This is a genomic window from Roseimarinus sediminis (assembly GCF_050433125.1).
GTDB classification, from domain to species: Bacteria; Bacteroidota; Bacteroidia; order Bacteroidales; family Prolixibacteraceae; genus Roseimarinus; species Roseimarinus sediminis.
Window position 1 is genome coordinate 1 of record NZ_JBNPXV010000008.1, and the last position, 57,671, is coordinate 57,671.

Below are 57,671 nucleotides of genomic sequence, written 5' to 3' on the forward strand. Positions count from 1 at the left end.
TATGGTATTAAGATACAAAATATGAAGCTCATTAAAGAATGTATTCCATTCTATTTATCAACATAGTTATCAAGGGTTTTTAGACAGTCTGACGGTAAATTGTATGTTGTCGTAGCGGATTGCGGGTGATTGTCTGTCCGGCACGGACTAAGACAATCAGGCGGGAATCTGAGCTACGCACACACACAGAAACCGCTATGCAATATACAAAATGTTACAAACCGTATTTATTTTGTTACTTAAATCGGTCTGTTATTTTATTAATCATTAAAAATTAACTGTTGACTATCTGTGAATATGAAAAAGTAGTGGCAGGTTACGTGATATATTGTTGTTAAGTCGTGAAGCTGTTTGAGCCGTCTACTAAACTTGAATTTATCATCGCCCTGCCATTACTAATCAAACTGAATGGTGCGTTTTAGAATCTAATTCCAAAACTAGCATAAAGACCATTAGTGTCATCTGTTCCTTTTTCATAAAGCTTATAATTGTAGCCAACGCTTACGAATGCAATTTTTTTTATGTAAGCACGACAAGATAAATCTATATATAAATAAGCTTTTTCGTCAGTAAAGTTGGATAATCCCCCACCAACATCTGCTAAAATTTCAAAGCATCCATTTGCCCAGAAGCTTTCTTGTTCTCCTTCAAAAAAAACATATCCAACACCAACACCGATGGATGATAAAGCGTCATAATCTTTATTAGCGTTATCAAATTCTGATGTTTCTTTAAATAGTATACCACATGATAAAGATTCTGAAACCGGGTAAAATACTCCCAAGTTAAAACTAGAGGAATAACTATTTGTGCCAAAACTATTAAGAAAAGGTGTTGCAGATAAATCTAATTGTAGACCTTTATTTGATTGAGCTTCTACAATAAATACCATACTCATAAACAGAGTAAGTATCATGATTCTTTTTTTACTAAATATACTCATATTCGGTGTCGTTTATAATTGAGCCCAACAATTAACAGCAGCTGTTGTCGCAGCGGCACATTTAAGCCAGAGTATCCAAACACCTGTAGTGGCTGTTGTAGTAGCAGCTGCTGCACAAGCCGCAACTGCTGTAGCTGTTTTTATTGTACACTCTATTTTTTGTTTATTCTTTTTAAACCAACTGCCTAAACTTTTAAGCTGAACTTCTTCTAAATTTTCGCCATAACGTAATGTTACAAAAATCATTTCAGAAGACAACATGACATTTTCTAATATTATTGTTTTTTCCCAATTTGCTAATCCCTCATCGTTTTTAATTTCATCAATATATATATCACGCTGTTCAGACATTAGGCTAATAGCTTCTTCTTTGGAAGAAGATGTAGTATCAATATCAATATTTAATAACCTATCTGCCATTTCATCCATATACCCTTGTAAAACGTTTATATCAATTGTGTCTTCAGCTGAAGAGGTAGATTTTAACATAGTTGTTGAACTAAATGTATTTTCTAATTTTTCTTGGAAAAGAGAAATGACTTGTTCACTCTTGTCTGTGTTTGATGAATTAGTCGCTTTTAAAGATTTTTCGTTGTCAAAAACTTCAATAAAGCTATTTTCATATAGTTCAACTGTTGTATAGATATCCTCTAAATGAGATTCTGATATTTCAATACTTGCATCACAGTTGCTATCTTGTTCATAATTGCTACAAGATTGAATTAATAATACGCTCAACAAAATGAAAATTGTTTTTTTCATAATAATTGTTTTTTTCATGATAAATTAGTTTTATGATTTATTTAGAGATGCCTTACTTTGTTATAGAGTGTTCAGGTCAAATTTTTCTCTTGTTATAAGCATTGTTTCTCACTTATTTTTTTCTCCAAAGTAGAGATACTCTTTGGTGTGGTTTATGTTTAAATTGCTTATATCTATAAAATCGTTGAATAGTTATCTGATACAAAACTAAACTTTATAATCAGTGAAATTTGCAAAGTGTAATAATGTGTTAGGTGCTGCGGTTTATATGGTTTGTAACGGAAAATTGTAAGTGGCGTGGCAGATTGCGTGTGATTCTCTGTCCGCATACCCACTATGTTTGGTGCGGGTATGATTGTTGAAATTTGCACTAAAACTGCCATGATCATTTACAAAATGTTAGGTGTTGTTGTTGTATTTATTTTTATATATTCATTTATCCAATTTTCAAAATATAACAAATCTGCACGACCAATTATTGAATATGATAACCATTCATTATTTAATTCATTGAACTTAAATTCTTTTTGCGTAGAATTAGTTCTTAAAAGATTTTCTAGCCTTTTATAAGAACCAGTTCTTTTACTAAAAATCATTGTTTCAGTTAATATTTCGGAGATGGTTGAAACATCAATTTCTTTTAATAGACCCTTTGATTGAGCTTTTAAAATTGATTCATGAATTAACATTGTCCTTAAAACGTGAGACATGAAATTTAACCAATTTGAATGATACATCTTACCACGCTGTTGTGAAAGCTTGTTTAATATTCTAATAATTAAAGTCGCAGCATCTTTTATTAAAATAGGAAGAAAAGTTGTTGTCACAGTAAATGCACCTGCTTCCATAAATGCATCACTTAAAAATTTCACATAACCATAATTGGGCATTGTATTGCATGCTGATAACATCACAAGAGGTGCATGGATTCCATTTTTAACAATGTCGTCACCCGTTAGATATACATTATTGTCATGATCAATTATTAGATAACTAGAAAGTGATTCTTTATCAAAATCTCCATGACAATCAAAAATTAAAAATTCTGGGGAGTACTTCTTAATCGCAATATTAATTTCATCAATTGTATAACATTTTTCGCTATGAAAATGTAATTTGTCTTTATATGAATCAATAAAGTCAAACATTTGATGCATTTTAATATCACTTTTAGATGCACAATGAATTATTAAAGTCCGTTCAATTATATCATCGCCAATTGTAAAATTAAATCGTTGATTATGAATTGCATTGTTGATTATTGCATTTTGATTATATTCTGGGATTCGACAAATGTCGTGTGTAAAACAAAGTGGTAACTCATTTAGAATAATCCATTCAAAAGGTAAATCACTAATAACAGCAATTTGACCGTTTCGATTAGTAATATAATCTTGCGTTTTATCTGTAAAAACTAATTCATTAAGTTTCTTTCCAAACTTATTTATTTTAGAAATTGCATTCTTTTTATCTGAAAAGCCAACTTCAAAATGAGACAAATCAAGATTTATTGATTTTCCAATATTGGGTAGTCGAATAACAGGAGAATAGTTGAAAAGTGCATGCAAATATCCTGCACAATCAAGAAAGTTCAACTTGTTTGATATTTGGCTTAATATCATTTTTATACCATCAGGACTAAGTTGTTCTGTAATATTTGAATCGATTTTAATTTGATAGTTCAAATCTTGTTCACTTTGGAATACCTTTAGGAATGCTTTTTCTATTTTAGATGGTTTTTTTAATACCCTTTTAATTTTTGGGAAATTATATGGTGATATAATTATTAGAGTTGGTAAGATAGGATCAAAACCATGTATAGGTTTTATACCTACTTCATTAATCATTATATGCGTTAGGCTGTCTATTTTTTGAGCCTGTGAAATGATTTCATTAATTCTTTCTGACGGAAGAGTTATTTTAGTTTTATTAGTTCCCTTTTTTCCATATTCTAACCAATAATTACCTATGACTTGATTTAAAATATAGAAATTATTTTCTGCAAGGTTAGAACCATATACGGGATTGTCGTTGTAAAACGTTCTATTCTCATTTATTTTAAAATTATTTATTCTTGGTGTGTTATACTGTTTTGATATTAAGTCATTTAATGCTGGTAAATCTTTTTTTAAAAGTTCAATAAATTCAGTTGAATTATTAAATTGTTTTTGTGAATTATACTTTGTAAAATCTTTAGTCTCATTTATTATAGTAAAATATGCATATGGTAAATCATCAACAATTTTTGAAATTGTCGAATGTGAATTAATATTTGAATCAATAATAAATACATAGATTATTGAATTGTTAAACTCGTTTGAATAACTCTTAAATTCATCTGCCGAATGTATTTTATCTGGTGTAAAAAAATTATCTGGTATTGAAAAAAGATTAACTGTATTCCTAATATTAAACCGATATAAAAAGTCAAAATGATTAATGGAACTATCCAGTTGCAATAAATCTTTTGGCATTTCTCTAAGTAATCTCAATGCTTTAATATTGAAATCTGTATCAGTTAATGAATGTTCTTTCGATATAAGAATATACTGAATTTGAGAAATAGAAATAGTTTTTGACTTCATTTATCTATATGTTTTTCTTGCACCTGCGTCATTTTCAATAACACCTAACTAGTTTATATATCTCACTTTGTCGTCTTTTTCTTGTTTTTTATGTTCATTAGCCTTGGTGGCGAATGGATCGCAATGGAATGAAGTATTCGCGTTTGCTTGCTGTTTTCTGGCTTTCTTTTGGATGCCTCCCTTACTGTTGGACATTGAAACAGTCCTTGCACATGCAGCTTTTGGGCAAGCGGCACAGGGACCGCTTTATGTTCCTGCTTCACCGGAGCGTGTCCGCGATCAGGAAGTTTCGAACCTGCTTCGCGCTGCTTTACAGCATCGGCAACAGGCGCTATGGACGGAAGGTCACGGCTTTCGGAGCCGGCCGCCACTGCATGGGTTTGCTTCGTTTCATTGGAAGTAAGTACAACAAGATCAGGAAAATGCTGCTTTAACAGTTGATAATTTTCACGCGTATAGTCGAAATACCAACAGCGCCAGGTGCGGCTGTAAGTAGCTCCCAGGGCCTTTAGCCGATCACTCGTTGGACGGTGGTAGGGGAAAAAGACCCCAATCCGGCTGGCATGCCGATGTTCGATTTTTTTCAGGGTAAGCACCATGGCACTTTTTGTTTGGTGCTACAATTTAATAAAATATTTTATTGTAACATGCATCAAAAGCTAAAATATGCTGTACCTTGTTTAGTAGGAAAAGGGAATGAGGGAATGAGGGAATGAGTGCCTGAGTACCTGAGTACATAAGTTCATAAGAAAGCCTTTTCGAAGCAAGTAAGCAGTCCACTATCCGCGCACCAACCAGCAACGAGCAATCCGCCGGTAGGCGGACAGGCCAGTAACCAGCAACGAGCAACGAGCAACGAGCAACCATTTCCTATCGCTTTCAACCCATTTCTATTGTGTTCTATTGTGTCTATTGTGGTTTTTTCTTGAGTGCCTGAGTGCCTGAGTGCCTGAGTTCATAAGTCCTAAGTCCAAAGTGCAAAAGTCCATGAGTGCATGAGTTTATAAGTACTAAGTCCTAAGCCCAAAATGTCAAATTGTCTAGTGTCTTGTGTCTTTTTTGTCTAAAGTCTAATATCTAAAGTCTTAATACCTGATACCATTTCTTCCATCTTCCTTTTTCCTTTTGACTTTCAGACTTTTGACTTTCAGACTTTTTTGTCTTGTGTCCTTCGTCGAACAAAAAAGGATGGTCCCCCCCCGCAGAACCATCCTTGATCAATCGATATTAAAATTGCTACTAGGCCGCCTGCTCATCTGTAGGACCACCCCGATGACCACCACCACGGTAGTCAACAATGGTCCGGGCATTCTGGTAAGCCCTGTAAAAATCAGCCTCTGTGTACTCGAAGGGAGCAATCAGCAGGTCGATCTTCTCCTTTAACAGCTGGTCCAACTCCTTCATCGTCTGACCGATATTCAAAGTTGAAACCTTTTTTACACTCACAGCAACACGCCTTTTGGGTATGGCTGCTTTAAACTCCGAATTCAAGGTCTGCATTTCATCCAAATGCTCCTGGTTCAGAAAAAACTGGCCCAACTGATCAATCTGTGGCAAGGCCAGTCCGTGTACCAGTGTTACAATGTCTGAAAATACCGGATCCGATTTTGCATTCAGAACACTCACGGTATACGAACATTTCACCTTGAGTTCCTGATTATTGGTCGTAACAGCCAGGGCCTTTAAGGCCGATAGCGTTCGCATGAGCAGCTCCATTAACTGCTTCCGCAGGGATGCTTTAATCGCTGTAAGTCCCGATTCATTGCTTTCCTGAATCTGCCGGTAATTGTCGATAATGGCAAACTTCGATTTAAATTCGCCATGCGCTGCAGCCAGCACTTCCAAAGTAGAAAAAGCAGCTGCATTGTCTTCCAATACCTGATTAACAGCAAAATACATCCTTGCCTTATTAATCTGATTTTGATTCACCTTTTTTCATTTTAAATGTTTAGAATAGTTTTATTCAATTTACACCGTTCAAACCTTATCTTCCAAGGCGAACGTTAGCATACACTTATTCAGCCGAATGCCTTGCTTCATCCTGCTAAATAACGGGAGTTCTTTTCTCTGGATTACCTGTATTGATTGAAATTGTTTCATGAACTCGGGGGATTTCATGTATAAATTAAAATCACTACAAATTTTAAGAATAAATTGAATAAAAGTCAAGAGCTAATGGCATCTTTTTCAGTATAATCTGTTAAAAATGAGCCTTCGAACTTTCTCCGTGCCGCGGTGCCTCTGTGTTTAAAGCTTTTTCTTCCAAATTCGACATAAAACTTACCACAAACGACATTTTTTTATCCTCGGGAAGCATTAAAAGCATCAAAATGCGCTTGCTCATTACAATTAATCCATTCCAGCACACCTCTGACGACTTAAAATACACCTCTAGCGATACAAAGCTGACTTCTTGGCACTTGAATCGGACTCCTTGGCAGCTAAAACTGACTCCTTGGCAGTCAAAACTGACTCCTTGGCACTTGAAGCGATCATCTGGATCAACAAAACTGACTCCTTGGCACACAAAGCTGACTGCTTGGCAGTTAACACAGTTTCTGAGTGCCTGAGTGTGCCTGAGTGCCTGAGTTCCTTAGTGCCTTAGTTCCTGAGTGCATGAGTGCATGTGTTTATAAGAAAACCTTTTCGAAGCAAGTTAGCAGTCCACTATCCGCGCACCAACCAGCAACCAGCAATCCGCCGGTAGGCGGACAGGCCAGCAACCAGCAACCAGCAACGAGCAACCAGCAACCATTTCCTATCGCTTTCAACCCATTTCTATTGTGTTCTATTGTGTCTATTGTGGTTTTTTCTTGAGTGCCTGAGTTCCTGAGTTCCTGAGTTCCTGAGTTCCTGAGTGCCTGAGTGCCTGAGTCCAAAGTCTAAAGTCTAATATCTAAAGTCTTAATACCTGATTCCATTTCTTCCATCTTCCTTTTGACTTACTGACTCATTCGACTTTTTTGTCTCGATACTTAAAAAGGAAGGCAATTGGAAGCAATAGAAAGCAGTTGTTTGAAAACAATAACATTCTCCTTCAGCAACGAAGAGCACGACAACCGACAAGCAATCTACCCCTCCTAACCTCCCCTTCAGGGGAGGGATAGTGGCTACCAAATTATGATTTACTCTCACATTACATTGCACAACCCAAAACTGATTCCCTGACAGTTAAAGCATCCGCTTCAATTCTTGTCCGGCAACTGACGGAAGCTCTCCAAAGTAAAAAGTCAGAAAGGCATTGCTCAGAAAGGCAATGAGGAAGTCCTTGACCAGCCTCGCTTAGCCAAAGGAGCATTGACGCTTTCAACCACTATAACCATTACAACAATTAGAACCACTACAACAATTACTTTTTCCGATCATCAACAAATAAGGTAAATAAGCTGAACAGTGCCACCCATTAGCTACTAAGGTTTAAAAACAAAAATAAGGTGTTAGCCCTCCCTACAAAGCAAGTTAGCAGTCCACTATCCGCGCACCAACCAGCAACGAGCAACGAGCAACCATTTCCTATCGCTTTCAACCCATTTCTATTGTGTTCTATTGTGTCTATTGTGGTTTTTTCTTGAGTTCCTGAGTGCATGAGTGCATGAGTGCATGAGTGCATGAGTGCATGAGTTTATAAGTACTAAGTCCTAAGCCCAAAATGTCAAATTGTCTTGTGTCTTGTGTCTTTTTTGTCTAAAGTCTAATATCTAAAGTCTTAATGCCTGATTCCATTTCTTCCATCTTCCTTTTGACTTACTGACTCATTCGACTTTTTTGTCTCGATACTTAAAAAGGAAGGCAATTGGAAGCAATAGAAAGCAGTTGTTTGAAAACAATAACATTCTCCTTCAGCAACGAAGAGCACGACAACCGACAAGCAATCTACCCCTCCTAACCTCCCCTTCCGTCAGGGGACGGACAAGTCAGGGGAGGAATAGTGGCTACCAAATTATGATTTACTCTCACATTACATTGCACAACCCAAAACTGATTCCCTGACAGTTAAAGCATCCGCTTCAATTCTTGTCCGGCAACTGACGTAAGCTCTCCAAAGTAAAAAGTCAGAAAGGCATTGCTCAGAAAGGCAATGAGGAAGTCCTTGACCAGCCTCGCTTAGCCAAAGGAGCATTGACGCTTTCAACCACTATAACCATTACAACAATTAGAACCACTACAACAATTACTTTTTCCGATCATCAACAAATAAGGTAAATAAGCTGAACAGTGCCACCCATTAGCTACTAAGGTTTAAAAACAAAAATAAGGTGTTAGCCCTCCCTACACAGCAAGTAAGCAGTCCACTATCCGCGCACCAACCAGCAACGAGCAACCAGCAACCATTTCCTATTGCTTTCCATTGCTTTCTTTTACCACAAAGAACACGAAGTACGCACAAAGGGAACTAAGGAAAAGTACCTGAGTACCTGAGTACCTGAGTGCCTGAGTGCCTGAGTTTATAAGAAAACCTTTTCGAAGCAAGTTAGCAGTCCACTATCCGCGAACCAACCAGCAACCAGCAACCAGCAACCATTTCCTATCGCTTTCAACCCATTTCTATTGTGTTCTATTGTGTCTATTGTGGTTTTTTCCTGAGTTCCTGAGTTCCTGAGTTCCTGAGTACCTGAGTACCTGAGTCCAAAGTCTCAAGTCTAATGTCTAATATCTAAAGTCTTAATGCCTGATTCCATTTCTTCCATCTTCCTTTTTCCTTTTTCCTTAATGACTTACTGACTCATTGACTTTTTCCTTTCTGACCTTCTGACCTTTGACTTTAGACTGTCTTGCGTCTTGATACCTGATTCCTCTTTCCGAAACTTTTAAGCGCTTTGTACAGGTGCTCGCCAACTTTTTTCTATTTTTGCAGCCTGATTGTTAAACCCTTATTATTCCAACAAAATGGACTATCAATTTTCAGCATACGAAAAAAAGTGGCAGCAGTATTGGTTAGAGAATAAAGTATTTGCCAGCGAGGCCGATACTTCGAAACCAAAATTCTACTGTCTCGATATGTTTCCCTACCCTTCGGGCGCCGGACTGCACGTGGGACATCCCGAAGGATATACGGCCACCGACATCATTTGCCGTTACAAACGCGCCAAAGGGTTTAACGTACTGCACCCCATGGGCTGGGATGCTTTTGGCCTGCCCGCCGAGCAGTATGCCATCCAAACCGGAACCCACCCGGCCATCACCACCCAAAAAAACTGTGACAATTTCAGACGCCAAATCCAGTCGCTCGGATTGAGCTACGACTGGGACCGCGAGATCAATACCACCGATCCGGCCTATTTCAAATGGACCCAATGGATTTTCATCCGTTTGTACAACACCTGGTTCGACAGCGAACAGCAAAAAGGACGCCCCATCGACGAACTGCCCATTCCGGCCGAAATTGAAAAAGCCGGAAAGGAAGCCCTCACCGAATACATCAACTCCAAACGGCTGGCTTATTACGACAATGCCCAGGTTTGGTGGTGCAAGCACTGCAAAACAGTGTGCGCCAACGAAGAAGTGCTCAACGACGGTTCGCATGAAAAATGCGGCACAAAGGAAGTCGAACGACGCTATCTGAAACAATGGATGTTGCGCATCCCCCATTATGCCGAACGGCTGCTCTCGGGCCTCGACCAACTCGACTGGCCCGAAGGTGTGAAAGACATGCAACGCAACTGGATTGGAAAATCGACCGGTGCCGAGGTCGATTTTAAGGTGGAAGGCCTGGAACAAAAACTACGCGTATACACCACCCGCCCCGACACCCTGTTTGGAGCCACCTACATGGTCATTGCCCCCGAACACCAGCTGATTAACGAGCTGGTAAGCGCTGACAAAAAAGCCGAAGTGGAAGCCTACATCAGGGCGGCTGCTTTGAAAAGCGACCTCGACCGCACCGAGCTTTCAAAAGAAAAAACCGGCGTCTTTACCGGCCGCTTTGCCATCAACCCCATCAACGGCAAACAAATTCCCATTTGGGTGGCCGACTATGTGCTGATGGGTTATGGCACCGGAGCCATCATGGCCGTGCCTGCTCACGACACACGCGACTTTGAATTTGCCCAAACCTTCAACATCGCCATCGATTGCATTCTCGACCCAGGCAGCAAGGCCGATGACCAACTGCGCGAAAAAATACTGCTTGGAGAAGCCTGCTGGACCGACGACGGCGAATACATTAACTCGGCCAACCCCGAACTGGGACTCGACATCAACGGAAAGTCGAAAAAAGAAGGCATTGCCACGGTAATCGACTGGCTCGAAAAGCAGAATCTGGGAAAAGCAACCATCAACTATAAAATACGCGACTGGCTGTTCAGCCGTCAACGCTACTGGGGCGAGCCCTTCCCCATTATTCACTGGGAAGATGACGAAATTTCGGTTGTTGAAGACAAGGATCTGCCCGTTGTGCTGCCCGAAACCGACCATTACCTTCCCAGCCAGTCGGGCGAATCGCCACTGGCCAATGCCAGCGAATGGCTGGAGGTAAAAGATGAAAACGGACGCCGTGGACGCCGCGAAACCAATACCATGCCACAGTGGGCCGGCTCATGCTGGTACTACCTGCGCTACATCGACCCTAAAAACGACCAGGAACCTTTCAGCAAGGTGAAAGAAAATTACTGGATGCCCGTCGACCTTTACATTGGTGGTGCCGAACATGCCGTACTGCACCTCTTGTACAGCCGCTTCTGGCACAAGGTACTGTTCGATCTGGGCGTGGTTTCAAGCGACGAACCCTACAAGCAACTGTACAACCAGGGCATGATTCTGGCCTTTGCCTACGAAACCGCTTCGGGCTCGAAAGTCCCCTCCGACCTGGTGGACGAGCGCGATGGACGCTACTTCCACACCGAAACAGGGGAAGAATTGAAACAGATTGTGGCCAAAATGTCGAAATCGCTCAAGAATGTGGTCAACCCCGACGATGTGGTCGACAAATACGGTGCCGACTCGCTCCGCCTGTATGAAATGTTCATGGGCCCGCTCGACGCCACCAAGCCGTGGACCGATACGGGTGTTAAGGGCGTTTCCAACTTCCTGAAAAGGGTATTCTACTTCTTTGCCGACACCAACAACCTGAGCGAGGGAGAAGAAGACAAGGAAACCCTGAAGCTGCTGCATCAAACCATTAAGAAAGTAGGCGACGACATCGAGGACATGAAGTTCAACACGGCCATTTCGCAAATGATGATCTTCACCAACCATTGCTACAAAGCAAAAAAGGTGACCCGCGAAACAGCCGAAACCTTTGCCAAAGTGCTGGCGCCTTATGCGCCTCACCTGGCCGAAGAACTTTGGGCAATCTATGGCAACGATCCGGCTGTTTGTCAGCAGCCCTGGCCCGAAGTAAACGAAACTTACCTTGTCGAAAACACCTTTGAATATCCTGTTTCATTCAACGGCAAAATGCGTTTCAAGGTCGAACTGGCGGCCGACCTGCCTGTTCCCGAAATAGAAAAAGCAGCTACCAGCCACGAACTGGCTCAAAAATGGCTCGACGGAAAGCAGATCGTGAAAATCATTGTGGTACCGAAAAAAATTATCAACATTGTAGTTCGCTAATGCTTCGGAACTCATACAACAAAAGGCTGAAATCGTTTGACTTCAGCCTTTTGTTTTACTTATTACTTTACACAGCTTATTGCACCAGTATCTTTTTATAGGTTCGCTTACCATCGCCACCGGCTGTAAAAGTGGTGTGCTTCTTTTTAGCCAGCGAAAGTTCATAACTTAAGGTAAGCCGAATGCCCCGGTTAAAGCGCTCACCACTTTCCGACAACAACAACTGACTGCCTGTATATCCTTCAAATTCTTCACTTGCCGGAAAGGTGCTGGCCACACCATAATAATAAGCAAGCTTAATGGTAAGATAGCTTTGACCGGTAAACGAATAGGTAGGAATGCGCAAACCCACGCCTGCATCCAGTCCGTAATCCCACTTTTGTAACAAAGCCGGGGGCACCAGCACGTCGAGCTCATTACTCACGATGTGCTCCTTCAGATTGTTGGCAACAAAGGGTCCGGCAAAGAACATCACCTCGGGAGGTACTCCCCGCAGTGGTTCAAACAAACGAAAATGAATTTCGGGAGTTAACGAAAAAGCAAGGTATTGCGACTGGTAAGCATGGTTCTTCTCACCGGGAAATCGCGCTCCGCTTCGCCGGTAAGAAATGCTTGTATTCAGGGAAAAAACACGGGCCAGATGCATTCTGAAATCCATTCCCCCCGTCTGGTCCAGATAGCGCTTTTGTGCGATCCCATCGTACGGAGTGCCTGAATAAGTAGTGAAAGGCACCATCACGCCACCATGAATACCAACAAAATACTCCTTCTTGTCGAACTTCTGCCGCGACACGCCAAAAGGACTTTGTGCCGCAAGCACCACGGGAATAAGCAATAATAAAACAATGATAGCTCTGATCATAGGCTGCTGTTTTGTCTGGCCACAATTTAGGATGAAAAAAGATGGCACACAAATTAATAAACAATAAGTAATAATAAAACGCCCGCCCTGTTTCAGCATTCTTCCCCGGCCGTCACTTCGATGATTAAAATCATTTTTTTAGCCTGAATAAAGCAGTTCTTTCGCGGCCGTTTTACACACAAATTAAATTCCGCATGCAGAGCCATTTAAGTACAATAAAAACCTATGGAATCATGTTCCTGGGCTCCCTCCTTTTTGCCCTTGGATGGACCCTTTTTCTGATTCCCGCCGAAATCAACGGAGGAGGAATCAGCGGTGTTGGTGCCCTGGTATATTATGTTACAGGGGTGCCGGCCGGTATTACCTACCTGGCGGTCAATGCCGTGCTGGTGGTCATCGCCATCATCAAGCTGGGCGCCAACTTCGGTGCCAAAACCATCGTAAACATGCTCATTATATCGGTACTGCTTACCGTTTTTCAGAAATACCTGAACAAGCCGCTCATCGACGATAAGTTTTTATCGGCCGTACTGGGTGGAATTGCAGGCGGCATGGGGCTTGGCATGGTTTTCAGCCAGGGAGGCACCACCGGGGGCACCGACATTATTGCCTCACTCGTAACCCGCTACCGTCGCATCAGTCCGGGACGGGTCATTCTTTATTGCGATGTAATCATTATCTCTTCATCGTGGTTTGTTTTCAAATCGGCCGAAATTCTGGTCTATGGCTACGTAAGCATGTGGGTGGTATCGTACACCCTCGATGCCTTTCTCAACGGTTCGAAACAGTCGGCTCAAATTTTCATCTTTTCCAACAAATGGGAAGACATCCGCGATGCCATTCTCCACGAAAACGGCCGGGGTGTTACCATCATGGATGCCACTGGCGGCTATACCGGAAAATCGGTCAAAATTGTAATGACCATTGTTCGGAAAAAGGAAACCAGTGCCGTCTTTAAAAAAGTGAAGGAAATCGATCACGAAGCCTTCATCTCGATGGGCAGTGTGATGGGTGTTTTTGGCGAAGGATTCGACCAGATCAAAGCCTGAAAAGAAGTTGCTGGCAGGGCAAAAATTGAAGGGCATCCATAATTTTTAAGGTACTTTTGAGTTATTTAGAAATCATTCACTTTGATATTGAAGTTTGAAATATCATTTTTGTGCCCCACATGGTGCTTGCATCTCTTGTGCTGTTTTTTTTTAACAAGGGGTATGGTTCCTTTCAACACGAACAAAACAAATGAAGAAATATACCTACGAGATCGTCCTTTTTACACTTGCCATCCTCATCATCGTATTTTCCTTGCTTAAGGAAGAAACGACAAGGAATGAAAAAATGGAAGATGAAGAAATCACGCCAATACCCGAACCTGAACCTGTTTTTGTTTGGGGCTTTCCGCTCGATGCCATCGAAATTGATACCCTTCGCGTTCAACGCAATCAAAGCCTGTCCGACATTCTGCTTCCGAAGGGAATCAGCGCTTATTCCATCGACCGGCTCGCAAAAGCTTCAAAAGAGGTATTCAACGTCAGGTCGATCAAGGCAGGAAACACCTATTACCTGATCAGGCGCGACACCACCGGCATTCCGGGTGCTTTGGTCTACGAAGCTTCCATCACCGACTATGTGGTCTTTCATCTCGACAGTGCCCTGGTTGAAACCGGTACAAAACCGGTCGATTCAGTGCTTCAGCACACCGGAGGCATCATTGAAACATCGCTGTGGGATGCTTTTGTCAGCAATGGCAGCAGTCCGGTGCTCGCAGTTGAATTGTCCGACATCTTCGCGTGGACCATCGATTTCTTTGGAATTCAGCGGGGCGACCAGTTCAAGGTGATTTACGATGCCCTCTATGTCGAAGGCCAATATGCCGGCATCGGGAAAATTCATGCAGCAAGTTTTGTTCACATGGGTTCACCGGTTTCGGCCTATTACTATCATGGCAACGGACAGGAAGGTTACTTTGATGACGAAGGGAACAGCCTGCGCAAGGCCTTCCTGAAAGCTCCCCTTAAATTTTCGCGCATCAGCTCCCGCTTTTCACACAGCCGTTTTCATCCGGTGCTTAAAATCAGAAGACCTCACCATGGCGTCGACTATGCCGCTCCGGCAGGCACCCCGGTTTATTCCATTGGCGATGGAACCGTGGTGAAAAAAGGCTTTCAGCGCAGAGGGGGAGGCAATTACATTAACATCAAGCACAACTCGGTGTACACCTCGCAATACATGCACCTGAAAGGCTTTGCCAAAGGGATGGCCACCGGAACCAGAGTAAAACAGGGACAGCTCATTGGCTATGTGGGAAGTACCGGCTTATCAACAGGCCCCCATCTCGATTTCAGGGTATTCAAAAACGGATCTCCGGTCGATCCGCTCAGGATTGAGGCCCCACCGGTTGAGCCCATCAACGAAACCAATCAACTGCCTTTTATGGCACTTCGAGATTCAATTAAATTACAGCTCGACCAAATTTCAACCATGCCCCAACCCGACCCCGTAACCGAACAGTCCGTCACCAGTCAGGCCAACTAAGGTCCTTGATTCGTCAGGCGGCGCTCAGGCCTCTGAGCCAACGGCCTTACAAGCTGGCAACAAGTTCCCCAATTACCCGGGGGTAGTGCTCATATTCGAGTTGATGCACCTTTTCGGCCACCATTTGTGGCGTATCGTCCGGATGGATCGAACAGCGTGACTGAAAAATAATCTGCCCTTCGTCGTAATTTTCATTAACATAATGAATGGTGATGCCACTTTCCTTTTCACCATTGGCCACTACGGCCCGATGAACATGATCGCCGTACATACCTTTACCGCCATATTTAGGCAACAGTGCCGGATGGATATTTACAATGGTAAAATGATCGGTCAGGCTTTTTGGCACCAGCCACATAAAACCCGCAAGCACCACCATGTCAACACCATAATCTTTCAGGCTTTGTACAATGGCATCGCTGTGATAAAAGGTTTCACGATCGAAAACCATCGTTGGAACATGATATTTCTCAGCCCGCTGAAGTACAAAAGCCCCCCGATTGTTCGAATAAATGCATTCGATGTTCAAATATTCACTCCTTTGAAAATAGCGGACAATGTTCTCAGCATTGGATCCCGACCCGGAAGCAAAAATGGCTATTTTTTTCATTGATAGGTTTTTAAACTGTTTTTAAAGCCGAAATAAAGATGCACAAAAATAACTTACCCCTGCATTTTATCGGCCCTAAAAACCAAAAAATTTGCATAAGTAAACCGTTTGTTATTTACTTTGCAGCGACAAAAATTAAAGTATAATTAATTAACAAAAATTACAACTATGTCTGATATTGCAGGTAAAGTTACAGCGATCATCGTTGATAAATTAGGGGTTGATGAGAGTGAAGTTACTCCCGAAGCCAGTTTCACCAATGACCTTGGCGCTGATTCACTCGACACTGTTGAGTTAATCATGGAATTTGAAAAGGAATTTGACATGGCTATTCCGGATGATCAGGCTGAGAAAATCGGCACTGTAGGAGAAGCAATCAAGTACATTGAAGAAAACACCAAGTAATAACCACTTACTTTTTTTATGGAACTCAAACGAGTAGTAGTAACAGGTCTGGGAACCATTAACCCGCTGGGCCAGAATATTGAAGAATATTGGGAAGGCCTTAAAAACGGGGTTAGTGGAGCAGATGATATTACTCGGTTTGATGCAACCAACTGTAAAACGAGGTTTGCCTGCGAGGTTAAAAACTGGGATCCGCTCAATCATTTTGAGCGGAAAGAAGCCAGGAAATACGATATCTTTACCCAATTCGGGTTGGTAGCGGCCAAGCAGGCAATTCTCGATTCACAAGTTAATCTGGAAACAATCAATAAAGACCGTGTAGGGGTCATCTGGGGTGCCGGAATTGGAGGCTTACAAACTTTTCAGGATGAAATTATCGGATTGAACCCCGATAATCCGAAAACAACTCCCTTCTTTATCCCTAAAATGATTGCCAACATGGCCAGTGGGTGTATCTCAATCGAGTATGGATTCCGTGGACCCAACCTAACCACAGTAACCGCTTGTGCTTCGTCGGCCAACGCCATCATCGATGCGCTTTACTACATCAGAATGGGTAAAGCCGACATGATGGTAACAGGTGGATCGGAAGCAGCCATTACCCTGGCAGGCATTACCGGATTTAATTCGATGCGTGCCATTTCAACCCGGAACGACGACCCCAAAACGGCTTCACGTCCGTTTGACAAGGATCGCGACGGCTTTGTGATGGGCGAAGGCGGTGCTGCCTTAATTCTCGAAGATTATGAGCACGCGGTAAAACGTGGTGCAAAAATATATGCCGAAGTGGCCGGTGGTGCTTTAACTGCCGATGCCTATCACATGACAGCCCCCGATCCCGAAGGAGCAGGCGCCGCCAATGTGATGAAGTTTGCCTGTGATGACGCCGGCATACAGCCCGAACAAGTCGATTACATCAACGTTCACGGTACATCTACCGGGCTGGGCGACATTGCTGAACCCAAAGCGATTATTAAAACTTTTGGAGACCATGCCTACCAGCTAAGCATCAGTTCAACCAAGTCGATGACTGGTCACCTGCTGGGTGCTGCCGGTGCTGCCGAAGGCATTGCGGCCATCATGGCCATCCAAAACAGTTTGATACCGCCCACCATCAACCAGTTTGAACTTGATCCGGAGGTGGACGCCAATCTCGATTTCACTTTCAACAAAGCGAAATCGCGTAATGTCGACTATGCACTGAGCAATACCTTCGGTTTTGGTGGTCACAATGCATCGATTATTTTCAAAAAGTTCAAATGATAACATCACTTTATCAACGAATAAAACTCTTTTCCGGTAAACGAAAAGAGTTTTATTTGTTTTTAAAAGACATCTTGGGTTTTTACCCGGCTAATACCCGGCTCTACGACCTGGCCTTTATTCATCGTTCTGCTTCGATGACCGACTCGATGGGCAAACCCATCAACAACGAGCGGCTCGAATACCTTGGCGATGCCATTTTGGGTGCCGTAATAGCCGAGTACCTTTACAAACGTTTTCCTCAACGCGACGAAGGCTTTCTTACACAAATGCGCTCAAAGCTGGTCAACCGCGCTTTCCTCTCCGACCTGATGAAGGAAATGGGTCTCGACCTCTATATCAAATCGAGAACCATTGGCAACGCAGCCATTTCGAGTATCTACGGCGATGCTTTTGAGGCGCTCATCGGCGCCATCTACCTCGATAAGGGCTATGAGAAAGCCCAATACGTCATTGTGAAGAAGATCCTCAACCCCTACGTCGACCTGAACCTGATCGAAGAACGCGATACCAATTACAAAAGCCAGCTCATCGAGTGGGGACAGAAGAACAAACAGGAAGTGAACTTTGATACACGCGAAGTGGAACATCCCAAAAACAAAAACAACCTCTTTGTTTCCATCGTCAAAATCGAAAACCAAATCAAGGGCAAAGGTTCCGGCATTTCAAAAAAAGAAGCGCAACAGAAAGCAGCTCAGGAGGCACTAAAAATCATCGACACGGAATCGGACCTGACAGGCGTCCCGGAAATCTGAAAGACCCTTAAAACCGGTTAAAAAATGTTGCCCTGCGGTTAAATAATGTTAAGCAAAAGCCACACTCGCTCCCAATCTTATATATTTGCTGCTTATGAGCAAAAGAGTGATTTACCTTTTGATTGCAGTGATGACAATCGTTCTCTCACTTTTGATCATCGTGCAGATGAACATCATCAACAAAGCGGCCAAAATCAAGGAAGAACAATTTGGCCAGCTGGTAAAACGTTGTTTGATGCATGTGGCCACACGGCTCGAAGAGGAAGAAATCAAACAATTCATTTATGCCGAACAGCAAAGAGCCTTGCAGCAGCTGGGCCAAAGTACCGGAAACACCAACGAAACAGGTGTAATCAATCAAAAGCAGATTAATTTCTCCATCAACATGATACAGGATGCCCAGGGCAATGTGCGCGCCAGGGCTTCGTACTCCGAAAGCGACACCCTTTTGAAAACACCCATCCAGGATCCGGCTGCCTTTCAGATCCTGGCCGAACTCAACAACTGGGAACAACAGCGCTTCTATCAAAGCTTTCAAAACCGCAACCTGTTCAACCGGAACCTGCAATACCAGCTCGAACTGGCCAACCGGCCCATTGAGCAACGAATCAATCCTGAGTTTCTGGGGCAGCTGCTGCAACACGAACTGCGAAGCAATGGCATCGATCTCGATTTTGAATATGTGGTAAAATCGTACAACAAGGGAGAAGAGAAAATCATTCTGCAATCGGACGAATACAAAACCACCCGTAAAAGAGAACACCAAACGCCCCTGTTTACCAACGACATTGGCTCACAAAAACCCAATTACCTGAAAGTCTATTTCCCCCGGGTACAGCGCCATTTTCTGGCCGGAACAGGCATCATGGTATTCCCTACCTTCATTCTTGTTTTACTTATAATCGGTATTTTTACCTATACCATATTCATCATTCTGCGTCAAAAAAAGTTATCGATGGTGAAAAACGATTTCATCAACAACATGACGCACGAACTGAAAACCCCCATTTCGACCATTTCGCTGGCCTCGCAAATGTTACGCGACACCTCGGTGAATACCGCACCTGCAACCCTCGAACGCATATCGGGCGTCATCTTCGATGAAAGCAAACGATTGAGCATGCAGGTCGAAAAGGTGCTCCAGATGGCTGTATTTAATGAAGGCCGCCTGAAAATGAAATTCAAGAAATTCGATTTGCACGAGGTCGTAAGTAGCGTGGTTCAGAATTTTGAAATCAGGGTTCATTCATCGAACGGAATGATTACCCTGGATAAAAATGCCACTGCTACCACAATTTATGGCGATCAGGTGCATATCACAAATGTTTTGTTTAACTTGCTCGACAATGCGGTTAAATACAGCAAAGAGCGTCCTGTGATCGAAGTAACAACAGAAAACAGGCACGGAGATTTGGTGATCACAGTGAAAGACAATGGGATTGGCATTGCCCGGGAACACCAGAAACAAATTTTTGAACGCTTCTTCAGAGTACCCACCGGCAATGTCCACGATGTAAAGGGATTTGGTTTAGGGCTTCACTATGTCAGTAAAATTGTTGAAGCACACAAAGGAACCATCAAGGTGGAAAGTGCTGTAAATAAAGGAACCAAATTTATGATCTATTTTCCTATAAAAGAATAAAACATGGATGCTAAAATCAAAATCCTGCTTGCCGAAGATGATGAAAACCTGGGCCTGCTGCTCAAGGAATACCTGATTGCTAAAGGCTACGAAACCGATCTCTTCCCCGATGGAGAAACTGCCTACCACGGCTTCATGCGCAGCCATTATCACCTTTGCCTGCTCGATGTAATGATGCCAAAAAAAGATGGCTTCAGCCTGGCCAAAGACATTCGCCTGGTAAATGCCGACATTCCAATTATTTTTCTTACAGCCAAAAACCTGAAAGAAGATGTGCTGGAAGGCTTCAAACTGGGGGCCGACGATTACATGACCAAGCCCTTTAGCATGGAAGAACTGATTTTCCGTATCGAAGCCATCCTTCGCCGCGTTTCAAGCGATGTGCAAAGCAGCGATCAAACCATCTTCCAGATTGGCAAATTTACCTTTGATACAAGGAAACAATTGTTGACAATCGACGAAACCGAAGTAAAACTCACGACCAAGGAATCGGAATTGCTCCGTCTGTTGGCCAGCAACACCAACAAGGTACTTGAACGCAATTATGCCCTCAAGGCCATCTGGGTCGACGACAATTACTTCAATGCCCGCAGCATGGATGTGTACATCACCAAGCTTCGCAAACACCTGAAGGATGATCCTTCGGTCGAAATCATCAATGTACACGGCAAAGGCTATAAGCTCATTGTATAAAATAAAACAAAACCGGCGATCCAAAATGGAAGCCGGTTTTTTTATTTACTTCTGATCTGCTAAAATTTTGCATCGTGCGATCAGCATGCCATTTTATTCTGCTATTTCTTTGCAATTACCCAAACGGCATGAACAATACCTGGCAGGTAACCCAACAAGGTCAACAACAGATTGAGCCAAAAATGCTTCCCAATTCCAACCTGAAGAAATACACCCAGCGGTGGCAAAATAATCGCAATAATAATTCTTAAAAAATCAGCCATAATTCCAGATTTTATGTTAGATCACCCAAGTTAGGTTTTTTTTATTATAAACCGAATACTATAAACAAGTGATATGATCTTCAGAACAGTTAATGATGAACGATCACTTCAACATTGGCTATACCGAACGGTCGTTGGCCAGGGTTCCACAAATACAAACTCAAAGTATTCAGTGAATCAGCAAATTGTGCTTCAGGAATCATATGGCGTAAACTGGTGCCTTCATCATCAGCCTGTAGTTCATGTGCAGTCCAGTAAACCGTGCTGTCGTTTTCATTCTTCAGCTGTAACACCAGTTTCACCCCGTTTTTATCGCCCTTACTATCAAGTTGAATATCAGCCGTGAGTTCACTTCGCCCCACTTTTACGGGCTGTAACAGATTGAAATATTCCTGATTGATCGCTAAAATACTGTCGATCTTCACACTGGCAATTAGCTCGTGGCCGATGGCATCGCAATACAAGCCGGCCGGTAACAGCTTGTTCTCACTGCACACATAATGGTTGGTATGCTTAAAAATATCCAGCTTTTCCTTCAGCAAAGCCTTTACTTCATTATTTCGTGACAGGCTAAGATGCAACTGTTCATCCACCTGATACAACTTACCTTCAGTCAGAAAATAGTCATTGCAATACAACTCTTCCATCTTCCGCTCCCCGTTCATAAAAGCAAAGCAGCGTTCTGTTGCATGTTCGTCCTCGTCGAGTTTCCCTCCCAATGCTGTGCTGAATTCAGGCAAAGCATCAACATAAGGACTGACCAGATCCAGCAGCGACTCGTACAAATCGAGATGACTTACCGGCTGATGAAAGGTTGCATGTTGCCTGAGTCCTTCTCCATAAATGAGCAGGGGAACATGGTATTTCTTTAAACGATTGTCAAGCGGCACTTCGCTCATGGGATGATCGCCGGTGATCACAAATACCGTTTCTTCAAAACCCCGGAGCTGCTTCAACGAATCAACAAAGGCATGCAAGGCATCATCGACAAACAACAACGATTGCAAATAGGACTGGTACCTTTTCAGAAAAGCCCGGTCGGCTTTGTCTTCCACTTCCTTCAGCAGGGAAGCATAACGTTGGTCATACAGCTCCCGATCAGGGATGCTAAACGGGGAATGACTGCTGCCGGTAAAATAGCAAATAAAATGCGATGCCTCCGGCAAGGTATCGATGACCTGCAAGGACTGATCGAATAGGTCCCTGTCGTTGTAGCCCCAAAAGAACTGATCATCGCCTGTCACAATCCTTTCATACTGAGATGAAAAATTGCTTTTATCGAATACCAGATCGGCCTGATTATATCGAAAGAAACGGTCTTTTTTATGGAACCAGGCCCCTTGTCCGTAAAAAAACGAAGTATGATAATCTACTGCATTCAGCACCGATATCAGACTCAAATGTCGCGGCAGTTCATCGGCCAGGGTAAAACCGTTCTTGCCGTAAGGCAAACTTCCGCAGAGCGACGGAACGGCGGCAAAAGATCGTTCACCCAGGGTGAAACAACAATCCCAGTACAAGCTTTCATCTTTTAAACTGCTCAAAAAGGGCATCAGTTCTACCCCATGATAAGCATGAATGAAATCGTCGCCCAGGCCTTCAACGATGAGCAGAACAAGGTTGGGAGTCTTGCTGAAAGCACGAAACTCCGATCGGGGAAAATCGGAAACAGTTCGCTTGTGTAGTAGCGGATATTCGGGATCGAGGTAGCTATTACTTCGATTGAGTAGCTGAAAGTCAAGGGCGTCACTTTCAGTGTACACTCTGGCTGCCTCATCCTTTGTAGTAAAATAGGTAAAACTTTCGCGGTAGAAATGAAGCGACTTGTTAATGCTAAAGCGATTCATCCGGTGCAGTCCGCTCAATTGAAAGGCCAGAAACAACACTACAGGCAATGCAAAATAAAACCTGATGAAGCCGAAAATTCTTTTCTTACGAAAAGGAAAAAACCGTCCTGCCAGATACACCACAAGCAGGAGCAAAAGGAAAAGAACAACAATTCTGAAATAATGTCCATCGGTGGTTTTAAGCGTAAAGTAAATCTCCTTCAGCGGATACTGGTAAACAAAAGCATCGGGCAAGTCGAGCTGATAACTAAAGTAAAGCAAGGCCAAAAGATGCAGCAAGCCTGCCAGAACAACGAATACAACGAAAGTAGTATTTGCCGCTTTGCTACTCTTTTGCTGTAAAAAGAAATAAACTGGATACAGCACAAGCAAGAGGGTGCTCGTTGCTGCCAGATCGTAAATCAGTCCCAGCGTTTCGAAGCAGAACAGCTGCTGTTGATGTCCGAAATTAATCAACACCAGAGCCAGCTCGATGATTCTGAGCGACAGAACCATCGATGCATTGATCCATAATATTCTCAAGAATGAATTCATCAGCCCCGTAACATCTCAATTTGTTTAATTCAAATTGCTTTACTTTCTTATTTCATCGACTCCAGTTTCTTTTCAACCCGTTGCTGAAATTCAGGCATGTGTTTATTCATCATCGAAGTCATCATTTCAGTCGTTAGTTCAGGTGTTTTTTCAATCATCTTTTTACCGGTAGGCGATTCGTAAAAATCGATCATGTCCTTAATCTCCTCATGGCTGAAATGCTTGTCGTATATCTGAACCATTTCCACATCAATGAGGGTCTTACTGAGTGTTTTGGCCTCTTCGATGACGAAGTTCATAAATTCATCAAACTTTTCTTTCTCGCTTTCATCATTCATTTGTGCCCTGGCTTGTTGAGTAAGGGCCGGAACCATGTTACTCATCATTCCGTCAATCATCTTTTCACTTTGCATCAGGCTAAATAATTTTTTAAGATCTTCCGCTTTGTCCTGTGCAATTGCCCCCATGATAACAGAGAACATCAAAATGGAAACAACTAATAATTTTTTCATGGTTTAACGCTTTAATGGTTTGTAGTTGAGATATTTGAATTTTATTCAAAATAAATTATTATAAGAAAACTGGTCAATCAAGCCGATGAAATCAACTTGTATCTGTCTTTATATTTCAGTCCGGACAGAAACATTGTAATACATCCAGATAATTCTATGTGTAAAAAACACAGAACAAGATATAATAATTATGAAAAGCAAGCACTATAGGACTGCAGTTTTTGTGAATAAATTCATTGTTGTCCGGTAAAAATATCTACAATTGGGCTAAAGCCCGCGTCATTAGGGATTCTCAATAGCCCCGGGCTTAAGCCCGGGGTTATTGATCGGATCTTCGAATCGGGGCTTTAGCCCAACCTGGCAATCAGGGTTTTAGTCAAATATCCCAATATGTTTTTATGATTTAGAACTTTTACCGGACACTACTGTAAAGAAATTGATAAAAGGTTAAAAACCCTAGCCCGTGGTACCCATGGCATTGGCAATGGCATTCACACTTTGAAGCAGGGAAGGAAGCAGGCGCTCCGCCTTTTTTACATCGCCGTCGGTTTGTGCCCGGCGCCAGGCACGCAAAAGGGAAATCTGAGCCTTGTGCAGCGGCAGCAGGGCATCGGCCCTGAGCATGGTACTGTAGTAATGGTTTTTACGCCGTTCGGCCACCGGTTTTTCCAAAAGCTCCAACATCATCTTTCTCGAAAGCGCCAGTTCTTCGAGTATCCTGCCTGAAATTTCAGTACGTACCCCGTCGTCATCAACAAGGGTGCTGTATAGCTCGATGAGTGCTTCGTCGGTGGCCGCCAGACCGGTATCGACATTGGTAAACACATAACGGGTAAAACGATGTTCGCGTACCAGCTTCTTCAGGCTGGCATACAGTCCGGGTTCGCTCTTTTTCATCTCGCTGAGGGTTGTTCCCACACCGTACCATCCCGAGATGAGCATCCTCGACTGCGTCCAGCTAAATACCCAGGGAATGGCCCTTAAATCGGCCAGACTGCGCTTGCCTGTTCTGCGTGCCGGCCTTGATCCTATTTTGCTCGCTTCGATGGCATCGATGGGCGTGGCCTGTTCATAGAATTTAATGAAGGAAGGATGACTGGTCAGTTCATTGTACACCTGCTGACTCTTGCCGGCCATGTACTCAAACACTTCGGTATGCGGCTCTTCTCCCTGCTGAAGAATGCGTTTGTTCAGCAGACTGCGGTGCAGCGTTCCGGCAATCAGCAATTCAAGGTTGTGCGATGCATTCACCTTGTTGGCATATTTTCGCTCGATGGTTTCGCCCTGTTCGGTCACCCTGATCAAGCCGGCCAGCGAATGGTCGGGCAAGGCTTTCAGGAACCAGTGGGTTGGACCGGCCCCGCGACTGATCGTTCCTCCCTTACCATGAAAGAAACGAATATTCACACCATGTTTACGGCCCACTTCGGCCAAACGCTGCTGTGCCCGGTAGAGGTGCCAGGCGCTGGCAATAATTCCTCCATCCTTGTTGCTGTCGCTGTAGCCGATCATCACTTCCTGAACAGGCTCGCTGAGCTGTTTCGCTTCCTGCATGTAAGCCAGACTGCGCTGAGTCAGCGGATGACTCAGAAAATGGTCCAGCACTTCGGGACTCTGCTCCAGGTCTTCGATGGTTTCAAAGAGAGGAACTACCGGCAAGGGGCACAGGGGCCCTTCTTTTGAAAAGAGCGACAAGCCGGCTTCCCGCACCAGCAGGTAAACAGTAAACAAATCGAACTCATTGCGCGTCATACTTACAATGAGCGAGCCCAGCGCCTTTTCACTGTAGTCGTTCATAAAGGCAGCCAGCGTCTGAAAGGTCTTTACCGCTTCCTGCGCCTTTTCAGACGAAAGAAAATCGATGCGGTTGATAAAAGGGCGATTGCTTTCAAGTTCCTTCAAAATGAAATCCTCGTAAGCGTTTCGCCCGGCGGTAATACTTTTATAGCGACCAGGCAGACTGGCTTTTATCAGCGAATGCAGCGCTTCTTCGTAGTATTTGCTGTTTTGCCTTACATCGAGGTGCGCCAGGTGAAAACCAAATACTTTTACGTGCCGTATTACCCGCCTTACATCGTACCTGCTCACCGCATCGAGATGGAAGTGCAACAAGGCATCGTCGAGCAAATACAAATCGGTCAACAGTTCTTCGGAATGTTTGTAAGATACCTGCCGGTCGAGCAGTTCAATTTCTCCGCTTGTGTGTTCAACAATGGGCAGTTTTGCCTTCAGCAACTCGACATACAGCCTGAAAGGCTCCCTTTGCGTACTGATTCCGGCAGGCAGATCTTCTTTCTTTAACTGCCGGAGCCGCTTCACAAACGGTCGTTCGAGTTCATCCTCGCTGCAATACACACTGAGTTTATCGGCCAGACCGGTAAGCAATGATTGCAGTAGTTGAAAGGAATGCAGCCTCAGCTTTCGGAGCGTAAAGGCCGTAATTTCGGGACTTACCAATGGATGGCCATCCCGGTCGCCTCCCACCCAGTTTCCGAAACTCATTCCCGGCAGGCTCTCGGGCCTGCTGATGCTTTCATCGCTGAAACCTGCATGCATCCAGGCTTGTTTCAGTTTATAATCGAGATAAGGTACTACCTGGGGGAAAACATTGCTGAAGTAATAAAGTACATTTTCAAGTTCTGATTCTACTGCGGGCTTTTCGTAGTAGATTTCATCGATAAACCACAACTTGTGCATCACCTGCTTAATGGAATGCCTGATCTCCTCCTGTTCGAATGAAGTGTACATTTTGTTTTCGCGCTTAACCAGCAGGAGGTACAGTTCGCGATAAAGCTTTAATACAACGGGGCGTTTTGCCTGGGTAGGATGCGCAGTTAAAACTGGTTCAACCGTAATTTTTGCTAATTCAGCAGCAATGCTTTGCTCGTCGAAACCCTTGCTTTTCAAATCCTTTAAAACATCGCTCCACAATCCGGTAATGCTTTCCTGTCCCTGTTGTTCTTCCTTTTTTCTTCGCCCCTGAACAGCACCATTTACTTCCGACAGGTTAAGCAATTGAAAGCAGACAGAATACAAATGCAACAATTTATCGTGCCCCGGAAAATTAAAGTCAGTGGTCGAACTTGTTATCCAGGGAATACTGGCTGCCAATTCGGTTTCGTTGTTTTCGATGAGCACTTCTTCAAAACAATGAAGTAAAAATTCAAGATCTTCGTAGGGCTTCCCAAGTAATTGTTTGATCCCCGAAAGGCTATGCTGCTTAGTCATAAATAAACTTTCAAATGTTATACCGTCAAAACACAGACTGTGGCTGTAGTTGAAATAGTTAACAGAAAGTATTGCTGAAATGTTTTTCTTCGCCCGGGATATGTGCTTCACAGCGGATTGCACTTGTTTAAGAAAAACAGCCTGTACATTCATTAACAACAGCCTGGTTCTTAGTTATCGACGGAATCATTCACTGCAAAGCAAATGCAAGCGGCACTACTTCTTGTAAAGTAGATAAAAATTGGTAATAAATTCCCAGTTGTACATTTTGGAGTTTTTTTCAAGCAGGCGCAGTGCGCTGGCCGACAAATCGGGAATTTCGGGATAATACTTTACAAGCATGGCCTTGGCCTGTGCATGAACACGGTCGATGAATTCGGGATCCTGATCTTCTTCAGCTTTCTTTACAATCAGGCGGGTCATCACCTTCACTTCTTCTGCCAATTGCTTAGGCGAATAGCTTTCATCCTTTGACTGTATCGCCTCGATGGCACTTAACATTTCACGTGCATACAACAGAAGATCTTTTTCGAGCGCTTCCTTACCAATCATTTCGGGATAATACAGGCCAACAACGCTTCGCACCTGGTCGACAAACTCATCACAAAAGCTGCTGAAAAATTTATTGGTTTTAAAAACCCCGTTGAAAATACGGTCCCAATCCTTGTGCTTGTCATAATTTTCCATAAAGCGGCTTTTGAAATACAACAAATAAAGCATTTAAAAGATCATTGAAAGTGAGCGCGTCGAAAGGTAAAAGCAGAAAACATTGGCTCTTTTCATCGGATAATTGAAGAAACCGTTGAACAAAATATAATTTTCTTGCAGCAATATCTATTTTTTGGTTGCTGGTTTGCTCGTTGTTGCGGATAGTGGACTGCTAACTTGCTTCGCCACGGCTTACTCAGGAACTTAGGAACTCAGGAACTCAAAAAACCACAATAGAAACAATAGGAAACGGAAAATAGATGGAAGATGGTAATGGATAGTTGATAATTAATTGAAAACCCGTCGCACTGACCCTTTGTTTCATGCTCCCTGCTCCTTTGCGCCTTTGCCCTCTGCTCTCTGCCCTAATCCAGCTTCAGCACCGCTAAAAATGCTTTTTGAGGTACTTCAACATTACCTACTTGTTTCATCCGTTTTTTACCTGCCTTTTGTTTTTCGAGCAACTTGCGTTTACGGGTAATGTCGCCACCATAACATTTGGCTGTAACATCTTTTCGTACGGCTTTTACGGTTTCGCGGGCAATAATTTTAGCTCCGACAGCGGCCTGAATGGCCACATCGAACTGTTGGCGGGGAATCAGTTCCTTTAGTTTTTCGCACATGCGACGCCCAAACGACTGGGCATTATCGAAGTGAATCAGCGACGAAAGTGCATCGACCGGCTCGCCGTTTAGCAAAATGTCGAGCTTTACCAGCTTGGCTGCACGATGGTCAACCACATGATAATCGAACGAGGCATATCCTTTCGAAATGCTTTTCAACTTGTCGTAGAAATCGAAAACGATTTCGGCCAGCGGCATGTCGAAAGTGAGTTCAACCCGGTCGGTACTCAGGTAATCCTGCCTGATAAGAATGCCCCTTTTGCCAAGACAAAGCGTCATGATGGGTCCTGTATATTCCGACTGCGAAATGATCTGTGCCCTGATATAAGGCTCTTCGATCACATCAACCGCCAGACTGTCGGGCATGCCCGAAGGATTGTAAATGGTGTAATCTTCGCCTTTTTTTGTATGTACAATGTACTCAACGTTGGGTACGGTAGTAATGACATTCATGTCGAACTCCCTGTCGAGCCTTTCCTGAATGATTTCCATGTGCAGGAGTCCGAGGAACCCGCAGCGAAAGCCAAAGCCCAGTGCCGCTGACGATTCGGGCTGATAGGTGAGTGAGGCATCGTTGAGCTGCAATTTTTCCATGGCAGCACGCAGGTCTTCGTAATCATCGCTGTCGATGGGATATACCCCGGCAAACACCATGGGCTTCACTTCCTGGAAACCTTCGATGCGCTTTTTGCATCCGTCCTTTAAATGAGTAATCGTATCTCCCACTTTTACTTCGCGGGCTGTTTTGATACCGGAGATAATGTAACCCACGTCGCCGGTCTTCAATTCCTTTCGTTCTTCCATTCCCAGGCGAAGCACCCCTACCTCGTCGGCATTGTACTCGCGGTTGGTGGCAAAGAACTTTACTTTGTCACCCTTTTTGATGGAGCCGTTAACAATTTTAATATTGGCAATAACCCCTCTGAATGAATTAAATACCGAATCGAAAACCAGGGCCTGCAAAGGTGCATCGGGGTCACCTACCGGTGCAGGAACATCCCTGATGATCCGCTCAAGAATTGCTTCAACGCCCTCGCCTGTTTTCCCGCTGGCGCGAATAATGTCTTCCCGCTTGCAACCAATCAGTTCTATGATTTGATCTTCCACCACCTCGGGCATGGCATTGGGCAAATCCATTTTATTCAATATGGGGATGATCTCGAGATCGTGCTCGATGGCCAGATACAGGTTCGAAATGGTTTGAGCCTGAATGCCCTGGGTTGAATCGATGATGAGCAGGGCCCCTTCGCAGGCTGCAATCGAGCGGGATACTTCGTACGAAAAGTCGACATGCCCCGGAGTATCAATCAGGTTCAGAACATACTTTTCATCATTAAAAAGATAATCCATCTGGATGGCATGACTTTTAATGGTAATCCCACGTTCCTTTTCAAGTTCCATGTCATCGAGTACCTGCTCCTTCATGTCGCGTTCGCTTACCGTGCCGGTAAACTGTAATAACCTGTCGGCCAGGGTGCTCTTTCCGTGATCGATGTGTGCAATGATGCAAAAGTTGCGTATGTTCTTCATTTACTTCCTTATTTAGTTTACCTTTCTGCTTTTCATGGCAAAAAGATCAACGGCATGCTAAGTGTCTCTCGTCTGTTCAATACAAGGCTAAACACCTGATATTCGGTCTTGTTAATCTGCCGCTTTCATTTCGGCAAAGATAAGCGAATTTTTGAATCGCGAAAGCCGTAGAGCAAGGCTGTCCTACGATTTTAAACAAACATATAAGGTGCTTGTTTACGAGGCATCAAAAAGAAAGCTGGTGTTTTATTTTTAGCAGCTAAGCTGCTCATTCACCGGAAAAAGCCCTTTGATCAATAAAATCCCTGTCTGCCTGATGTTTTTTTGAAACATCGCTATGTTATTTGCTTTTACAGTTATATTTTTGGTGCCGAAAACAAGATCGAATTAACACATTAAACTTTTCCGCCGGGCGGTAACTGTACCTGCTATTTAATGCAGCAACAGTCAAGTTTAAATAACAACAACTATATGGGAAGAGCATTTGAATATCGCAGAGCAGCAAAAGAGAAGAGATGGGACAAAATGTCGAGAATATTTCCAAAACTGGGTAAAGCCATCACCGTGGCAGCCAAAGCCGGAGGTGAGGACCCCGATTTGAACCCTGCGCTTCGCACCGCCATCCAGAATGCCAAAGCTCAAAATATGCCCAAGGCCAACATCGATGCCGCCATTAAAAGAGCAGCAGGCAAAGATGCCGAAAACTTTATTGAAGAGCTGTATGAAGGAAAGGGCCCTTTTGGAACCATGTTCATGGTGGAATGCATGACCGACAACCACACCCGCACGGTGGCCAACATGAAATGGATGTTCAACAAGTGGGGCACCGGTTTGGTTCCATCGGGATCAATGGAATTCATGTTCTCACGAAAGGCAGTGGTTGAATTTCCTAAACCTGAGGGAAAAGACATCGAAGAACTCGAAATGGAACTCATCGACGGCGGGCTCGAAGAGCTGGTCGAAAACGATGGTGTGCTTTATGCTTATGCCGATTTTACCGATTTTGGATCAATCACCAAAGCAGTTGAAGACCTTGGAATTGAAATCACCAAGGCCAACCTTCAGCGCATCCCCAACGACACCGTTGAGCTCACCGAAGAACAAATGGAAGAAGTAGATAAACTCCTCGACAAAATTGAAGAGGACGACGATGTGCAGCAGGTATTTACGAATATTGCCTAGCGGGTAAAAAATTATTTGACAGAAATAAGCAGAAGGTGGCCGGCAGGTCACCTTTTTTATTTCACATCGGACGGAACCCGATGCCATGATTCCACCGGAATTCATTATTTTAGTTCCGTTAAATCAGCGTGTATTCAATTCATAAACCAAAAAAATGGAACTTTCATCACTGCTCGAAATCAACCCTGTAATACTGGCACTGTTTGCCACCCTGTTTACCTGGGGACTCACAGCCCTTGGGGCATCGATGGTGTTCTTCTTTAAAAAAATCAACCAGAAGGTACTCAACTCCATGCTTGGTTTTGCTGCCGGAGTAATGATTGCTGCCAGTTTTTGGTCGCTGCTTAAACCAGCCATTGAAATGGCCGAAAGCAATGGTGATATTTCGTGGATTCCTGCAGTCGTCGGTTTTTTGATGGGAGGTGCCTTTCTATATCTGGCCGACAGGATTCTTCCCCACCTCCACCTTGGTCTTTCGGTCGATAAGGCCGAAGGAATCAAAACATCGTGGCAACGCAGTGTTTTGCTGGTTTTGGCCATCACGCTGCACAACATTCCCGAAGGACTGGCCGTAGGAGTAGCCTTTGGAGCCCTGGCACACAATCCCGATGCGGGCATGCTAGCCGGAGCGGTTGCCCTTGCTCTGGGTATTGGACTGCAAAATTTTCCCGAAGGTGCAGCAGTTTCCATTCCCTTGCGCCGTGAAGGGCTGTCGCGTCGTAAAGCTTTTGCCTATGGACAACTTTCAGGAATTGTAGAACCCATTGCCGGAGTAGCCGGTGCCTTTTTGGTGCTCACCATCACCCCCATTCTACCGTATGCGCTATCGTTTGCCGCCGGGGCCATGATTTTTGTGGTGGTTGAAGAACTCATCCCCGAATCGCAAACCGGCCACGAAACCGACCTTTCAACCATTGGTGCAATGATTGGCTTTGCCACCATGATGACGCTCGATGTGGCACTGGGATAGCAACATTGCTGCGCTATAGAATAAGAATACCACTTTTTATTGCCTTATTACAAACTCCCGTAAATCGGATTTCAGCAGATAATCAATCTCGGCATAGTTGTCGGCTTCCGACTCGGCAAAAACAAAACCAAACAAGGGGAAACGGGCAGGATCAAGCGGACGGACCTCAAGCGGCTTACTTAAACGGGCGGTCAGTTTTTGATAGTCGAAAGCCTTGATTTCATTTGTCTTCATCCCGGTTGAGTTATTCAACACCAATAAACTATACAGCTTGTCGTGCCGGTTCTTGAAAACCTCCTCCCAATCGGGACGCTGTTCATTAAAGAAGTATTCATACGAGTTGAAACCATAGGAAAACCAGGTACAATCGGCTGTTGTACAAAAACCGCCAAAGCGCAGGGGATTCACCTCAATGGGTTGAATGTGTCCTTCATCATCCACTCGTACTTCGACATGCAGCGGAAAATTTTTCAGGCCGGCTTTTTCACCCACTTTCTGAAGCCACTGCGTAAAGCTGTCAAGCCGGCTTCGAACGATCTGCTCCGAGCTAAGATAAACCCGGTCGCTTACATCATCGCCCGACGAGAAGGGATGGTGATAAATATTCAAAATGACCGCCTCACCCTGGCTGTCATAATAGGCATCGAAAGCATATTCGTCGCCCTGAATCAATTCTTCGGCAATGAAAGTAGCATGATCAAACACTTCGACCGGAAAGATGGCTTTGACCGCTTCCAATTCTTCCCGGATTGCTTTCACCACAGTCGGCCATTCGTCATGATGATGCACCAAATACACCCCCATGCTGAAAAAACCAACAGCAGGTTTGATGATGAATGAAGGAGGAAACGAAGCGATATCGGCAGTCTCCAGATCGTCGTACCCTATTTCACTGAAAAAATAAGCAGGATGCCATTGTTTCATAAATTCTCTGAAACGAAGCTTGTTTTTAAACAGATTGATCTGCCGTGGCAAATCGGAAAAGCTTAGATTCCCGGCAATCCAGCCAAGCGAATTTTCAGAATTGGTGAACAGCTTTTGCCCGCTGTTTTCTTTGAACCGACGCACTACCTCAGTCTGATCGAGCGAAACCACATCCCTTCCCTCAAAAAGCGATACGGTATTTTCCGTTTTTATTACTTCAAAACGATTTCTTACAATGGTTTCCTTTAGAAAATCAGAAACGTAGGGCAATTCGGCAATGATCATAGCTAGCGTCTTTTTGATTTGTTTAAACCTGCTCCAAAGATAATTTTTCACCCGCTAAACGAAATGCTGAAATGAAAAAAGTGCTGGCCATCGATCTCCTTTTTGGCTGAATTCTCTTTACCCTTTCAGGATGGTTTTTCATCAATTTTGATACTTTTGCTCATTCTTATGTATATAAAGTAGCAAATGGAGCTTTCAATAAAAACCCTCTTTATTTTCGCCCTTGGCTTTTTCTCACAGGTTTTGTTTTTTGCCCGTACCATTGTGCAGTGGATCAAATCAGAAAAAGCAGGGAAAATACTTTCGCCGGTACTTTTCTGGCAAATTAGCCTGATCGCTTCCATCATTATGCTCATTTATGGCATTTTGCGTAAAGACTTTGCCATTATTCTTGGCCAGCTGATCACCTTCTTCATTTACATTCGCAACCTGCAATTGCAGCACGCCTGGAAAAAAATTCCTTTCTACTTTAGATTTTTTTCGCTGGCCATGCCGTTCGTTTGTCTTGGATGGACTGCTTTTTCGGGCAACTACAGCATGCAGCATTTTTTTAAAAACGAGGAAATTGCCCCCTGGCTGTTTGTTTTTGGCATTGCAGCCCAAATTATTTTTACCTTTCGCTTTGTTTACCAATGGCTGGTTTCCGAACGCAAAAAACTTTCGGCACTTCCGCCGGGCTTCTGGTACATCAGCCTTACCGGCTCTTTGCTCATTTTCACTTATGCCCTGTTCAGGCGCGACCCGGTTTTGCTGCTTGGGCACATGGGGGGCATGATCATGTACCTGCGCAACCTGATGTTGCATTATACCGGCAAAGGACTGTTCGATTTGCTTCCGTTTGACCTTGGGGTGGTGAAAAAATTTACTGTTAAAAAGAAGTCCAAGCGAAATAAATAAACGCCTTAAAAATGAAACAAAAGAAAATACTACTCACCGGATGCGCAGGCTTTATCGGCTCCCATTTAAGCGAAAAACTGTTGGGCATGAATTATCAGCTGACAGGAATCGATAACTTTGATCCCTTTTATCCTGCTTCAATCAAACTGGCCAATATGGCATCCTTTAAGGATCATCCCAACTTTCGTTTCATTGAAGCCGACCTGGCCGATGCTGAAAAACTTAAACAACTTTTTCCCGAAGGAATCGACCTGGTCGTTCATTTGGCAGGGAAAGCAGGGGTGCGCCCCTCCATTGAGGATCCGGCCGGCTATATCAGGGCCAACATTACAGCCACGCAAAATGTGCTGGAAATGATGAAGCTCCATGGGGTTTCCAGAATGGCTTTTGCTTCTTCATCGTCGGTTTACGGCAACACCAAAACAACGCCGTTTAGTGAAGCGATGGATGTTTCGAATCCCATCTCGCCTTATGCCGCCACGAAGAAAGCCTGCGAACTGATCAATTACACCGCACACTACCTTCATCATTTCAGCATTGTCAACATGCGTTTCTTCACCGTTTTTGGTCCCCGCCAGCGCCCCGATCTGGCCATTCACAAATTTACCCGACTGATTCGCTCGGGAGCACCGGTCACCATGTTTGGCGATGGCTCAACGGCCCGCGACTACACCTACATCGACGACACCATTCAGGGCATACTGGGTGCCATCGACTACCTTTTTGCCAATGAAGATGTATATGAAACCGTAAACCTGGGCAATAATCAACCGGTTTTATTGCGCGATATGATTGCCTCGATATACAAGGCCACCGGCGAGCGGCCAAACATTGAACACCTGCCCATGCAGCCGGGCGATGTTGAAATCACCTATGCCGATATCACCCGGGCCAAACAGCTTTTCGACTATGAACCCCAGCACGATTTTGATGAAGGGATCAAAGCTTTTGTAAGCTGGTACGATGCCGGTAATGAAAAACCAACGAACCTTTAGTAGCTGTTACTTAAACCGAAAAGCAGCTATAGAAAGCAAAATAGGGAGCATCGCTGCCCCCTCATCTTTGTATTTGTTATGTTTATTGTTCCATCCAGTCACCGTTTTCACGGATGATTCTTTCCAGCTCAACAACTGCTTCGTCATGTGGAATGTGGCGCTTCAGCACTTTTTGTCCTTTGTACAAATTGACCTTGCCACGGCCTGAACCTACAAAGCCATAATCGGCATCGCCCATTTCGCCCGGCCCGTTGACCACACAACCCATAATACCAATTTTCAGGTGTTTGAGATGTGCAAAGTGCTCTTTAATCTCACGGGTTGTTTTGTGCAAATCGAACTCGGTACGGCCACATCCGGGACAGGAGATGAATTCTGACTCAGAAATGCGCATTCGCGTAGCCTGTAGCAGGTAGAAGCTTGTATTCTTCAGGTCGGAATAAAAAATATCGTCATTCTCGTTGGTAATCAGCACCCCATCGCCATAACCGTCGATAAAGAGTCCGCCAAGGTCGGTGGCTACTTTCAACTGTAAATCCTGCAGGTTATGTTCGTTGTAGTTGGCCCAAAGCACTACCGATAGCCGGCATATAATCGATTCGAGCAACATAAAAAAGGCCCGCATGTCGGCATAGCGGTTGGCATTTTCCGACTCAAGTAAAATGACGGCTTTTCGTTCGGCCTTCAGTTTGGTTACAATCTCGGGGTTATCCTTGCGAAAAGCTACAAACTCCTTGCGGCTGCAGCGAATAAAGCGGTGCGTACTCTGATAGATATCGTTGTACAGATAATCTTCGAGTGTAAGGATGGGAAATTTTCGTCCCTTGCGGTTAAGCACCGATTTTCCGTCAAAATAGTAGTCGGGTTCGGTACGTCCGTTCAGGTTCGAAACTTCGAGTATGCTGTTTTCATTTAGCGAAGCAATTACAATGGGCAAGCGGCGGTTTCCGATTTTACGCACCGGACGACCGTAACGACGTTCGTACTCAAAGGGATTGATTTGTGCAAAAACGGGTGCTTCGATCTTTTCATGTCCTTTTCGGGCTTCGACCACCTTAATCAGCTTACGTCCGTAAGGAATTTCGTTTTCGGGCGCTTCTGTCAGCGACACCCTGATGGTATCTCCAATTCCGTCGATGAGCAGCGTACCAATTCCAACGGCCGATCGAATCCGTCCGTCGTGTCCTTCACCTGCTTCGGTGACACCAATATGGAAAGGATATTTCATGTCCTCGAGCCGCATTTTGTAGTTCATCAACCTGACGGTGTAAACCAAAATGCGCACATTCCACGACTTAATCGAGATGACAATTTTATTCAGCCCGTGCTTCTTAAAGATGCGCAGGTATTCCATTACCGACTCCACAATTCCGGCCGGGGTATCGCCATAGCGGCTCATGATCCGATCGGAAAGTGAACCATGGTTGGCTCCGATCCTTACAGCTGTATTATTTTCTTTACAGGTATTGATAAAAGGAAGTAAAGCCTTTTCCAGCTTGTTCAGTTCGGCCCGGTATTCCTCGTCGGTATAAATATAATGGTGAAACTGGGCACGTTTATCGTAAAAATTACCCGGATTGATCCGGACTTTAGATACGTAATGTGCAGCAATTTCGGCTACTTTAGGATTAAAGTGAACATCGGCAACAATGGGTGTCTTATAGCCCAGGCCCCTTATCTGTTCTTTTATGAACTTCAGATTGTGGGCATCTTTGGTCGATTTTACAGCAATACGAACATAGTCGGCACCGGCCTTCACAATTTTAATAAATTGCTCAACGGTTGCCGCCGTGTCCATGGTGTCGGTATCGGTCATCGATTGTAACCTGATCGGGTTGGAAGCACCCATGGGGACTCCACCGATATCGACCTCCACGGTTTTCTCTCTCCGGTACTCTGTAAGGCTTTTACAATAATTGAAGTTCTTATCCTTCATAAAATATCCCCGCTTTATTGAACCAGCAAATTTAAAACTTTAGTAACAAAAAAGAAAACATCGGCTTTACAAATAAACTGACGAAATTTGGCTCAAAAATAATGTATTTTCAGGCAATTAAATCGATTTGCCATCTTGCTTTTTAGAAATCATCCGATGATCGGGCACCGAAATACGAAAAAGAGACCCCTCTCCCTCTTTGGGCAGATAGGTAATCTCACCTCCCAGCAGTGTTGCAAGTCCTTTGCAAAGATTCAGATCGAGCCCCGAGCCGGCTACTTTTCTCGATTTTGATACCTCTTCTACTGTAAAACGATCAAAAAGATTGTGACGGATGGCTTCGGGGATTCCAATTCCTGTATCTTCTACCGTGAACACAATACAGCGGCCCTGATGTTCGTAATGTAGTTTGATCCATCCTTCCTTGGTAAATTTGATGGCATTATCAATCAGTTTACTCAGGATGCGCTCTATCACTGCGGGCGATGATTCAACAATCAGTTCTTCACTAATCAGATTCTCGAGAAAAAGCTGAAGGTTTTTGGCTTCGGCTTCCTGCTTGTATTTCACGAACAACTCATACAACAGATCATTCAAATCGAAAGCCTCGGGATAAACCTTGTATTTTCCGGAAACAATGCGGGCCAGATCGAAAACATCGTTTAGAATTGAAAGCAGCATTTGGCTACTTTCGGTAATAACACCTGCATGAGCCTTGCATTCATCGTTTAACGAATTATTTTGCATCAGCATTTCGGAAAAACCCCAAATACCATTCAGGGGTGTTCGAATTTCATGACTTAAATTGGCAAATATGACCTTTATAAGATGATCTTTTTGAGCCAGTTCTGCTTTTAACTCTTCATTTTGTTTTCGAAATTTCTCAAGCTCTTTTGCATTGTTCATCTCAGCTTTCCCTTAATTATTGCTAAACCGGTGATTAAGCGCTGTAAGTTAAAATAATCGCTTACAGTTTCAAAGTCTTTCGTTGCGTGTTCAATAAAAAAAAGCGGGCCCGGGTCCCGCTTTCTTCTATTTTACTATTTGTTAGAAGTTTAAACGTTTCATGTGTCGTTCAAAAATATTCTCAAACACCTGCTTCTCGATATTGCTTTCAAATTTTTCAAGTGCCTGGTAAAAAGTTGCTCCTTTTTGAGCTGCTACTTTATAGCCAACGTGAACAAGCTGTCGTAAGTCGGGATTAAAGTCAGCACAGCTTTGATCATGAATCAGTGCATTTCCTAATTGTTCTCCACTCCATTTGGCAACCAGATCGGCCGAAGGCAGGTTGGCCAATTTGATATCGATTACCGAAGCATAAGGAGCTGTCAGCTCTTCCATTTTCTTGTAAGCAGTGGCATACACCTCTTTGGCCAGTTCAAGACCTTCGCCCCCCGAAAGTGCGAGGCCTGCAATTTCTTCGAGCCAGGTAGTACCTGCCGTTTTGATATGAATGCCGGTATCGTGTTTACGAACCAAACGACCAATTACAGGATAGATGGCAAATTTATCGCTTCCCGAGTGTACACTCAGTTTAAGGTTGTCGGGTAGTCCGAATTCACTGATGGCATGTTTAATCACCAGCAGGTCCTGCTCAAATTCCTTTTCAAACTGATTCACGTCGCCCACATAGTCAACACCCTTGTTGAAACGTCCTGAAAAGCGGGGCGCAATGGTTTGCGCAGGCACTTTGTAAGTTGCCAGTAATTTCAGAATAAAGAACAGATCGAGTGGCGATTGTGGTGTATCGGTCTCATCGCACGAAACTTCCGGCACAAAATTTCCTTCACCCTTTTTCTCCACCAGATAGCTGTATACTTTTGATGCCTCTCCCATGGCTTTCAGATAGTTTTTGGCAAAACTATGGAGCCATGCTTCACTCACCTCAAACGATTCGTCGATACCGGGAATGCTAAGCTGACCAATGTATTTCCGGTTTTCGGCAACAAAAGCGCCTAGTTCACCTTCAGCAGCCGCCTCGCCGATATAATCAGCCACATCGATGGTAAAAAAGTCACAGGGCTCAATAAAAGCGTCGACGTTTTTTAAATTGATGTGATCGGCATCGCAGAAATAATCACCGGTCCAGCCCAGTGCTTTGACAGCAGCATCGGCCTCAACACGTACTTCGGCAGGTTGCGTTCCAATGGTGGTATGCTCACGGTGCGACTTATTCCACACCGGGGTAATATCAAGATTTAATTGTTCTTTGGCTGCAATAAAAGCTTTCAATTGTGCTTTTCCCTGGTGTCCGAAACGGTCACCAACACCAAATGAATATTTTCCTATTTTTCTCATAATTATTTAGTTTAAACTATTATACTCCAAACAAACGTGGGAACCACATGCTGATTTCAGGAATGTAGGTAACCAGCAACAATGAAATAATCATTACAATGAACATCGGAATAAGTGGTTTGATCACCTTCTCGATCCTCACATTGGCCACACTGCATCCGATAAACAAGACCGATCCAACCGGTGGAGTACACAAACCCACACTCAGGTTCAACACCATGATGATTCCGAAATGGACCGGGTCGAGTCCCAGGTTGGTTACAATGGGTAAGAATATCGGGGTAAAAATCAGCACGGCTGGTGTCATATCCATAAATACACCAACGACCAGCAGGATAAGGTTAATCACCAGCAATATTACAAACTTGCTGTCGCTTAAGCCCAGTAAGGCTTCGCTCACATTTTGCGGTATGTTTTCGTAGGCCATGATCCATGAAAGGCCAATACTGGCTGCAACCAGCAATAATACGATCGAGGTTGTACGCACTGAGTTCAATATCACTTTGGGCATATCTTTTAACGAAATTTCGCCATAGAGCAAAGCCAGTATGAAAGCGTACAAAACGGCAATGGCCGATGCTTCGGTTGCGGTAAAGAATCCGGCAACAATACCACCAATAACAATCACCAGTAAGAACAAACTGGGGATGGCATCCCATAGTATCTTAAAAGCACGTTTTGCACCCTTCGGACTTCGCTTTACCTTGCGTCCAAAAAGGAACAGGATGACACCAATAATTGCTGCCAAAGCCAGTTGAAACGAAAGGGGTGAAACGCCATTCAAATGATACATTCCAATACCCGCCATAATAATAACGGCAGTTACCAAAAATATTTTTAGCAAGGTAGTCGATACCGCCTTTAAACCCTTTTGCTTGTAAATGAGCATACTCATGGCCATCAGCATGATGGAAACCCCGGTAAGGATTCCGGGCAGATAACCGGCAAGGAACAATGCGGTAATGGAAGCGCCTCCACTGGCTAATGAATAGACAATAAGCACATTGCTGGGAGGAATTGACAAACCGGTTGTTGCCGAAGTGATGTTCACAGCTGCACTGAAACTTTCATCGTACCCTTCTCGCTTCATTTCACCTTTCATGATGGCGCCAATGGCCGATGCCGATGCCGCTGCTGAACCTGAGATGGCCCCGAAAAGCATGTTGGCAAAAACATTGACGAAAGCCAAACCAGCCGGCCATTTACCTACAATTACCCGGGCAAGGTTGATCAGGCGCATCGCAATGCCCCCGCTGTTCATTATGTTTCCTGCCAGAATAAAAAACGGGATGGCAAGCAGGGTAAAACTATCGAGCCCCGTCCCCATGGTGTGTGCAAAAGTTGTTAATGCCGGGATGAAATCAATACTGACCAACATGGTCAGTATACCTGCGATTCCGATACTGAAAGCAATCGGAACACCAAGCACCAGCAAAACAACAAAACTCACTACCAATATTATGATTCCAAGAAATTCCATATTTATATGATTAAATCTGTCAGGCAGATATTATTTCTTCTTTTTAATATTCTTTCTAATAATTTCATTTGAATAATATGCCATCAGCAAACCACTTATTGGCAATACCAGATAAACATATCCCAAAGGAAGTCGTAAGGCCGACGAAGCAACATCGAGCTGAAAGCGGGTAATTGAAAGCCAAAGTCCACCAACTACCAGCACCAGGACGGCAAATAACAGAATCACCAGATTGATAATAATAATCATTACACGCTGCCGTTCGGGGCTTGAGCGCTGCAACAGCAAATCGATGGCCAGATGTTCCTGCTTGCCGTGTACATAAGCAGCTCCCAACATGCCTACCCATATTAAAAGAAAGCCTGCCAGCTCATCGGTGAATGAGCTTGGAGACGCAAATACGTATCGGCTGATAACCTGCCACAGCACGTCTATTACCAGAACACTCAGGAAAATTATCACTGCATATTCCAGTATCTTGTCAATTTTTTCTCTTATTGTCATAACCTAGTCCTCAACTGCTTTAATTCGTTGAATCAAATCGTACAACTCTGGTTTCGAGCGATAGGATTCAATCATTGGTTCAACTTTTTTGGCAAACGGTGCTTTGTCGGGATAATTGATCACAACACCTGCTTCCTGTACTTTTTCCAGCGATTCTTTTTCCGATTGGGCCCACACCTTACGCTGACTGGGGACCGACTCGTCGGCTGCCTGCTGGAGCCACTTTTTTTCCTGCTCAGTCAGTTTGTTCCAAACAACGGTACTAACAATGAGTACGTCGGGAACCATGGTGTGCTCGTTCAACGAATAGTATTTACAAACTTCGTAGTGGTGCGAAGTGTACAAACTGGGAGGATTGTTTTCGGCTCCGTCGACAACACCGCTTTGCAGGGCGGTGTACAATTCACCCCACGAAATCGGGGTAGGAGATCCTCCCATGGCGCGCACCAGTCCCATTGCTGTCTGACTTTTCATCACACGCAGTTTAAGACCTTGTAAGTCGTCGGGTGTTTCAATTGGTTTATTCAGGGTATAGAAACTTCGTGCTCCTGCATCGTAGAAGCATAAACCACGAACTTTGTATTTTTCGGTGCTCAATAAAAGCTCTTTGCCAATTTCTCCGTCCAATACATTGAACGAATGCTGCCTCGAACGAAAAATATAGGGCAGTCCCAATACCTGAAAGTTATCGGTAAAACTTTCCAAAACGGCTGCCGATACCTTTGTAATGGCAAGACTTCCAATTTGCAACATTTCAACATTTTGCTGCTCAGAGCCCAACTGACCACTGGGATAGATCTCAATTTCCATTTTTCCTTCCGAAATCTCATCAAGCCGTTTGGCCATTTCAACCATCCCCTTATGTACTGGGTGGCTGGGTTCCAATCCGTGAGCCAGTTTCAAAACGGTATGTTCTTCTTGAACCTGGCAGCCCGTAAAGAAAAACAGGATCAGGGGAAGGATCAGAAGATAATTTGACAAATTTAGATTTTTAGACATTCAACTTTGCTTTTTAATTGTAATATCCGGGAACAACAAAGATCGTCATTCCCGGATTTTAAAACAGATACATAAATTGTAATTCAATTATGCATTATAAGTAGAAGAGGCAGTATCGCCTCCGCGTCCGGTCCAGTTGGTATGGAAGAATTCGCCACGGGGCTTATCGATCCGTTCGTAGGTGTGAGCTCCAAAGTAATCGCGCTGGGCCTGCAGCAGGTTGGCTGGCAAGCGCTCGCTGCGGAAACCGTCGAAATAAGCCAAAGCTGACGACAGGGCAGGTACAGGAATTCCATTGGCCACAGCAGCCTGAATAACCCTGCGCCATCCGGCCTGAGCTGCTTCAATTTTTCCTTTGAAATAATCGTCGAGCAAAAGGTTCTCGAGCCCCGGATTTTTATCAAATGCTTTCTTGATATCGCCAAGGAAGGCAGAGCGGATAATGCAACCACCGCGCCACATCAGTGCAATTCCACCGTAATTCAGGTCCCATTTGTATTCTTTTGCCGCTTCGCTCATCAGGTTGTAACCCTGGGCATACGATACCATTTTAGCACCAAGCAGTGCACTTTCAAGGTCATTGATAAACTGTTCCCTGTCACCTTCAAATTGAACGGCAGGACCATTCAGTACTTTTGACGCTTTTACACGCAGGTCTTTTTGTGATGAAAGTATCCGTGAAAAAACAGCTTCACCAATCAGGGTCAATGGAGCACCCACATCGAGGGCCGCAATTCCGGTCCATTTACCGGTTCCTTTTTGCCCTGCAGTATCAAGAATTTTTTCTACCAGAGGTGAACCATCTTCATCTTTGTATCCGAGAATATCGCGGGTAATTTCGATGAGGTAGGAATCGAGCACACCCTCATTCCAACGGGCAAACACATCATGCATTTCGTCGTGTGTCAGTCCGAGCATTTCATTCATAACCTGGTAGGCTTCGGTAATGATTTGCATGTCGCCATACTCAATTCCGTTGTGTACCATTTTCACAAAGTGGCCTGCACCATCTTGTCCAACCCAGTCGCAACAAGGACTTCCGTCTTCCACCTTGGCAGCAACCGCCTGGAAAATATCTTTAACATGTGGCCATGCAGCATCCGATCCGCCTGGCATCATCGAAGGACCTTTGAGGGCTCCTTCTTCACCGCCCGAAACGCCGGTTCCGATAAAAAGCTTTCCTTTGCTTTCAACATATTTGGTGCGGCGAATGGTATCGGGGAAATGCGAATTCCCACCATCGATAATGATGTCGCCTTCTTCAAGGTGAGGAAGAATGAGGTCGATAAAGTCATCGACCGGTTTGCCGGCTTTCACCAGCATCATCACCTTACGGGGACGTTCGAGTGAAGCACAGAGTTCCTCAATTGAATGAGCTCCGATAAAGTTTTTTCCGGCACCACGACCGTTCATAAATTTATCTACCTTATCGACAGTACGGTTAAACACTGCCACGGTAAAACCTTTGCTTTCCATGTTCAGCACCAGGTTTTCACCCATTACTGCCAAACCAATTAAACCGATATCTGCTTTTTTATTCATAATTTGTAGTTCTTATATTGCTAATGGTTTTATTTCGAATAATAACTTTTCACTATTTCGTCGAGCACTTTGCTGGTACGGGCCCCGCTGATCCCGTCACTCACGGCTTTTTCGTTCCCCTGCAAAACAGCATTGATGTGCCTGATCATTTCGAGTTGAACATGCTCGGGCCTGGGGAATTCAAATTTTTGAGTGCCTTCGGAAGTTATCAGCTCTACGGGTACAAAATCGAAGGTTGAAAAAACAATCCTTCCCTTACTTCCAATAATTTCAATTACATCCTTGTCGTTAACAGCAGCAGCGTTAAAGCACCAGCTTCCGTTTCCCACCACCCCGTTTTCAAAGGCAAAGGCCACCGAAAGTACGTCTTCGGCGGGGTACAAAGCGGCCTGATTGGCCACCACCGACACCGCCTTTTTAACCGGGCCAAAAATGAAATCAAGAAAATCGAACTGGTGCGATGCCAAATCGAAGAAGTGACCTCCACCGGCTATTTCGGGCAGGACACGCCAGGGCAGGTTGTTGCCATCTTCAAGCGGATGCTTGAAAAGCTCTACCCGCACCATGCGAAGGTCGCCAATTGCACCCGCATCGAGCAAAGCCTTCACCTTGACAAAGCCGGGCAATAAACGCCGGTAGTAGGCTACCATTACCGGTACGTTTTTTTCGGCTGCCAGCTGATTGATCCTTACACACTCCTCATAGGTCCGCGCCATTGGTTTTTCGATGTAAACCGCTTTCCCTGCTTCAATGGCCTTGATGGCATACATGGCGTGGGTCGAAGGAGGTGTGGCCACATAAATGGCATCCACTTCGGGATGCGCAATCAGCTGATCGGCATCACTGAACCAGTATGGCACCTGATGCCTTTGGGCATAGTCGGCTGCCTTTTGAGCATCACGACGCATTACCGCAGTCAGTTCAGAGCCGGGAACCTTGTTAAACGCAGGTCCGCTCTTTACTTCGGTAACATCACCGCAACCAATTATGCCCCATCTGATTCTCTTCATTGCTGCATTTTCAGTTATTCAAAACGATCTTCGTGTGCCCACAGCCCAAGCGCCGGATTTGAAATGTAAAATATTTCTTCCCCGTCGGGCAGGGTATTGAAACCGTTTTTAAGTTTTTCAGGATTGTACCGGGCAGTCATTTCATCGTAATCGGCCGTGGCAAATCCAACGCTTTCGATTTCTTCACGGCTGAGGTTGCCCTCCTGCTTTCCGGGACAATAAGTAATGTTGAAACGCCCTTCGGAAGAACCGTGAATAAGGTGAGCTGCTGCTCCCAGGTTGGCTTTCAGATCGTCGTTTTCGTCGACAGCCTTCAAGGTAGCCGGTGTTCCAAAATAACCATACTTTCGTATCAGGGTATCAATTTGCTTGTCCTCGCCAAATTCTTTCAACGCCGGAGCCAAAACAATCAGTTCACCGCCATCGGCCATGGCCATGCGGGTACGGTAAATGCTTTTGTTACCAAGCCAGGTACTTTTGAATTCAGTTGGATCGAGCCATACCACCACTTTTTTCAGCGGTTTTTTTACCATGTCGAAGTTTACTTTCAGCGACAGTTCGGCTGCTTTTTGGAAAACTTCAAAATCATCGCCGATAAAAATTCCGCGTGTGGCCAATTTTCCTTCGTCGTCGACTCCAACAACCGTTTGCACATAAACAATGGGCAAATGTTGCGCAAATTGCTCACTTGCGTAATTAAAGACCTTACGAACGGGCGTATCGGCACGGCCCATCATGCGTTCCATGCCATAGGCAGCACCAATAAAATGGCTTTTGTTGATTCCTTCGGAACCACCGGTGCCCACAAAAATATTTTTGTTGTAATTGGCCATTCCAACCACTTCGTGAGGAACTACCTGTCCGAGGGAGAGAATAAGGTCGAAACCACCCTCCTGCAATAATTTGTTGATTTGAGCCGGCCAGCTGAAATTGACTTTTCCATCCGAAACCTTTTCGATGAACTCGCCGGGAACTTCGCCCAGGGTGATTACATCGTTGCGCCAGTCGTGCACTCTGAAAAGAGAAGATGGCACCCCGGGGAACATGTGTTCAATCTGATGAGCCGTCATTGCGGTATGTGTACCTAAAGCTGGTAAAATATCGGTCAGCTTTTCGCCATAGTATTGCCAGGCAAAAGCGGTAAGTTCGCCAGCTTTCGATGGCAACCTCGTATAATCGGGAGGTATGGCCAGTACTTTATTTTTTGCTCCCAGCTTTTCGAGTGCAGCAAACAGTGCTTCTTTCAGATCGTTGTCTGTTAGTCGTGCTGTGGGAGAACCTGATTCAAAATAGATCATTATTTACAATTTTAACGTGAATGGCAAAGGTTTATTGTTTGCCAAATACTTGTTCGCGGGTGTAAACGCCGCCACCAATCATTTGCTGTTCAAAGTTTGAACGATCGACCACAAGCGGCTCAAACAAGCGGGCAGGCACATCCTTTCGTCCGTTATTGACTGATTTGTCAAATCCTTTTGCTTCACCGGTGCTTACCAAGCCTACCACCAGGTCGACAGCACCATAGGCCAAATCCTTAATGGGCTTTGAAACCGACATGGTCATTCCGTCGTTCAGCATTGAGTGCATAAATTCAAGCGTTGCATCCTGGCCGGTAATTATTACTTCACCGGGTTGGTATCCATGTTCAATCAATGCATCATAGGCACCCAGTCCAAGTGGATCGTTGCAGGCGATTACGGCATCAATCTTTTCGGGATAAAAATCGAGTATTTTATCCATCTGGTGCTTGGCATTGGTATAGGTCCAGCCTTCGACATAGGTGCGGTAAACGTAATTCATGCTAACATCGCTGCTTTCGATGGTTTTTTCGTGTCCGTTTTTCACAAACACCGCATTGGCATCGGAGGCATCGCCCCACAAAATGATGCAATTTCCATTGGGTGCATGTTTCTCAACATATTCAACCATCAATCGCCCCACCTTTTCATATTCAAACGAAACCAGATAATCTAGATCAGAGTTCTTGATCAGGCGGTCGTATGCAATAACAGGAACATCATAAGTATGTGCCTCGCGAACAATTCCCGCAGCCGTATTTTGGTTGGCCGCAACAACTATCAAGGCATCAACTCCTTCAAGCAATAGCTCGGAAGCCTGTTTTAGCTGCATATTTTCGTCACCTTCAGCATCTTTCAAAACTATGGTAGCTCCTATCTGCTCAGCTCTTTCCTTAACATAGGCAATGTCCATTTGCCAGCGCGAACTGGTGGTTGAGTGAATGAGAAAACCTATTTTCACATCCTTGCTATTTCCCAGCGGTCCGCTACATGACAACAAAAAAAGCATTACAGCAAACATCCCCAATTTCACAATTTGCTTCATCATTTCATTTTTTTCAGGTTAGTGCCTTAAATTATAAAAAAGCTGACAGAAAGTATGCGGGATCTTCAATTCTTTAAGTCCGAAATACGAAAAATGTCATCGTTCAACTTTAGCGCTTCACGCGGGCATTGCCTTCCCAGATGCTCCAAACCATTTCTTCGTCCGATGGCTGTGCATAATCGGTAAGGAAAGTTGTTGCCAGCGCACCGGTTGCCCATCCAAACTGTATCCATTTTTCAGGATTCCAGTCTTTCAGAATTCCGTAGAGCAAACCACCGACAAAACCATCCCCTCCGCCAATGCGGTCGAGCACGGTAATTTTCCGCGGTTCAATTACTTCCCACTGATTGCCGGCCAGCATGATGGCCCCCCACAAGTGTTCGTTGGTGCTTACCACTTCACGAAGTGTGGTGGCAAATACGGATGCATTGGGGAAGGTTTTTTTAACGCGGGTAATCATTTCCTTGAAGCCGTCGATCTTGCTTTTGATTCCCTTTCCTCCGGCTTCGGGGCCTTCGATACCCAGGCATAGTTGAAAATCTTCTTCATTACCAATAAGAATATCGGACACCGAAGCAATCTCGGTAAACATTTCGCGAAGTTCTTTTTCGCGTCCCTTCCAGAATGATGCACGGTAATTGAGGTCAAAGGCAATGCGGGTCCCGTATTTTTTTGCTGCACGTGCCAGCTCCAGACAAAACTGACTGGTTTCGGGCGATAAGGCGCCAATCAGGCCTGAAAGATGCACTATCTGCACTCCTTCTTCACCAAAAATTCTTTCAATATCGAAATCCTTAACATTCAGGGTGCGGCCTACTTCGCCTGCACGGTCGTTTTGAACCCGTGGTCCGCGTGAGCCATAACCGCTGTCGGCAATGTTGAACTGATGACGGTAGCCCCAGGGATCGCCCTGCTCAACTTCCGGTCCTTCGTAATCCATGTGACGGCTGCGAAGGTTGCTTTTGATAAACTGGGCTACCGGACTCCCCTTCACAAAAGTGGTTAATACTTTTACCGGCAGGCCAAGGTACGAGGCAATGCTTGCTACATTGGTTTCGGCACTGGTGGCCTGCATTTTAAACGTATCGCTGGCATGCACCGGTTGTCCGTTTACGGGAGTAATACGAACCCCCATGCTGGTAGGAACTACCAGTGAGTATTTATATTCTTTTCTAAGTTCCATATTTATTCTGTTTAGTTGTTTCTGAATGTAGGTGGAAAAAGTCATTGGCCATTAAGTCATTGGCCATTAAGTCATTAAGCATCAATAACTTTTTCCTAATGACTCAATGACTTTTTCATTGACTTAATGACTTTCTTAAACACCGCTATAGGCACTAAATCCACCATCGATGGGCACTACAATGCCGGTAACAAATTTCGACATGTCGCTCAAAAGGTAGATGGTTGTACCGATCAGTTCTTCAATTTCACCATAACGTCCCATGGGGGTTCCGTTGATAATTTTCTGCCCCCGCTCTGTTGGCTTGCCACCTTCGTCAATCAGCAGAAAACGGTTCTGATTGGTAAGGAAGAAACCCGGAGCAATGGCGTTTACACGTACGCCTGTTTTAGCAAAGTGTACTGCCAGCCACTGGGTAAAATTATTGATCGACGACTTGGCTGCCGAATAGGCCGGAATTTTGGTCAGCGGCCTGAATGCATTCATTGATGAAATGTTAAGAACACCTCCGGCACCCTGATCAATCAAATCCTGTCCAAAAACCATGGTAGGCAATATCGTTCCTTTAAAATTAAGGTTGAAAACATGGTCAAAGCCATCCATTTCAAGGTCGAAAAAATTGCTTAGTCCTTCGTCATTCCCGGGTACAATTTCTTCGGCCTGGGTGGTTGCCTTGGGCGAATTTCCACCGGCACCGTTGATCAGAAAATCGATGGTATCGACAAAGCTTAAGATTCTCTTTTTGGCACTCTCGAGCGAGCGTTTATCAAGCACATTGGCAAAAAATCCTTCAACTATCTGATCGGGAAATTTTGCTTTCAGTTCATTGGCACGTTCAATGGCACGCGCTTCGTCAACGTCGAGCAACATGACGTTCATTCCTACTTCGCAGAGGCCTTCGGCCAGGGTGCTGCATATCACGCCACCGGCTCCGGTCACCACTGCGGTTTTACCTTCTAATCCTAATAATTGATTGGCTGAAATCATTTTTTGAATGATTTTATAAGTTTATACAATTTACGATCAAAAGCTGACGGTTTTATTTGCCGGCGCTTCTGATTTGCTGAATTAGCTCAAGGGTTTCTTTCACCTTTTGAGCCAGTCCTTCAAAATCTCCGGTTTCGATGTATTCCTTTTTCATCAACTGGCTTCCCATTCCAACACAGGTAGCTCCTGCATCGAACCAGGCTTTCAGATTGTCGTATTCAGGAGTCACACCACCCGAAGGCATGATGTCGGTCCAGGGACACGGGCCTTTTACTGCCTTAACAAAGGCTGGTCCGCCCACCTGAGACCCCGGAAAGATTTTGATCAGTTCGCATCCCAGTTCTTCGGCCTGATTAACTTCAGACACCGATCCACAGCCCGGCGACCACAACACCTTGCGGCGATTGCAGGCTTTGGCCATTTCGGGATTCATCAGCGGGGAAACAATAAAATCGGCTCCCAGCTGAATATAGAGCGATGTGGTACCGGCATCGATAACCGATCCCACGCCAAGTGCCATTCCCGGCAACTCGGCTTTGGCATATTTCGACAATTCGGCAAAAACCTCATGGGCAAAGTCGCCCCGGTTGGTGAATTCGAACGAACGGGCACCACCGTCGTAACAGGCTTTTACCACCTTTTTACATTTTTCAACATCGGGACTGTAATAAAGCGGTACCATCCCGTTTTCTTTCATCTTGAGGAAAACCTCTATTCTTGAATATTTAGCCATTTCTTATTTAATTAAAGTCATTAAGGAAAAAGCCATTGGTCATTGAGTCATTAAGTCATTGGTCATTGGTCGATGAAACAGTAATAACTTTTTTCTAATGACTTAATGACTTTTTTACTGACTTAATAACTTTTTCCTTTCATTTATCTTGCTACTCTTCCGGAGGCATCGCCACCCATCAGTTTTTCTACTTCATCGACTGTAACCCTGTTGTAATCGCCATAAATGGTGTGCTTCAAACACGAGGCAGCAACAGCAAAATCAAGGGCTTTCTGATCGTTTTCGGGCCAGGTAAGCAGGCCGTAAATTAATCCGCCCATGAATGAATCGCCACCGCCAACACGGTCAACAATGTGTGTGATCTGGTAAGTTGCTGCTTCAAACAGTTTTGAACCGTTCCACAGCACTCCCGACCAGCTGTTGTGACTTGCACTGACCGATCCGCGCAAGGTGGTAATTACCTTCTTACAACGGGGGAATTGCTCCATTATTTGCTTTGAAACCGATTCATAAGCAGCACCGGTCACTTCGCCGGCGGTTACATCAACGCCTTCGGCTTTAATGCCCAGTACCTTTTCGGCATCTTCCTCATTACCCAGAATCACATCGCAACCGGCCACCAGTTCAGGCATGACTTCGCCGGCAGTTTTTCCGTACTTCCAAAGATTCTTGCGGTAATTCAAATCGGTGGAAACAGTAATACCTTTGGCATTGGCTGCCTTGATGGCTTCGAGACAAACATCGGCTGCCCCCTGCGAAATAGCGGGAGTAATTCCTGTCCAGTGAAACCAATTTACTCCTTCGAATACCTGATCCCAGTCGATCATTCCGGGTTTAATTTCTGAAACAGCCGAGTGAGCACGGTCGTAAACCACCTTGCTTCCACGGCTCACAGCGCCACTTTCGAGGAAATAAATACCCAGTCGTTCACCTCCCAATATCACCTTGTCGACCCCAACACCAAATTTTCGCAAATCTTTTAAACAAGCCTTTGCTATGTCGTTGTCAGGCATACGGGTTACAAAATCAACATCGATTCCATAATTGGCCAGCGATACCGCTACATTGGCCTCTCCACCACCAAAAGTGGCCGAAAAATTATCTACCTGATCAAAACGAAGAAAACCAGGGGTTGCCAAACGCAACATCACTTCACCAAATGTTACAACTTTACTCATACTGCTTCAATAGATTTTTTGATTTATTTTTAGACAAAATTAGAAAAAGAAAATCATAATGCAAACGTTTGCATTTATTTTTTTATCTTTGCTTCATTATTGGAACGAATCAACATTATGGTAAAAAAACAGGCTACCATTCAGGATATTGCCCGCGCATTGAACATAACAGCATCGACCGTTTCGCGTGCTTTGAACGATCACCCCAAGATCAAGCAAAGCACCAAGGAACTGGTATGGAAAACGGCCGGTGAACTCAATTATCAGCCCAACACCATCGCATCGAGTTTACGACGGGGAAAAGCAAATACCGTTGGGATGATCGTACCCCGCATCAACCGTCACTTCTTTTCCAATGTGATTACCGGTGTTGAAAGTGTACTGAACCCCGCCGGATACAACCTGATCATTTGCCAGTCGGAAGAAAACCTCGAAAAGGAACAACAAAACATCAATACACTCATCGCCAACCGCGTGAGCGGCATTTTGATTTCCTTTTCACTCGAAACCACCAGCTTCGATCATATTCACCGGGCTTTAAGAAATAACATTCCGGTGGTATTGTACGACCGCACCAGCGATGAGCTTGACTTGTGCAAGGTAGAGAATGATGACTTCAGCGGCTCATACGACCTCACAAAGCATCTGATTGAACAAGGCTATCGTAAAATGATGTGGATTGGCGGAGCAAGATCGTTTAACACCTACAAAAACAGGTTTGGCGGCTATCAGAAAGCCTTAGAGGAAATTGGCATTGATGCCGATCAACTTCCTGTTTATGAGGGCAGTATCGCACTGGAGACTGCTTACGAGTTCATGAAGTCATTTCTTGAAAATCATCCCCTGCCCGAAGTCATCTTTTCGGCTTCCGACTACATGGCCATGGGTGCCATGATGGCCATTCAGGAACGTGGACTGAACATACCCGGCGACATTGCGCTGTCGGGCTATTCGAATGAACCTTTTGCCGCTCTGACCAACCCCAAGCTTACCTCGGTGGAGCAATTCAGCAAGGAAATGGGTAAGGAAACTGCACAAATGCTGCTTGAACAAATACAAAAGGAGAACAAAGAAAGAATCCCCCGTAAAATCATGATCAAACCAAAACTGATCATCAGGGAATCGACTTTAAAAAATAAACAATAACCCACTGTTTATCTTCAACAATAGCTGTACTTTGCAGTAAAAGTTAAAAACAGTGATCAAAAAAAACAGCAAGTGATGAAAAAATTTATGGATGAAAATTTCATGCTGAATTCAAAATCAGCTGAACGTTTGTATCATGAGTATGCAAAGGAGATGCCGATTATCGACTATCATAATCATCTCCCCCCTCATGAAATTGCCGGTGATGTTAATTTCAAAAACCTCACCCAGATTTGGTTGTATGGCGACCACTACAAGTGGCGGGCCATGCGTGCCAACGGAATCGACGAGTCGCTGATCACCGGCAAGGCACCCGATTATGACAAGTTTGAACAGTGGGCAGCCACCGTTCCCTATACACTGCGTAATCCGCTCTACCACTGGACCCACATGGAACTTCAGCGCTATTTCGGAATTAATGAACTCCTGAATCCCAAAACGGCAAAGGCCATTTACGATCAAAGCGAAAGCATGCTGCAGCAGCCCGATTTCTCGGTTCACAGCCTGTTGAAGCGCATGAAGGTAGACACGCTTTGCACCACCGACGATCCGGCCGATTCGCTTGAATACCACATTCAGCTTGGCCAGAACGATCCCGGCTTTAAAACCCTGCCTACCTGGCGGCCCGACAAAGCCATGAATGCCGACGATGCCACGGCTTACAACCTTTACCTCGATCAGCTGGGAGCGGCTGCCGACATCGAAATTCTCACCATCGATGATCTGCTTTCGGCTTTGCAAAAACGACACGATTTCTTCCACGAAGTGGGTTGCCGGATTTCGGACCACGGCATCGAAGAAATTTATGCCGAAGATTTTACTGCTTCGGAAATCGACGACATCTTTGGAAAAGTAAGGGCCGGAAACCAGCTCGACCGGGAAGATCTGCTTAAATTCAAGTCATTCATGCTGCTCGAGGGAGCCAAAATGGATCATGCTTCCAACTGGACACAACAGTTCCATTATGGCGTAATGCGCAACAACAACAGCCGCATGTTTGCACAATTAGGCCCCGATACCGGTTACGACTCGATTGGCGACTTCAAAGTAGCCAAAGCCATGGTGAAATTTTTCAACACCCTTGAAAGCAACGATCAGTTGGCCAAGACCATCATTTACAACATCAACCCCGGCGATAACGAAATGATTGCCACCATGCTGGGGAATTTCAACAAAGGCCCTGTGGCCGGAAAAATTCAGTTCGGTTCGGGCTGGTGGTTTCTAGATCAAAAGCAGGGCATGATTGAACAAATGAATTCCTTGTCGGCACTCGGACTCATCAGTAAGTTTGTGGGCATGCTCACCGACTCGCGCAGCTTCCTTTCCTTCCCGCGCCATGAGTACTTCCGCCGTATTATGTGTAACCTTTTCGGCGAAGACATGGAAAATGGCGAACTGCCCAATGATTTCGATCTGGTTGGAGGAATTGTTCAGGACATCAGCTATAACAATGCCAAAAACTACTTCAACTTTTAAAGGCATTTGAAAATAAGGCTTTAATAGGAGGAAAATAAAATCGTTTCCTCCTATATCTTTTTTTAATCACTTGATGTTTTTTACCGAAGTCCTTCAACTAAAAAGAGCCTGTCCTTTCGAACAAGCTCTTCAATACTGTTTTAATTCTCTTACTTATTCAACAAGCAATTCAACTTCAAGCTGGCTGCACTCAAAGTCTACAGCCTGTTTAAAACCACTTTTAGTGGCATGTTGCTGATCTTGTTTCTCCCAGCCGGCCATGAAATAAAATTCAACTGGCTGCTGTGTTAAGGGCAATGCAGTGTAAAAGGTCTGGGTGATGCCTTCGCCTTCCTCGGGTGCGGTATACACTGTCAATTCACTTTGAGGAAGCATTATCGCCATTCCCAGCTTTTCACCGTCAAAAGCCTGATTGTCGTGCGTATAGAAATACGAGAACTTTTCATTGCTTTGGCTGTACACCGAATCGGCGTGCAGGTTTACGATTCCGGTGACCAGTTTGGCATCTTCGATGCCTTCGACCCATACCTGGCTTTTGTAATAGGGTTTGCCGGCTTCGATTGATATGCGGTGTTTTACATTCACGGTTTGTCCGTCAATTTCAAGACCTTCGAAATCGAGATCAAAAATCGAACGCAGTGGTCCTTCTTTGATCAACATATACGTTCCCTTGCCACCCGGGCCAATACGATGAAGGCCTGTAGCGGTTTCCAGTGCAATGGCGCCGGATCCCAGCGAATTGCCCACCTTCAGAATATCCATTCCCCAGGGCTGTAACTCGTGATAACTCGGTCCATCTTTTAAACCACAGCCATCGAGCGCCATGTCGCGGGTGGTTTTTCCATAAATGTCCATTCCGTTGCGTTCATCGAAATAGTTACGAAAGCCAACTACATCGTTTTCCCAACCCGGTCCTTCAAACTGAAAAACCTTCTGGGTTACATTGGTGTCGGTGGTTTTCAACCTTTCGGCTCTGGTAAACTCCTTCGAGGCGTCGTTTTTATCAGCAAAACGAATGTTGGTTTTAACCGGCATTGTTTGCGGAACAAAATCGATGGTCAACGAAAGGATCTCGCCTGCATCGAGGTCCATCTGGGTAAAAAGCTGATCCCATTTTCCATCGTTATCGATGTCGTCGAGCTGAGCAGGAAAGTTGGCTCCATCGGAAGATACGAGCAGGGCAGTTTCTCCTTCGGGAAGTGCACCCAGGCTTTTCTCCAGCATGGAACGTTCCATTTCGACTGATTTTTGAACCAGCTTAACCGAAGAGCCATTGCTTACATTGATCGATTGCTCACTGCCACAGGCAGCCAGCAATGCGATCAGACCTACAAATAAAATGTTGGTTTTCATAGCTATTCAGGTAAGTCGTTTTCACCTTTCACATAACCAAAATTGGCCAGGATGCCGCCATCGACATAAAGTACATGACCATTTACAAAATCGCTGGCTTTCGACGCCAGGAAGAGCGCTGCATTACCAACATCCTCGGGTTCACCCCAACGTCCTGCCGGTGTACGTGTCATTACCAGATCGTTGAAAGGATGACCGTTGACCCTGATGGGTTCAGTTTGTGAAGTGGCGATGTAGCCGGGTCCAATTCCGTTAATCTGTACATTGTATTTGGCCCATTCGCAGGTCATGTTTTCGGTAAGCAGTTTCAAACCACCTTTTGCTGCGGCATAGGCTGAAACACTGTTACGGCCGTACACACTCATCATTGAACACATGTTGATGATTTTTCCGTATCGACGATCAATCATTCCGGGTGCAACCCGCTTGGCTACAATCAAAGGGGCAACCAGGTCGACATCGAGTACCTGTACAAAGTCTTCGATGGGCATGTCGAGAATTGGGATTCGCTTGATAATTCCTGCATTGTTAACAAGAATGTCGACAGGTCCCAGATCATTTTCAATCTGACTGATTGCCTTGTCAACTTCATCCTGTTTGGTAACATTGAAAACAAGGGTATAAACATCGATCCCGTCTTTTGCATATTCTTTTTTGCACTCGGCCAGTTTTTCTTCCGACAAATCGTTTACACACAATTTGGCGCCGGCTTTGGCCAGTGCTTTTCCAACGGCCATACCAATGCCATGAGTACCACCGGTAACCAGTGCTACTTTACCGCTAAGGTCGAATAATTCTCCTATAAACTGATTCATATTTTTTTCATTTAAGCCATACAGAAAGCGTGAATGCCATACTGCACAGTGGTTATTATTTTATTATAAGAAATCTTCACGCAGGGGCGTGAAACAATCAATGAGTTGCACATGGCCGGTGAGCCGCTGAATGGTATGGGGCACTCCCGAAGGAATGGCAAAATGATCACCGGCTTTCAGGTGCTGCTTCTCCTCATCGGCCACAAAAAGGTAGATTTCTCCTGCCACAACATACGAAACCTGCTCGTGAGGATGAGAATGAAAGGGGTCGGGTGAAGCGGTCGGGCCATCGGTGAACTCGATGTTCACCATCATCAGCTTTTCGGTGCTGATAATGCGGCGTTCGACTCCTTCGGCCACTTTGGTGACCTCCATTTCATTGTATTTACCGACAAAATGAGCCATCTTACTTCAGGGTGTTGGGTTGACGTACGTCCATGTCGCCATAGTCGAGGTTTTCGCCTGCCATGCCCCAGATAAAAATATAGTTTGAAGTTCCGGCTGCGCTGTGAATACTCCATGATGGAGAAAGCACGGCCTGCTCATTCTGCATCCAGATGTGGCGGGTTTCATCGGGCTGCCCCATGAAATGACAAACGGCCTGGCCTTCGGGTACCTGAAAATAGAAGTAGGCTTCCATACGGCGGCTGTGGGTATGAACAGGCATGGTATTCCATACGCTGCCCTCTTTCAGTTCGGTCATTCCCATCTGCAGCTGACAGGTATCAATTACATCCTTAATCAGCAACTGGTTGATGTTGCGCTCGTTCGATGTTTTCAATGATCCCAGGTGCAACACATTGGCATCGCCAAGCGTCACCCTTTTGCTGGGATATTCCTTGTGTGCAGGAGCTGAATTAATGTAGAAATGGGCTGGATGGTTCTTGTCAAGCGATTCGAACACAACTTTTTTAGTCCCACGCCCAAGATACAGCGCATCTTTAAAGTTCAGTTCGTAGCTTTCATTTTCGGTAACTACCCTTCCGGCACCACCAACATTGATAATTCCCATTTCGCGACGCTCCAAAAAGAAGTCAGCTTTCAGATCATCGATCGGATCAAGCTCAAGCACCTTGTTCACTGGCACGGCACCACCAACAATGTAGCGGTCGTATTGTGAATAAGTCAGCGAAATCTGATCGTCTACCATGACTTTCTCAAGCAGAAATTCTTTGCGGATTCTTTCGGTATCATACTTTTTAAAGTCCTCGGGATGGACTGCATAGCGGTTTTCACTTTTTACTGTCATATTCTTCTATTTTTTATGATTAAACAAAATTGAACAATCGATTGCGCCAGTTACAGCACGAAACGATTGCTGTTCTTATATTTCTTCTTTATTCCGAAGGGTCGATTCCCTGATTATTAATTTCGGCTTGTAACTTACCGAACTGGTAAACTCCTGAACCTGGTCATTCTCAAGTCTGGCAATCAGCATTTTTGCCACGCTTCGGCCAATTTCTTCACTGTGTTGCTCCAATGTTGTTATCGCTGGTTCAACCAATTCGGTAAATGGCTCGTTGGCAAAACCGGCAATGCCTATTTGTTCGGGAATTGCTAGTCCATATTTCTTAAAAACCAGCAAAG

At 44.5% G+C, this 57,671-nt stretch carries 47 protein-coding genes (1 of these 47 running past the window's edge); 14 read left to right on the plus strand and 33 right to left on the minus strand.

Annotated elements, in window-relative coordinates; all coding sequences use genetic code 11:
- Positions 1 to 418 precede the first annotated feature (418 nt).
- The 5 genes from FHS86_RS11530 to FHS86_RS11550 all read right to left on the minus strand — a co-directional run bounded on the left by FHS86_RS11530 (position 419) and on the right by FHS86_RS11550 (position 6,219).
- A complete protein-coding gene (locus FHS86_RS11530) occupies positions 419 to 916 on the minus strand; it encodes a hypothetical protein (RefSeq protein WP_429413473.1) in 498 nt (165 codons plus the stop codon).
- A gap of 39 nt (positions 917 to 955) precedes the next feature.
- Positions 956 to 1,723, minus strand: a complete 768-nt coding sequence (locus FHS86_RS11535) for a hypothetical protein (protein ID WP_429413476.1) — start codon at positions 1,721 to 1,723, stop codon at positions 956 to 958.
- A 371-nt stretch (positions 1,724 to 2,094) separates the two neighbouring features.
- Positions 2,095 to 4,290 (minus strand): CHAT domain-containing protein, encoded by a 2,196-nt coding sequence (locus FHS86_RS11540; protein WP_429413479.1) that lies wholly within the window; start codon positions 4,288 to 4,290, stop codon positions 2,095 to 2,097.
- Positions 4,291 to 4,352: 62 nt separating this feature from the next.
- Complete coding sequence (locus FHS86_RS11545; protein WP_429413481.1) at positions 4,353 to 4,889, minus strand: hypothetical protein; 537 nt, start codon at positions 4,887 to 4,889, stop codon at positions 4,353 to 4,355.
- A 640-nt stretch (positions 4,890 to 5,529) separates the two neighbouring features.
- Positions 5,530 to 6,219 carry a hypothetical protein gene (locus FHS86_RS11550; protein ID WP_429413483.1) on the minus strand — a complete coding sequence of 230 codons (690 nt, stop codon included), beginning with the start codon at positions 6,217 to 6,219 and terminating at the stop codon, positions 5,530 to 5,532.
- A gap of 2,958 nt (positions 6,220 to 9,177) precedes the next feature.
- Between FHS86_RS11550 and leuS the strand changes: the two genes are divergently transcribed.
- On the plus strand, positions 9,178 to 11,841 hold the full coding sequence (gene leuS, locus FHS86_RS11555; protein WP_429413486.1) for a leucine--tRNA ligase: 2,664 nt from the start codon (positions 9,178 to 9,180) through the stop codon (positions 11,839 to 11,841).
- Between the two features lie 76 nt (positions 11,842 to 11,917).
- On the opposite strand, the gene FHS86_RS11560 is transcribed toward leuS, so the two are convergent.
- Positions 11,918 to 12,703: an outer membrane beta-barrel protein gene (locus FHS86_RS11560; RefSeq protein ID WP_429413488.1), complete on the minus strand. Its 786-nt coding sequence runs from the start codon at positions 12,701 to 12,703 to the stop codon at positions 11,918 to 11,920.
- Between the two features lie 194 nt (positions 12,704 to 12,897).
- On the opposite strand from FHS86_RS11560, the gene FHS86_RS11565 reads away from it, so the two are divergent.
- A complete protein-coding gene (locus FHS86_RS11565; protein WP_429413491.1) occupies positions 12,898 to 13,752 on the plus strand; it encodes a YitT family protein in 855 nt (284 codons plus the stop codon).
- A gap of 190 nt (positions 13,753 to 13,942) precedes the next feature.
- Complete coding sequence (locus FHS86_RS11570; RefSeq protein WP_429413494.1) at positions 13,943 to 15,235, plus strand: M23 family metallopeptidase; 1,293 nt, start codon at positions 13,943 to 13,945, stop codon at positions 15,233 to 15,235.
- A gap of 46 nt (positions 15,236 to 15,281) precedes the next feature.
- On the opposite strand, the gene purN is transcribed toward FHS86_RS11570, so the two are convergent.
- On the minus strand, positions 15,282 to 15,845 hold the full coding sequence (gene purN / locus FHS86_RS11575; RefSeq protein ID WP_429413497.1) for a phosphoribosylglycinamide formyltransferase: 564 nt from the start codon (positions 15,843 to 15,845) through the stop codon (positions 15,282 to 15,284).
- Between the two features lie 168 nt (positions 15,846 to 16,013).
- Between purN and FHS86_RS11580 the strand changes: the two genes are divergently transcribed.
- The 5 genes from FHS86_RS11580 to rprY all read left to right on the plus strand — a co-directional run bounded on the left by FHS86_RS11580 (position 16,014) and on the right by rprY (position 20,603).
- Positions 16,014 to 16,250, plus strand: a complete 237-nt coding sequence (locus FHS86_RS11580; protein WP_429413500.1) for an acyl carrier protein — start codon at positions 16,014 to 16,016, stop codon at positions 16,248 to 16,250.
- An 18-nt stretch (positions 16,251 to 16,268) separates the two neighbouring features.
- Positions 16,269 to 17,513 carry a beta-ketoacyl-ACP synthase II gene (fabF, locus tag FHS86_RS11585; protein ID WP_429413502.1) on the plus strand — a complete coding sequence of 415 codons (1,245 nt, stop codon included), beginning with the start codon at positions 16,269 to 16,271 and terminating at the stop codon, positions 17,511 to 17,513.
- Positions 17,510 to 18,268, plus strand: coding sequence for a ribonuclease III (rnc, locus tag FHS86_RS11590; protein WP_429413505.1), 759 nt, complete (start codon positions 17,510 to 17,512; stop codon positions 18,266 to 18,268). Before fabF ends, rnc begins: the two co-directional genes overlap by 4 nt.
- A gap of 94 nt (positions 18,269 to 18,362) precedes the next feature.
- Positions 18,363 to 19,910: a sensor histidine kinase gene (locus FHS86_RS11595; protein ID WP_429413508.1), complete on the plus strand. Its 1,548-nt coding sequence runs from the start codon at positions 18,363 to 18,365 to the stop codon at positions 19,908 to 19,910.
- 3 nt (positions 19,911 to 19,913) lie between these two features.
- Entirely contained in the window at positions 19,914 to 20,603 is a 690-nt protein-coding gene (gene rprY / locus FHS86_RS11600) for a response regulator transcription factor RprY (RefSeq protein WP_429413511.1), read from the plus strand.
- Between the two features lie 101 nt (positions 20,604 to 20,704).
- Here the strand turns inward: rprY and FHS86_RS11605 are convergent, their stop codons facing one another.
- The 6 genes from FHS86_RS11605 to lepA form a co-directional block, all read right to left on the minus strand.
- On the minus strand, positions 20,705 to 20,866 hold the full coding sequence (locus FHS86_RS11605; protein ID WP_429413514.1) for a YqaE/Pmp3 family membrane protein: 162 nt from the start codon (positions 20,864 to 20,866) through the stop codon (positions 20,705 to 20,707).
- Between the two features lie 89 nt (positions 20,867 to 20,955).
- Positions 20,956 to 23,247 (minus strand): LTA synthase family protein, encoded by a 2,292-nt coding sequence (locus FHS86_RS11610; RefSeq protein ID WP_429413517.1) that lies wholly within the window; start codon positions 23,245 to 23,247, stop codon positions 20,956 to 20,958.
- 47 nt (positions 23,248 to 23,294) lie between these two features.
- Complete coding sequence (locus FHS86_RS11615) at positions 23,295 to 23,759, minus strand: DUF2059 domain-containing protein (RefSeq protein WP_429413520.1); 465 nt, start codon at positions 23,757 to 23,759, stop codon at positions 23,295 to 23,297.
- Between the two features lie 456 nt (positions 23,760 to 24,215).
- Positions 24,216 to 26,987 carry a phosphoenolpyruvate carboxylase gene (locus FHS86_RS11620; RefSeq protein ID WP_429413523.1) on the minus strand — a complete coding sequence of 924 codons (2,772 nt, stop codon included), beginning with the start codon at positions 26,985 to 26,987 and terminating at the stop codon, positions 24,216 to 24,218.
- A gap of 216 nt (positions 26,988 to 27,203) precedes the next feature.
- Positions 27,204 to 27,674: a hypothetical protein gene (locus tag FHS86_RS11625; protein ID WP_429413526.1), complete on the minus strand. Its 471-nt coding sequence runs from the start codon at positions 27,672 to 27,674 to the stop codon at positions 27,204 to 27,206.
- 386 nt (positions 27,675 to 28,060) lie between these two features.
- Entirely contained in the window at positions 28,061 to 29,848 is a 1,788-nt protein-coding gene (gene lepA, locus FHS86_RS11630) for a translation elongation factor 4 (RefSeq protein ID WP_429413529.1), read from the minus strand.
- Positions 29,849 to 30,319: 471 nt separating this feature from the next.
- Between lepA and FHS86_RS11635 the strand changes: the two genes are divergently transcribed.
- Together FHS86_RS11635 and FHS86_RS11640 are read left to right on the plus strand one after the other, a co-directional pair.
- The gene (locus tag FHS86_RS11635) at positions 30,320 to 31,030 is read left to right on the plus strand and encodes a YebC/PmpR family DNA-binding transcriptional regulator (protein ID WP_429413532.1); all 711 of its coding nucleotides are present in this window, start codon (positions 30,320 to 30,322) and stop codon (positions 31,028 to 31,030) included.
- Between the two features lie 154 nt (positions 31,031 to 31,184).
- Positions 31,185 to 32,000 (plus strand): ZIP family metal transporter, encoded by an 816-nt coding sequence (locus tag FHS86_RS11640; RefSeq protein ID WP_429413535.1) that lies wholly within the window; start codon positions 31,185 to 31,187, stop codon positions 31,998 to 32,000.
- Between the two features lie 36 nt (positions 32,001 to 32,036).
- Here FHS86_RS11640 and FHS86_RS11645 read toward each other — a convergent pair whose 3' ends face one another.
- A complete protein-coding gene (locus FHS86_RS11645) occupies positions 32,037 to 33,209 on the minus strand; it encodes an ATP-grasp domain-containing protein (protein WP_429413538.1) in 1,173 nt (390 codons plus the stop codon).
- Between the two features lie 186 nt (positions 33,210 to 33,395).
- Between FHS86_RS11645 and FHS86_RS11650 the strand changes: the two genes are divergently transcribed.
- A complete protein-coding gene (locus FHS86_RS11650) occupies positions 33,396 to 34,106 on the plus strand; it encodes a lipid-A-disaccharide synthase N-terminal domain-containing protein (protein WP_429413541.1) in 711 nt (236 codons plus the stop codon).
- 11 nt (positions 34,107 to 34,117) lie between these two features.
- Complete coding sequence (locus FHS86_RS11655; protein ID WP_429413544.1) at positions 34,118 to 35,101, plus strand: GDP-mannose 4,6-dehydratase; 984 nt, start codon at positions 34,118 to 34,120, stop codon at positions 35,099 to 35,101.
- An 82-nt stretch (positions 35,102 to 35,183) separates the two neighbouring features.
- Here FHS86_RS11655 and ispG read toward each other — a convergent pair whose 3' ends face one another.
- The 14 genes from ispG to FHS86_RS11725 form a co-directional block, all read right to left on the minus strand.
- A complete protein-coding gene (gene ispG, locus FHS86_RS11660; RefSeq protein WP_429413547.1) occupies positions 35,184 to 37,037 on the minus strand; it encodes a (E)-4-hydroxy-3-methylbut-2-enyl-diphosphate synthase in 1,854 nt (617 codons plus the stop codon).
- 117 nt (positions 37,038 to 37,154) lie between these two features.
- On the minus strand, positions 37,155 to 37,943 hold the full coding sequence (locus FHS86_RS11665) for a sensor histidine kinase (protein WP_429413550.1): 789 nt from the start codon (positions 37,941 to 37,943) through the stop codon (positions 37,155 to 37,157).
- Between the two features lie 141 nt (positions 37,944 to 38,084).
- The gene (locus FHS86_RS11670) at positions 38,085 to 39,335 is read right to left on the minus strand and encodes a tagaturonate epimerase family protein (protein WP_429413552.1); all 1,251 of its coding nucleotides are present in this window, start codon (positions 39,333 to 39,335) and stop codon (positions 38,085 to 38,087) included.
- 19 nt (positions 39,336 to 39,354) lie between these two features.
- A complete protein-coding gene (locus FHS86_RS11675; RefSeq protein WP_429413555.1) occupies positions 39,355 to 40,815 on the minus strand; it encodes a TRAP transporter large permease in 1,461 nt (486 codons plus the stop codon).
- A 30-nt stretch (positions 40,816 to 40,845) separates the two neighbouring features.
- Positions 40,846 to 41,319: a TRAP transporter small permease gene (locus FHS86_RS11680; RefSeq protein ID WP_429413558.1), complete on the minus strand. Its 474-nt coding sequence runs from the start codon at positions 41,317 to 41,319 to the stop codon at positions 40,846 to 40,848.
- Positions 41,320 to 41,322: 3 nt separating this feature from the next.
- Positions 41,323 to 42,318 carry a TRAP transporter substrate-binding protein gene (locus tag FHS86_RS11685; RefSeq protein ID WP_429413561.1) on the minus strand — a complete coding sequence of 332 codons (996 nt, stop codon included), beginning with the start codon at positions 42,316 to 42,318 and terminating at the stop codon, positions 41,323 to 41,325.
- A gap of 87 nt (positions 42,319 to 42,405) precedes the next feature.
- Complete coding sequence (gnd, locus tag FHS86_RS11690) at positions 42,406 to 43,860, minus strand: decarboxylating NADP(+)-dependent phosphogluconate dehydrogenase (protein WP_429413564.1); 1,455 nt, start codon at positions 43,858 to 43,860, stop codon at positions 42,406 to 42,408.
- Between the two features lie 29 nt (positions 43,861 to 43,889).
- A complete protein-coding gene (locus tag FHS86_RS11695) occupies positions 43,890 to 44,870 on the minus strand; it encodes a Gfo/Idh/MocA family protein (protein WP_429413567.1) in 981 nt (326 codons plus the stop codon).
- A 14-nt stretch (positions 44,871 to 44,884) separates the two neighbouring features.
- Positions 44,885 to 46,168, minus strand: coding sequence for a nickel-dependent putative hexonate epimerase (locus FHS86_RS11700; protein ID WP_429413570.1), 1,284 nt, complete (start codon positions 46,166 to 46,168; stop codon positions 44,885 to 44,887).
- A gap of 31 nt (positions 46,169 to 46,199) precedes the next feature.
- Complete coding sequence (locus FHS86_RS11705) at positions 46,200 to 47,216, minus strand: sugar ABC transporter substrate-binding protein (protein WP_429413573.1); 1,017 nt, start codon at positions 47,214 to 47,216, stop codon at positions 46,200 to 46,202.
- A gap of 106 nt (positions 47,217 to 47,322) precedes the next feature.
- Positions 47,323 to 48,396 (minus strand): sugar kinase, encoded by a 1,074-nt coding sequence (locus FHS86_RS11710; protein ID WP_429413576.1) that lies wholly within the window; start codon positions 48,394 to 48,396, stop codon positions 47,323 to 47,325.
- A gap of 135 nt (positions 48,397 to 48,531) precedes the next feature.
- A complete protein-coding gene (locus FHS86_RS11715; RefSeq protein ID WP_429413579.1) occupies positions 48,532 to 49,383 on the minus strand; it encodes an SDR family oxidoreductase in 852 nt (283 codons plus the stop codon).
- A 52-nt stretch (positions 49,384 to 49,435) separates the two neighbouring features.
- Positions 49,436 to 50,116, minus strand: a complete 681-nt coding sequence (locus FHS86_RS11720) for a bifunctional 4-hydroxy-2-oxoglutarate aldolase/2-dehydro-3-deoxy-phosphogluconate aldolase (protein WP_429413582.1) — start codon at positions 50,114 to 50,116, stop codon at positions 49,436 to 49,438.
- 143 nt (positions 50,117 to 50,259) lie between these two features.
- Entirely contained in the window at positions 50,260 to 51,294 is a 1,035-nt protein-coding gene (locus FHS86_RS11725) for a PfkB family carbohydrate kinase (protein ID WP_429413585.1), read from the minus strand.
- 117 nt (positions 51,295 to 51,411) lie between these two features.
- On the opposite strand from FHS86_RS11725, the gene FHS86_RS11730 reads away from it, so the two are divergent.
- Positions 51,412 to 52,440: a LacI family DNA-binding transcriptional regulator gene (locus FHS86_RS11730; protein WP_429413588.1), complete on the plus strand. Its 1,029-nt coding sequence runs from the start codon at positions 51,412 to 51,414 to the stop codon at positions 52,438 to 52,440.
- 75 nt (positions 52,441 to 52,515) lie between these two features.
- Positions 52,516 to 53,916, plus strand: coding sequence for a glucuronate isomerase (uxaC, locus tag FHS86_RS11735; RefSeq protein WP_429413590.1), 1,401 nt, complete (start codon positions 52,516 to 52,518; stop codon positions 53,914 to 53,916).
- 153 nt (positions 53,917 to 54,069) lie between these two features.
- Here uxaC and FHS86_RS11740 read toward each other — a convergent pair whose 3' ends face one another.
- The 5 genes from FHS86_RS11740 to FHS86_RS11760 form a co-directional block, all read right to left on the minus strand.
- Positions 54,070 to 55,269 (minus strand): DUF4861 family protein, encoded by a 1,200-nt coding sequence (locus FHS86_RS11740; RefSeq protein ID WP_429413593.1) that lies wholly within the window; start codon positions 55,267 to 55,269, stop codon positions 54,070 to 54,072.
- Positions 55,270 to 55,271: 2 nt separating this feature from the next.
- Positions 55,272 to 56,084, minus strand: coding sequence for a gluconate 5-dehydrogenase (locus FHS86_RS11745; RefSeq protein WP_429413596.1), 813 nt, complete (start codon positions 56,082 to 56,084; stop codon positions 55,272 to 55,274).
- A gap of 63 nt (positions 56,085 to 56,147) precedes the next feature.
- Entirely contained in the window at positions 56,148 to 56,489 is a 342-nt protein-coding gene (locus FHS86_RS11750) for a cupin domain-containing protein (RefSeq protein ID WP_429413599.1), read from the minus strand.
- 1 nt (position 56,490) lies between these two features.
- Positions 56,491 to 57,333: a 5-dehydro-4-deoxy-D-glucuronate isomerase gene (gene kduI / locus FHS86_RS11755; RefSeq protein WP_429413602.1), complete on the minus strand. Its 843-nt coding sequence runs from the start codon at positions 57,331 to 57,333 to the stop codon at positions 56,491 to 56,493.
- A 75-nt stretch (positions 57,334 to 57,408) separates the two neighbouring features.
- Positions 57,409 to 57,671 carry the final stretch of a LacI family DNA-binding transcriptional regulator gene (locus tag FHS86_RS11760; RefSeq protein ID WP_429413605.1) on the minus strand. 772 nt of this gene lie beyond the right edge of the window, so the window shows 263 of its 1,035 coding nt (coding positions 773-1,035); its start codon lies off the right edge, out of view — the gene reads right to left on this strand; the stop codon is at positions 57,409 to 57,411.

Coding starts and splice junctions, on each gene's coding strand:
- FHS86_RS11720 (WP_429413582.1), bottom strand. CDS start 50,116: ATGGCTAAATATTCAAGAATAGAGGTTTTCCTCAAGATGAAAGAAAAC.
- FHS86_RS11540 (WP_429413479.1), bottom strand. CDS start 4,290: ATGAAGTCAAAAACTATTTCTATTTCTCAAATTCAGTATATTCTTATA.
- rprY (WP_429413511.1), top strand. CDS start 19,914: ATGGATGCTAAAATCAAAATCCTGCTTGCCGAAGATGATGAAAACCTG.
- FHS86_RS11715 (WP_429413579.1), bottom strand. CDS start 49,383: ATGATTTCAGCCAATCAATTATTAGGATTAGAAGGTAAAACCGCAGTG.
- FHS86_RS11605 (WP_429413514.1), bottom strand. CDS start 20,866: ATGGCTGATTTTTTAAGAATTATTATTGCGATTATTTTGCCACCGCTG.
- FHS86_RS11565 (WP_429413491.1), top strand. CDS start 12,898: ATGCAGAGCCATTTAAGTACAATAAAAACCTATGGAATCATGTTCCTG.
- FHS86_RS11645 (WP_429413538.1), bottom strand. CDS start 33,209: ATGATCATTGCCGAATTGCCCTACGTTTCTGATTTTCTAAAGGAAACC.
- purN (WP_429413497.1), bottom strand. CDS start 15,845: ATGAAAAAAATAGCCATTTTTGCTTCCGGGTCGGGATCCAATGCTGAG.
- FHS86_RS11695 (WP_429413567.1), bottom strand. CDS start 44,870: ATGAAGAGAATCAGATGGGGCATAATTGGTTGCGGTGATGTTACCGAA.
- FHS86_RS11650 (WP_429413541.1), top strand. CDS start 33,396: ATGGAGCTTTCAATAAAAACCCTCTTTATTTTCGCCCTTGGCTTTTTC.
- FHS86_RS11545 (WP_429413481.1), bottom strand. CDS start 4,889: ATGGTGCTTACCCTGAAAAAAATCGAACATCGGCATGCCAGCCGGATT.
- FHS86_RS11725 (WP_429413585.1), bottom strand. CDS start 51,294: ATGAGTAAAGTTGTAACATTTGGTGAAGTGATGTTGCGTTTGGCAACC.
- FHS86_RS11625 (WP_429413526.1), bottom strand. CDS start 27,674: ATGGAAAATTATGACAAGCACAAGGATTGGGACCGTATTTTCAACGGG.
- ispG (WP_429413547.1), bottom strand. CDS start 37,037: ATGAAGGATAAGAACTTCAATTATTGTAAAAGCCTTACAGAGTACCGG.
- FHS86_RS11700 (WP_429413570.1), bottom strand. CDS start 46,168: ATGATCTATTTTGAATCAGGTTCTCCCACAGCACGACTAACAGACAAC.
- uxaC (WP_429413590.1), top strand. CDS start 52,516: ATGAAAAAATTTATGGATGAAAATTTCATGCTGAATTCAAAATCAGCT.
- FHS86_RS11610 (WP_429413517.1), bottom strand. CDS start 23,247: ATGAATTCATTCTTGAGAATATTATGGATCAATGCATCGATGGTTCTG.
- FHS86_RS11750 (WP_429413599.1), bottom strand. CDS start 56,489: ATGGCTCATTTTGTCGGTAAATACAATGAAATGGAGGTCACCAAAGTG.
- lepA (WP_429413529.1), bottom strand. CDS start 29,848: ATGAAGAACATACGCAACTTTTGCATCATTGCACACATCGATCACGGA.
- leuS (WP_429413486.1), top strand. CDS start 9,178: ATGGACTATCAATTTTCAGCATACGAAAAAAAGTGGCAGCAGTATTGG.
- FHS86_RS11615 (WP_429413520.1), bottom strand. CDS start 23,759: ATGAAAAAATTATTAGTTGTTTCCATTTTGATGTTCTCTGTTATCATG.
- FHS86_RS11710 (WP_429413576.1), bottom strand. CDS start 48,396: ATGGAACTTAGAAAAGAATATAAATACTCACTGGTAGTTCCTACCAGC.
- rnc (WP_429413505.1), top strand. CDS start 17,510: ATGATAACATCACTTTATCAACGAATAAAACTCTTTTCCGGTAAACGA.
- FHS86_RS11705 (WP_429413573.1), bottom strand. CDS start 47,216: ATGATGAAGCAAATTGTGAAATTGGGGATGTTTGCTGTAATGCTTTTT.
- FHS86_RS11745 (WP_429413596.1), bottom strand. CDS start 56,084: ATGAATCAGTTTATAGGAGAATTATTCGACCTTAGCGGTAAAGTAGCA.
- FHS86_RS11595 (WP_429413508.1), top strand. CDS start 18,363: ATGAGCAAAAGAGTGATTTACCTTTTGATTGCAGTGATGACAATCGTT.
- FHS86_RS11680 (WP_429413558.1), bottom strand. CDS start 41,319: ATGACAATAAGAGAAAAAATTGACAAGATACTGGAATATGCAGTGATA.
- FHS86_RS11640 (WP_429413535.1), top strand. CDS start 31,185: ATGGAACTTTCATCACTGCTCGAAATCAACCCTGTAATACTGGCACTG.
- FHS86_RS11580 (WP_429413500.1), top strand. CDS start 16,014: ATGTCTGATATTGCAGGTAAAGTTACAGCGATCATCGTTGATAAATTA.
- FHS86_RS11535 (WP_429413476.1), bottom strand. CDS start 1,723: ATGAAAAAAACAATTATTATGAAAAAAACAATTTTCATTTTGTTGAGC.
- FHS86_RS11655 (WP_429413544.1), top strand. CDS start 34,118: ATGAAACAAAAGAAAATACTACTCACCGGATGCGCAGGCTTTATCGGC.
- FHS86_RS11635 (WP_429413532.1), top strand. CDS start 30,320: ATGGGAAGAGCATTTGAATATCGCAGAGCAGCAAAAGAGAAGAGATGG.
- FHS86_RS11740 (WP_429413593.1), bottom strand. CDS start 55,269: ATGAAAACCAACATTTTATTTGTAGGTCTGATCGCATTGCTGGCTGCC.
- FHS86_RS11665 (WP_429413550.1), bottom strand. CDS start 37,943: ATGAACAATGCAAAAGAGCTTGAGAAATTTCGAAAACAAAATGAAGAG.
- FHS86_RS11560 (WP_429413488.1), bottom strand. CDS start 12,703: ATGATCAGAGCTATCATTGTTTTATTATTGCTTATTCCCGTGGTGCTT.
- FHS86_RS11670 (WP_429413552.1), bottom strand. CDS start 39,335: ATGAGAAAAATAGGAAAATATTCATTTGGTGTTGGTGACCGTTTCGGA.
- gnd (WP_429413564.1), bottom strand. CDS start 43,860: ATGAATAAAAAAGCAGATATCGGTTTAATTGGTTTGGCAGTAATGGGT.
- FHS86_RS11570 (WP_429413494.1), top strand. CDS start 13,943: ATGAAGAAATATACCTACGAGATCGTCCTTTTTACACTTGCCATCCTC.
- FHS86_RS11620 (WP_429413523.1), bottom strand. CDS start 26,987: ATGACTAAGCAGCATAGCCTTTCGGGGATCAAACAATTACTTGGGAAG.
- FHS86_RS11530 (WP_429413473.1), bottom strand. CDS start 916: ATGATACTTACTCTGTTTATGAGTATGGTATTTATTGTAGAAGCTCAA.
- fabF (WP_429413502.1), top strand. CDS start 16,269: ATGGAACTCAAACGAGTAGTAGTAACAGGTCTGGGAACCATTAACCCG.
- kduI (WP_429413602.1), bottom strand. CDS start 57,333: ATGACAGTAAAAAGTGAAAACCGCTATGCAGTCCATCCCGAGGACTTT.
- FHS86_RS11730 (WP_429413588.1), top strand. CDS start 51,412: ATGGTAAAAAAACAGGCTACCATTCAGGATATTGCCCGCGCATTGAAC.
- FHS86_RS11675 (WP_429413555.1), bottom strand. CDS start 40,815: ATGGAATTTCTTGGAATCATAATATTGGTAGTGAGTTTTGTTGTTTTG.
- FHS86_RS11685 (WP_429413561.1), bottom strand. CDS start 42,318: ATGTCTAAAAATCTAAATTTGTCAAATTATCTTCTGATCCTTCCCCTG.